The organism is Rhodanobacter aciditrophus (assembly GCF_042679525.1).
In the GTDB taxonomy this organism is placed as follows: Bacteria; Pseudomonadota; Gammaproteobacteria; order Pseudomonadales; family Marinomonadaceae; genus Marinomonas; species Marinomonas aciditrophus.
In genome coordinates this window covers 1-57,671 of sequence record NZ_JBHTMN010000002.1, presented here as the reverse complement: position 1 = coordinate 57,671, position 57,671 = coordinate 1, and the positions used below count along the sequence as shown (strand labels likewise).

Here is a 57,671-nt window from a genome sequence, read left to right as displayed (position 1 = left end):
ACCTGTGGTTACTGTCGCATGCTTCACAAAGAAGTAGAAACCTTGAATGATATGGGAGTGACCGTGCGTTACCTTGCTTATCCTCGAGCAGGTATAGGCTCAGAAGCTTACAATGATATGGTCAGCATCTGGTGTTCCGATGATCCTAAGAAATGGCTAACCGATGCCAAATTGGGTAAATCAGTGCCACAAAACACCTGTACCAATCCCGTTGCTAGCCAATACCGTTTAGGAAATGCGGTGGGTGTGCGTGGTACGCCGAGTATCATTTTGGATAATGGAAAATTCATTCCTGGATACTTGCCAGCAGAAGAATTGGCGAAAGAACTAAACTTATAGATTTATAGCGAAAAATTCTCTTAAACATGAGCCCAACTCAGGTTTTTCTACGTTGGGTTTATGGCCGTCTGGCGGTATAATCCTTGGTCACCTAATCGCTTGTCATCAGCGAATCAATATTATTAAAACCGTCAATTGTGGGGTATCGTTTTGAAACCGGTAAAAGTCGGACTTTGTGGGTTAGGAACTGTTGGTTCCGGTACATTTAACATTTTGCGTGACAACGCAGAAGAAATTACACGTCGTGTTGGCCGTAGCATTATTATTGAGCAAATTGGCGCACGTCGAGATAACCCTACCTGCGATACCACAGACGTAAACATTACCCGTGATATTTTTGATGTTGCCAGCAATCCTGAAATCGACATCGTCGTGGAATTAATTGGCGGTACATCTGTTGCTCGTGACCTTGTGTTGCTCGCCATCGAAAATGGCAAACATGTTGTTACGGCAAACAAAGCGCTGATTGCTGAGTGCGGCAACGAGATTTTTGCTAAAGCTCAGGAAAAGGGCGTTATGGTTGCTTTTGAAGCGGCTGTTGCGGGTGGCATTCCAATCATCAAGACCTTACGCGAAGGCTTGTCTTCCAACCATATCGAGTGGCTGGCTGGTATCATTAATGGTACTGGCAATTTCATCATGACTGAGATGAGTGAAAAGGGCCGTGCTTTTGATGATGTGTTGAAAGAAGCCCAAGAGCTAGGCTACGCTGAAGCGGATCCAACCTTTGATGTTGAAGGGATCGATGCAGCCCACAAGCTGACTATCCTGGCTTCCATTGCCTACGGCATTCCACTGCAATTTGAAAAAACCTACACCGAAGGCATCAGCCGCATTACAGCGGAAGATGTGGCCTTTGCTAGTGAACTAGGATATTCCATCAAGCATTTGGGTATCGCCCGTCGTACTAAACTGGGTGTTGAGTTACGTGTTCACCCTACGCTGATTTCTCATAAAACATTGCTTGCAAGCGTTAATGGCGTCATGAACGCCGTAATGGTTAAAGGCGATGCTGTAGGGCCAACATTGACTTACGGTGCTGGTGCTGGAGCGATGCCAACAGGGTCTTCTGTCGTCGCTGACATTATCGATGTGGCACGTACCCTGACTGCCGATCCGACTAATCGTGTACCTCATTTGGCCTTCCAAGCAGACCGTTTGTCTGATCTGGAAGTTTTGCCTATGGAAGAAATTGAGTGCGGCTTCTTCTTGAATATGACCATTCAAGATCGTGCTGGCGTGTTGGCAAACATCACTCAAATCCTTTCTACCAACGGCATCAGCATTGAATCTGTGATTCAGCGTGAGCGCGAAGGCAGTGAGCTTGTGCCATTGGTTGTGATGACCCACGACGTAAAAGAACGCAATATGAATGCTGCCATCGCAGCCATTGAAGCTTTGCCAGATGTAGCGGGTGCGGTTCAGCGTATTCGCGTTGAGAATTTGGCATAAGAGGATAAGACAATGAAATACATTTCTACTCGCGGCCAAGCTCCAGCATTAAGCTTTGGTGATGTGTTATTGGCTGGTTTGGCCAGTGATGGTGGCTTGTATGTGCCAGAAAAACTACCAACATACTCCAAAGATGAAATCGCATCTTGGGCGTCTTTAAGCTATCAAGAGCTTGCTTTTAAGGTGATGTGGCCATTCGTTGAAGGGGAAGTGCCTGCTGATGAATTCAAGCGCATGATCGACGAAGCCTACGCTGGCTTTAATCACTCTGCTGTCGCACCTATGGTGCAAACGGATAACAACGAGTGGGTGTTGGAATTATTCCGTGGTCCAACCTTGGCATTCAAAGACTTTGCGTTGCAATTGCTGGGTCGTTTGATGGACTACGTGCTAGGCCAACGTGGCGAGAAGCTAGTGATTCTAGGGGCGACTTCTGGTGACACAGGTTCTGCTGCGATTGAGGGTTGCCGCCATTCTGAGCATTTGGACATTTTCATCCTGCATCCTTACCAGCGCGTGTCTGAAGTACAGCGCCGTCAAATGACCACAGTGATTGATGATAACGTGTTCAACATTGCTGTGAAGGGTAACTTCGACGATTGTCAGGGCATGGTCAAAGCCAGCTTCGCAGATCAAGGTTTCCTAAAAGGTGCTAAACTGGGTGCGGTGAACTCGATTAACTGGGCGCGTATTATGGCTCAGATCGTTTACTACTTCTCTTCTGCTCTAGCGGTAGGCGGTCCACATCGTAAAGTGTCTTTCTCTGTGCCAACGGGTAACTTCGGTGACATCTTTGCCGGTTACTTAGCGAAGCAAATGGGCTTACCTATTGACCAGCTTGTGGTAGCGACGAACCAAAACGATATTCTGCACCGCACGATCGCGACCAACGACATGAGTCGTCAAGCTTTGAATGTGACGCTTTCTCCTAGTATGGATATTATGGTGTCGAGTAACTTCGAACGTCTATTGTTTGATGCCCATGGCCGTGACAGTGCAGCAATAGCTGATCTTATGGCGCGCTTTAATGCAGGGGATGTGACCTTGAATGACCAAGCATGGTCGTTTGTAAAAGAGAACTTCGATAGCTACAAAGTGGATGATACTCGTACTTGTGAAGTGATCTCAGAGGTGTTTAACGCCACTCAGTATCTGCTTGACCCTCATACGGCTATTGGTCTTGAAGCAGCGCGTCAGTGCTGGAAAGACAAGTCTGTGCCTATGATTACATTGGCAACGGCGCACCCTGTGAAATTCCCTGAAGCGGTAGAGAAAGCGGGCTGTGAATCTCCTAGCTTACCAGAGCATATGAAAGACTTGTTCGAGCGCACAGAGGCTTACGAAGTGCTTGAGAACAGCTTGGCAGACGTACAATCCTACGTTGCTAAGAATATCTAATTGCTAACGCAATAGGGTAAACGAGTCTTCTCGTTTACCCTGCTTCCTCTCCTGAGTACCTTTTCTATGAACCTAATCCTACTGTCGCCTGAGCAACAGCTATCGGAACAGCGCTATGCCTTGTCTGAACGCCAGTCTAAGCACTTAGCCGAAGTGTTGAAGAAGTCCCAAGGAGACAGTGTTCGAGTGGGTTTAATGAATGGCTTAATCGGCGAGGCTGAGCTGGATACAGCATTGCAACAGGTTGAGCTAAAGAGCTTGTCTACCGCCCCTCCTGAAGCCTTACCGATTGAACTTGTATTGGCTTTACCAAGACCAAACATGCTGAAACGTACCTTGTTAAACGTGACAGCCATGGGGGTAAAGCGCATCCATTTATTAAACTCAGCGAAAGTCGAAAAGAGCTACTGGCAGAGTCCAGTATTAGAGCCGGAATCACTGCATCAGTTTCTCTTAGAAGGTTTGGAGCAGGCTAGGGATACGGTATTACCTACGATTACTTTCCATAAACGTTTTCGTCCATTTGTTGAAGATGTTTTACCCGAGTTGCTAAAAACGCAGCGAGGCTTGTTAGCGCATCCCTATCAAGCATCCCCTTGCCCTGTGGCGTTGGATGAGCCCTGTGTTTTAGGGATTGGCCCAGAAGGCGGTTGGAATGAGTTTGAAGTTGAGAAATGGTTAGAAGCCGGTATGGAAATGGTTCATATCGGTGATCGTATTCTTAAAGTGGAAACGGCTGTTCCGGTACTTTTATCGCGTTTATACCCACCTAATTGATAAAACTAAATTAGCGGTACGGCTAACTTTTAGGCTATTGTGGTTAATTGAAAACATTGGAAATTGGATTTTTAATGCAAAAAGAGCCGCGGAGTACTTCATTTCAGACGCTTAGTAGGTGGTTGTCCGCTATATTGCGCCCTAGTGCCTCCTCTCAAGCTGTTTCAGATGCTTCGCGCAAAATATTTATTATTAACTTGTTTTGTCTGGTAATGGTTTTGTTTACGGCATCATTTGCCGTTTACGGACTAATACAGAGTAAATGGGAGGTGATTTATGATTTGCTTCCTTTTACTGCTCTGTATGTTTTTATTTATTTCTGGCTTCGTCGTACTCAAAATCATGTCCTTTGCGGCAACTTAGTTCTTTATCCCCTTTATGTTGTGATGCTGTATTTGGTCTACAGTGGTGGTGTCCATGGTACGGGCCTTGTTTGGATTTATTGTATTCCGCCAATGACGTTGTTTTTGCATGGGGTTAAGCGTGGAGGCATCGAGGTAGCGCTGTTTACCATTGGCTTAGTGGTGATTTTATTTGTTATGAAAACACCGTTTGACGAGCTAGGTTACCATCCAGATCTTAAATCTCGAATTGTGTATTCCTTTCTTTTAATCGCCTGCCTTTCGCTTATTTATGAATATGTCTCGTCTCGTTTTAATCACTCTTTACGCCATCAGTTATCGGTAAAGTTAGAGGAGGTTGCTATGACGGATCACCTAACGGGGTTATTAAGTCGTCATGGTTTGGAGCAACGTTTACAGGCAGAAGAATGGTGGATGCCTAATGTATGGCTTGTCAATGTGGATTGTTTAAAAGGCATTAATGAGGAATTTGGTCATACTCTAGGGGATGAATACCTCAAAGCTTTGGTGGATAGCATGCATGCCTTTTTTGAAGGTAGATCTGTTCTGATATCCAGATGGGGCGGAGAAGAATTCTTAATTGTTTTAAATGACACCGGTGATCAAAGTGAGCTCGCAAATGAGCTGCGTGAAATGATGGCAAAGGCTTCAGTTCAGGTGTCAAGCAGGCAGCGCAGGACCATATCTACCTCAGTAAGTATAGGGATCACTATAATGCGTGCAGGCGAACCCATTTCAACAACGCTTGGACGTGCTTATAAAGCTTTGTATCAAGCTAAAGAGGCTGGGCGGAACCGAGTTGATTCCCTTTAAATCGCGTTATTAGTGTTTTTTCTATTCCTCAGTCACGCAAATATCCACCAAATTAATAAAACTTTACTGGTTGTGTGGTCAACTTTTAAGCTATTGTGCACTGATTGAGTAAATGCAAAGCTGGGCTGTTAATGGGAAAAGTGTCAAATAGTGTCCTACATCAGAAATTTAGAAGATGGTTATTAGCCACTTTACGTGCAGGGACCTCTTCTAAATCCATTTCGGATGATTCGCGCCGCACATTTATTATTAATTTGTTTTGCCTGGTGGGGGTGTTGTTTACTGCGCCATTAGGCATTTTGGCTCTTATTCATGGCAGTCTATTGGTCGGGTTTGGCCTGATATCTGTCGCTGTCTTGTACTTTTTTAACCACCTTTTTATTCGCCGCACTCAAAATCACGTGCTCTCTGGCAATGTCATTCTCTATCCTCTTTATGCTTTGATGCTGTATTTGGTGTACAGCGGTGGAGTGAATGGAACTGGGCACGTTTGGATTTATTGTATCCCTCCGGTTTCGTTATTTTTGCATGGGTTAAAGCGCGGCTTAACTGAAGTTGTGTTGTTTACCGTTGGCTTAGTGGTGATTTTATTTTTGCTTGATACGCCCTTTGATGATCTCGGTTATCACCCAGATCTGAAGTCTCGAATTGTCTATTCCTTTGTTTTAATAAGCTTTTTGTCGACCATTTATGAATACATATCCTCTCGATTCAATAAATCCTTACAGCAACTATCGATAAAATTAGAGCAAGCCGCTACGACAGACCCTTTGACAGGGCTGCTTAATCGTCGAGGGTTAGAGCAGCACTTTTTGGCAGAAGAGTGGTTGATGCCTAATGTATGGCTTATGGACGTGGACTTTTTTAAACGTATTAACGATGAATTCGGTCACGACCTTGGAGATGAATATCTCAAAGCATTAGCAGATACTATGTCGACTTTTTTTCAGGGTAAGCCTGTTTTGATTTCTAGATGGGGTGGTGAAGAGTTCTTGATTGTGCTGAATAATATGGAAGATCAAAGTGAATTGGCAAACAAGTTACGTGAAGTGCTGGGTTTGGCATCGGTTCAGGTGTCTGATGGGCAACGTAAGAGTATCTCTTCTTCAGTGAGTATTGGGGTCACTATGATGCGTGCAGGAGAGTCGATTACAACGGCGCTTGGGCGTGCAGACAAGGCATTGTACCAAGCGAAAGAAATGGGGCGAAACCGCATTGAGAAGGTTTGAGCCTCGTTCTAGAAAGAATTAGGTATAAAAAAAGCGCTCCTTGGAGCGCTTTTTTTAATTAATGGTTACGGACTTTTGAGCCGATCAAACCATAGTATGCAATAAAGACATAACAAAGGGCTGGCAGGATGAAGGATACCTGTAGGCCAATTGTGTCTGCAAAGCCGCCTTGAACTACCGGTACGATGGCACCACCTACAATCGCCAGACAAAGCAAACCTGAGCCACGGCTGGTGTTTACCCCAAGACCTTTTAGCGCCAAGCTGAAGATCGTCGGGAACATGATGGAGTTACATAGACCCACAAGCAAGATCGACCACATGGCAACGCTGCCAGAGCTAAAGATCGCAATCAGGATTAAGGCAACCGCAGCCACACTGTTAAAGGCTAGTAGCTTGCCTGCAGCGATTTTCTGCATCAGCACGGCACCAGCAAAGCGGCCTATCATTGCTCCGCCCCAGTAGTAGGCAATGTAATGGGCAGCTTGTGCTTCAGGTAGGCCTGCCACTTCTTCTAGACCGAAGAAGTTCACCAAGAAGCTACCAATCGATACTTCCGCGCCCACATACATGAACAGAGCAACGGCTCCAAGGATCAGGTGGCGGTATTCTGTGAGACGAGTATTTTCATCTCCAGTGGCGGTTTCGTCTTCTTCAAGGTTGGGGGTTGGCAAAGAGATTTTTGTGAAGATCAGCGCCAATAGCACCAACATCACGGCTAAACCGAAGTAAGGCACGATGACGCTTTCAGCTTCGGCTGTGTCCGTTGCAAACTCTGTGACGGCGGAGAAAATCAATACACTGCCGATGATAGGTGCCACTGTTGTACCCAAGGAGTTGAATGCTTGAGTCATGGTCAAGCGGCTAGAGGCGGTCTCTGAAGGTCCCATTACGGTCACTAAAGGGTTCGCTGCCACTTGCAGGATAGTGATGCCGGATGCCAACACAAATAAGGCCGTTAGGAAAATCCAGTAGGTTTGTGCTTTTGCTGCGGCGATGAATAGTAGGCAGCCTGCTGCTGCGATTAATAGGCCGATCCCTAGGCCTCGTTGGAATCCTACCTTTTTAATCAGGTTCCCTGCTGGCACAGACACCAAGAAGTAAGCGCCGAAGAAACACATTTGAATCAACATGGCTTGGGTGTAGTTCAGTGAGAAAACTGATTTAAGGTGAGGGATAAGAACGTCATTTAGAGAGGTGATGAAACCCCACATAAAAAACAACGAAGTTAGAGCAACAAGCGCGAAGCGTTGACTGGACGCGCCCTGGCTCGAAACAGAGGTTTGAGAGCTCATAGTATCGACCTATTACAATCGTTTAAATGGGATGGTTATAGGGCGCTGGATCATACCCGAGCTCGGTTGTATGTTGATCAAATATTGTGAAAGATACGGTATAAATCCACGTATCATGCATATTCAAAAGAGAAGTGTAACGGATTCTTGCATTATGAAAGATACTCTTCCGCATATTTTGCGGAAGAGTAGGTTAGCTTGTGAAAGGTATTTATTCTGGATCTCGAATGGTGGCTCGGGGGGCAGTAGAGTGGTTGTTATCGGTGACGGTAAATCGCTGGATCTGCTGGGTGATTTTATGGCCCAGTTTCATCACATCGCTACCGACCTTAGCTGACTCGGCGCTGTGCATTTGCACTTCTTCAAAGCTGTCATTCATACGCTCATAGCTATGAGTTACTTCGACAAAGTTACTTTGCTGCTGGGAAATAGACAGGCCAATACTTTTGACCTTGTTAGCAATCATTTCCATGGCATCGTTCACAGTATTGAGAGTCACCTTGCTGTCCTCAACTTGTTGCACGGATAAGGAGGCGCTGGCACCGCTTTCCTCCATCAATTTGGCAACCTCTGATGTACTGTTTTGGATGGCGGAAACCATATTGCTGACTTCGTTAGTGGACTCTCGAGTTCGGGACGCGAGGGTTCGCACTTCGTCTGCGACCACCGCAAACCCGCGTCCCGCTTCTCCTGCACGGGCTGCTTCAATGGCTGCATTCAATGCCAGTAAGTTGGTCTGCTCTGCAATGTCATTAATGACACTGATGATGCCTGTGATCTGGGTCGTGTCTTGTTTCAAAACCCCTAAAGCGTCTAGCGCACGGGAAAGATCTTCAGACATGGTTTGCATGGTGGCTGAAACGGTTGAAATGCTCTGCATACTGTCAGCAACCGTAGCAAGACCTTGGTTACTTGAATCATCGATGTCTGTTAGTTCTTGTGCGACGTCAGCCGATGATTGGTGGGTTTGGTCGAGGAAGTCTCTTACGTTATCTGCCTGCGCTTTTTGACTGTCGTTGGCTGCATTGAGGCGATTGATTACGGCAGAGGTGTCTTGAGAGATAGGTTCCAAGCGCACTACGGATTTTAAGACAGTAGACAGGGTGTTATCGATTTGAGCGATAAAATCGTTGATGCCATTGGCTAGCATTCCCACTTCGTCTTTGGATTGCACTGGTAAACGTTGCGTCAGGTTGCCCTCACCTTGGGCCAGATCTTCTACTAAATGCACCATTTGTTTAATGGGGCGAGTAATGTAGAGCGCTAATACATAGCTCAAAAGGGGACCTACGATCAAAGCAATAACTGAGAGTAGCAGGGTATTGCGTTCTATTGTTTGTTGCAGCGCTGCAATGGGGGCTAAGGCTTCGTCCACGCTCTGCTCGGTTATCAAGCCCCACTTTAGACCATGAATCGTAAGAGGTTGGTAGCTGACTAATACATCTTGCCCCAGATAGTTTGTTATTTGATCATTGCCAGATTTCCCTGCTAAAGCGGCGTCTATTGTGGTGCCTTGAATCGGAAAACTACTGATCGTTGTGTTTAAACTATCGATTTCACTGAGTATGTTCTGGTCGATTCCTGTGTCTGCAAGGTCAGCCAGATAGCTTTGTTTATCTTCATAAAAAGGTCGCACATTACTGCGCAGAGTGTGATCGCTACCAACTAAGTAGCTTTGTCCAGTGTTACCAAGTCCCACTTGTTTCCAGTTTTGACCCGAGTTGACGGTGTTATTTATCTCATCCACAGGCATTTGGAAAATGAGAACGGCAATCAGATTATTGCCGTCGAAGATTGGAGTTGAGATAAACGATGCGGGGGCATTGTAGGAAGGGCCATAGGCGGCGAAGTCCGTTAGGGTGATATCGCCAGGTTTTGATGCGGTTAATGCGCCAGCAAAAGCTTTACCTATCCCTGTGTCTTTATAAGGGCCTGTTTTAAGGGAGGTGGCGAAGTCCAGCTCCTTAAATACGCTATAGACTATATTGCCGGAGTTCGCATCAGCAATGAACACATCGTAGTAGCCAAAATTCTGTTGAAAAGTGCGCATCATAGAATGGTAGTGGCTGTGTACAGCATCGTATTCGCTGCCATTTTTAGCACTGATCAGCGTGTCTTTTTCACCTAGCGGCGCAGGGTTATTGGCAATGTAGTTCGCTTGGAGTAGGGTCGCAACGGGGCTTATTTGATCCAGCAAGGCGGTTGGATTAGAGGAGCGGTCTAGATTGAGTGAAGCAAATTGCTGGTCGAATTCGTTTACGTAATAGTCTCTCAAAGCGGCTTTGCTTTGTGCGAGATCCTGCCTGTGTTGTTGCTCATATACAAAGAAAGCTTTGGTGAATTCCTTGGCCGCATCAATGATGGCCTTGTCAGTGGCAAAAGTTCGTACTTGTTTGTCGATAAAACCAAAATAGGTACTAATCGATTCAGCAGTTAGAGAAGACACTCCAGTGAGTTTTTCTTGGGCGTTTTGTGTGAGGGATCTAGAACCTTCTTCCAGAGCGTTTTGGCTCAGAGTGAAGCCAATAATCAGGGCAGGGACAAAGGCTAAACAGGTCCCTAATAAAATGATTCTTGATTTGATAGTCAAACCCATGCACGAATTCCTTGTTTGCTAGTAGGTAAAGGGGGTGTGTTTATTAAGCAAGTTTCAGTCCTGTCTACCCCTTTGAAATGTAGGGTTTGTGTTAATATTAGTAAAAATTTAAATGAGTACCACAATGCGAGTTTTGACACGAGAAGTTGTACCCGAGAGCCCGTCTACGTTTCCCGCGAGTTTCCCTCCGACCTTGGCGCGTATTTATCAATCCCGAGGCGTTAACAATTTTCAAGAATTGGAATACAAACTAGCCAGTTTAGAGCATCCCAAGCACTTTTTTGATATTAGCAACGCGGCCAATATTCTGGCAGATGCGATCGAAACAGGGCAGCGCATACTCATTGTTGGCGATTTTGATGCAGACGGTGCCACTTCCACGACCTTAGGTATCTTGGCAATGCGTGCCATGGGAGCTATCGATCCCCAGTACCTGGTTCCGAATCGTTTTGAATACGGCTACGGGTTGACCCCCGAAATCGTTGAATTGGCTCAAGAGCTAGAGCCGGATGTGTTGGTCACGGTGGATAATGGCATTGCCAGTCTTGACGGTGTAGCGGCGGCAAAGGCGGCAGGCATGAAAGTGGTCGTCACAGATCATCACCTTCCAGGGGATGAGTTGCCCAATGCGGATGCGATTGTGAACCCGAACCATCCTGAGTGTGGGTTTTCTAGCAAAGCCTTGGCGGGCGTTGGGGTGATTTTTTATGTGATGTCCGCGCTCAGGGCAGAACTGTCTTCTCGGAATTGGTTTGAACGTGAGCACATTCCTCGTCCAAATATGGGGGATTATTTGGATCTTGTGTCTCTCGGCACTGTGGCGGATGTGGTGGCACTGGATGCAAATAACCGTATCTTGGTGCAGCAAGGACTGCAGCGTATTCAGGAAGGCAAGGCCCGCCCTGGGATCCTAGCTCTGCTGGAGCTAGGTGGGCGTGATCATGCTCGTATCAAGGCCACAGACTTGGGCTTTGTGGTGGGACCAAGACTGAATGCCGCAGGTCGATTGGATGACATGTCTATTGGTATTGAATGCCTATTAGCAGAGCAGCCTATGTTGGCGCGCTCCTATGCGGAGCAACTGGATCAGTTAAACCGAGAGCGCAAGTCCATTGAGTCGGACATGAAGCAACAGGCGGAGCAGTATCTGGCTGGATTGGATGACGATCAGGATTTACCTAATGGCATGTGTTTTTACCAGCCAGATTGGCACCAAGGGGTGATAGGGATTCTCGCATCGCGCATGAAAGAAAAGTGCCACCGACCTGTGATAGCGTTCGCAAAAGTCGATGACGTTAACCTGAAAGGCTCAGCTCGCTCCATTCCAGGGGTGCATATTCGAGATGCTTTGGATCTCTTAGCCAAGCGCCATCCGCATCTATTGAGTAAGTTTGGGGGGCATGCCATGGCCGCAGGAATGTCCATCCGTGAAGCGGATTATGCTGAATTTGCAAAAGCATTTGATGAGATCATTACGGACTGGGTGACGCCTGAACAGCTTGAAGCCACTCTGTACACAGATGGCCCGTTGTTGCCTCAAGACTTTAGTTTGGAATTTGCAGAACAGCTGCATCGCGCTGGCCCTTGGGGACAGGCATTTCCTGAGCCCTGTTTTGACGGGGAGTTTGAGCTTTTGCAACAGCGTATTGTGGGGCAAAAGCATCTAAAACTGACCTTAAGAGAGCCTAGCTCCGGGTTGCTGGTGGATGGAATTCACTTTTTTGTGGATTTGTCCTTATGGCCAAATACCGCGTCCCGAGCACGATTGGTGTACAAGCTGGACGTCAATGAGTTTCGAGGGCAACGTAACTTGCAATTGATGGTGGACTACATAGAGCCGATTGCATAAATAGGGCGTTAAAACACGAGTATTTGCATTATCAGGGGCGGCAACTTGCTGAGAATAGGATATAATCTGCGGCCCCCATTTAACCACATATACTATTTCCAGGAGTTCATTCATGGCTGCACTGGTTCTTGACGGCAAGCAATGCGCGAAAGAAACCGAAGAGCGTTTAGCAAAACAAGTTGCTGAACTGAAAGCGCGTACCGGCGGTACCCCAATTTTAGCAACCATTTTGGTTGGTGCTGATCCAGCATCCGCAACCTACGTAAAGATGAAAGGAAACGCTTGTCGCCGTGTAGGCATGGATTCGCTTGCTATTGAATTGCCAGAAACAACCACAACTGAAGAGCTGTTGGCAAAAATCGATGAGTTGAATAACAACTCAGATGTACATGGCATCCTATTGCAACACCCTGTACCACATCAAATTGACGAACGTGCATGTTTTGACGCGATTGCTGCCCACAAAGATGTAGACGGCGTTACCTGTCTAGGCTTTGGTCGCATGGCGATGCAAGAACCTGCATACGGAGCAGCAACGCCTGCTGGCATCATGCGTATACTTGAAGCCTACAATATCCCGTTAGAAGGCAAACACGTTGTGGTAGTAGGTCGTAGTCCTATTCTTGGTAAGCCAATGGCAATGATGATGTTGAATGCCAATGCTACCGTGACTATCTGTCACTCACGCACCCAAAACCTTCCTGAGTTTGTGAAGCAAGCAGACGTGATCGTTGGGGCTGTAGGCAAGCCTGAGCTGATCAAAGCGGAATGGATTAAAGATGGCGCAGTGGTTGTCGATGCTGGCTACCATCCTGGCGGTGTTGGTGACATCGAGTTGGCACCTTTGGTGGATCGTGTAGCCGCTTACACACCGGTACCAGGCGGTGTGGGTCCGATGACCATCAATACTTTGATTCTGCAAACACTAGAATCTGGCCTAAAACAAATAGGCTAAACTTGAATCTAGATATGTGACCCTAATATAGGTCAACATAGAGAGCCGTGCCTTCGGGTACGGCTTTGTTTTTTATCGAATACAAAAAGGCTAAATCCATGTCTACAGAAATGCTGCTCGACGCCCTCGACTTTGATCTGATTGCCGATGTCTTTGTGACCGAATCGATTTCTGCGTCTCCTGCAGAACTTCACGGTCAGTTGTGTGGTTATCTTGCTTCCGGTGTGAACCTACCATTGGAAGATTGGTTGACCATGGTGGCTGAATTCTGCGACATCGAAGGCTGGAAAGAAGATGCTAGTCGTGAAGCCATCGTTGAGCTGTACCAATCAACACAAGCGCTATTTAAAAATGGCGAGTATGCTCTGGTGCCTTGCATCAGTGATGACGATGCGCCAATCAGTGAGCGTGGCACTACTTTATCCCAGTGGGCTCATGGATTCTTAGCAGGTTATGGCTTGTCTGGCCGTAAAGAAAAATTGTCAGATGACACGAAACAAGTGCTGCAAGATTTTGCCAACATTTCCGCCATGCAGGGAGATATGAAGGATCTTGAAGAGAACAATGACAATGAAACGGACCTAATGGAATTAATTGAGTACGTTCGTTTGTCCGCTATGATGCTCTACTCAGAGCACCATGGGGTGTCAGAGTCGCCTGATGCGGAGCAGTCGCCACGTTTCCACTAATACTATGCGGCTCTAAAGTGTCAGAAAGTTAATTCAGTTGTGAGTGTTAAACGAGGTGTACATGACGTTATCTAAAGAAATCTATCAAGCCCGCCGTCGTCAATTGATGGCTGCTTTGCCAGACAACACGGTAGCTGTGATTCGCGCAGGCGAGTTGTGCACCCGTAACAACGACTGTGATTATGAGTTCCGTCCGAATTCGAGCTTCTATTACTTGACGGGTTTCAGTGAGCCCAGCGCGGTTTTGTTCATTCTTGGTGATGGTACAAGCCATCTGGCGGTCCTACCGAAAGACCCTGAACGAGAGCAATGGGATGGCTTTCGCCATGGCATTACGGGGGCCATGCAAGATTTTGGAATGGACCAAGCGGTTGAATTAGATGAGCTGGATGATCTGGCACTAGAGCTGCTTGATGGCGCGAGCGACATCGCACTTTTGATGGCGGATGAATACTTACGTGATCAAGCCCTCGCCTGGCGCGATGCTTTAGCGGCTAAAGCTCGCATGGGGGCTGTGGCACCTGTGTCTTTGCTGGATCTGTCTGATCCATTGTTTGAAATGCGCTTAATCAAAGATGCTGCGGAAATAGAGATCATGGAAAAGGCCGCGCAAATCAGCGTGGAAGCGCACAAACAAGCGATGAAATCCGTGCAGCCAGGCATGATGGAATATCAACTCGAAGCCGAGCTGAACTACGTCTTTATGAAAAACGGAGCCCGTGTTCCCGCTTACAACAACATAGTGGCCTCTGGTAGTAATGCTTGTGTACTGCATTACATTAAAAACGACGAATTGATCGAAGATGGTGATCTCATCTTGATTGATGCAGGGGGAGAGCTTAGTTGCTATGCCTCAGACATCACTCGTACCTTCCCTGCCAATGGCAAATTTTCTGAACCACAAGCTAAGTTGTATCAAGTGGTGCTGGATGCCTACCACGCAGGCTTGGCGAAAATGACCGTTGGTGCTGCCTATGAAGACTTTCACAATGCCGCGGTGGAAGTGCTGACCCAAGGTTTAGTCACTCACGGATTGCTGCAAGGGGATGTGGCGGACTTGATTGAGCGCAAAGCCTATCGCGACTTTTACATGCACAATACCGGACACTGGCTGGGATTAGATGTTCATGATTGTGGCCGATATAAAGTCGATGGGGTGTCTCGCCCTCTTGAAGCTGGCATGGTGGTGACCCTTGAACCTGGACTGTATGTGAACCCAGACAATGAATCCGTTGACGAGCAGTGGCGTGGTATCGGCATTCGCATCGAAGACGATATTTTGATACGAGAAGAAGGTCCTTACGTACTGACTCATGGGTTAGCAAAAGAAATTGATGATATTGAAGCGTTAATGGCGTCCCGATAAAGGGAGCCTAGTAAAGGCAGGAAGTAGCATGGCCAGAGAATATGACGTAATTATCTTAGGTGCCGGTATGGTCGGCGCATTGACTGCAGTGCTGACAGCACAAAAGGGGCTGACGGTTGCTCTAATAGATAAGCACTCGGGGCAGTTTGATTTATCCGTTCCACCCGCTTATGACGCTCGAGTCAGTGCTATTTCCTTGTCTTCTCAGCAGCTGTTAGAAGCGGCGGGAGCCTGGCAAAGAATCGATAAAAGCCGCCTAGCACCCTATCACAAAATGGTCGTCTGGGATGGTTTAGGTGATGGCTATGTGGATTTTGATGCACACCAATTTCAACGTGGGGATCTTGGGCAACTCGTTGAAAACGCCGTGTTATGCGATGCGTTAATGCAGTGCGTACAAGACACCCGTGGTATTGATCTTTATCTCGGTCAAAGTGTTGAAGAGCAAGGTTATACTGCCCAGGGTGTCGCTGTGACATTGACGTCCGACCGTCAATTAGAGGCCTCCGTATTGATTGCCGCGGATGGCGCAAATTCTCAGGTCCGTTTGAATAACGGCTTTGATACTGTGGAATGGGACTATGGTCACCATGCCATAGTGACGACTGTTGAAATCGACCAGCCCCACCAAAACACCGCTTGGCAAGCCTTTGGTGAAGAGGGGATCTTGGCATTTTTACCTTTGCCCAGTGTGGCGGATCGCCATTTCGTCTCCATTGTCTGGTCCGTAACGCCAGAAGATGCGCAAGCGCTAATGGCGCTGGACGAAGCTAAATTCTGTCAGCGATTACATTATGCGACGAACCGCCGCTTTAACGCCTTGTCTTTGACCGTGCCGCGCCAAGCCATTCCTTTACGCCAGCGCCATGCAAAACACTATGTGCAAGAGAACATTGCCCTAGTGGGGGATGCGGCTCATACGATCCACCCTTTAGCCGGTCAAGGGGCGAACTTAGGCTTTTCAGATGTGAGTGCCTTGGTTCCTATTTTGGTGAAAGCCCATCAGCGTGGTGAAGCCCTAGGCAGCTTAAAAATCTTGCGCCGTTATCAGCGTGCTCGCATGTTGGATAACATTGCCATGTCTGCCTCCATGGAAGCGTTTAAGCGTACCTTCTCTACCCAGCAACCTATGGTGGTTCAGTTGCGCAATATAGGGATGAGTCTGTGCCATAGGTCTGTTTCCGTAAAGCGGCAGCTCGTCGCCCATGCTGCGGGTATAAAATAACCTATTCAATCATTCTGATTAAAAGAGAACCTTGGTTCTCTTTTTTTGTCTATGTCATTTCATATATTAGATTTAAAGCAAGTTTGTGCTTGCTAAGCTTGAAAAATATGTAAACAAAAACGGTTTTCATTTATAGTTTCATTGGTGCGGGCACGTTAGCCCATGGGTTGCATTCAATGAAACCGTCGCAAACAAGAAAAAGGTTGTGTAATGATGTCATCGCTTAAAACTCTAGCTCTGAAAAACTCTTCTCATATGGCTAAAGGTGTTTCCCTTGCTGTGATCTTAGGATCTTCTTTTGGTTCTGTAATGACCTATGCGGCAGGTGAGGTGAATGTCTACTCAGCACGCAAAGAAGCTTTGATTGAACCTGCTCTTGATGCCTTTTCAAAAGCTCATAATGTGACCGTAAACCTTGTCACAGGCAGTGCCGATGCTTTGTTGCGTCGTCTTCAAGTTGAGGGAGATGCGAGCCCTGCGGATGTCTTTATTACCGTGGATGCGGGACGTTTATATCGTGCGAAAGATGCGGGTGTACTGCAAGCATTTGAGACCGATGTGCTAAATGATGTGGTGCCCGACAACCTACATGACCGTGATGGTTACTGGTACGGCCTGTCCCAGCGTGCCCGAGTGATTTTCTATAACCCTGAGAAAGTCCAAGCGTCTGAATTATCTACCTACGAAGCCCTAGCTGATGCGAAATGGAAAGGTCGTATTTGCATGCGCTCGTCATCAAATATCTATAACCAGTCCCTTGTTGCATCTATGATTGAGTCGGACGGTGAAGCTGCGACCCAGGAGTGGCTCAATGGCATAGTGAAAAACTTTGCTCGCCCACCTGTTGGAGGGGATACTGACCAATTGAAAGCGGTCGCAGCGGGTGTGTGTGACATTACTTTAGCAAATACTTATTATTATGGTCGTTTAGGTCAAAGTGACGATGCAAATGATCGTGCAGTATATGACGACGTGGCACTGTTCTGGCCTAACCAAGAGGAAGGGGACCGTGGTGCCCATGTGAACGTAAGTGGCATTGGCCTGACTGCGGCGGCATCAAACATTGAAAACGCAAAATTGTTGGTGGAGTTCCTAACGAACCATGAAAGCCAAGTTTGGTATGCGGATGTCAATAATGAATACCCAGTGGTGGAAGGCATTGCCCCGCCAAAGAGCTTGCAACCATTTGGGGATTTCCGTGCTGATACCATGTCTTTGAGTGTTCTAGGTGATAACAACCGTAAGGCGGTTGAGATGATGGATATTGCCGGCTGGAAATAAATATATTTGAGAATTTGACTTTATGTCATCGATAACAAGTCGTTTGCCCGCAGCGCAGGAGCGTCGCGGGCTTCCTTGGTTAAAAATCAGTGCCATCAGTGTTGCTCTGTTGTTAGCGCTTCCTGTTGCCATTATTTCGATCAATGTGTTTTTAGGGGGCGGTGAAGTATGGACCCATCTCTATAACACTTTGTTGTGGGATTATATTTCCAACTCTCTATTGCTGATGATTGGGGTGACTCTTGGTACCTTGGTTATTGGTGTGCCCGCCGCATGGCTTACCAGTGTCTGTGATTTTCCTGGACGAAGAGTTTTCTCTTGGGCGCTGCTGTTACCTTTGGCCATGCCAGCTTACATTATTGCTTATACCTACACTGGGTTGTTGGATTTTGCTGGCCCAGTGCAAACCTTTATTCGTGACGTCACTGGATTAGGGTATGGCGACTATTGGTTCTTTGAGATGCGCTCCTTAGGCGGTGCCCTGGTGATGCTGTCCTTGGTGTTGTATCCCTATGTGTACCTCATGAGTCGAGCAGCCTTTTTAGAGCAATCTGCTAACACCCTAGAAGTCTCCAGAACATTGGGTTACTCCGCTCCCGCGGCGTTTTTACGTTTGGCTTTGCCCATGGCGCGTCCTGCAATTGTGGCAGGGGTTACTCTTGCCATGATGGAGACACTAGCGGACTACGGTACGGTGCAGTATTTTGGCGTGACCACCTTCACCACTGGCATCATGCGTACCTTTTATGGTTTTGGTGATTTGGCGGCTGCTTCTCAGTTGGCAGGTATTCTGCTGTTGTTTGTGGCCGTGCTGATTTTTACCGAACGCTATTCACGTCGCCGTATTTCTTACCATGCTTCTGGGCTACGTAAAGCCAGCGATAGAACTCTAAAACTAACTGGTATAAAAGGATGTTTGGCCTTTGCCATGTGCTTTTTGCCTATTTTAGGTGGATTTATACTGCCGGCTGGGGTGTTGTCTTATTGGGCTATATTTAAGGCTGAAAGCGTTGGCTGGGACTTTGTGATTCTGTCTTGGAATTCGTTTTATTTGGCGGCCTTGGCTGCGCTTATAGCTGTGTCTTTGGCCCTCGTACTGGCCTATGCTGCACGCTTGCATAATACGCGTTCGGTTAATACCGCAGTGACGAGTGCAGGGTTAGGGTATGCCTTGCCAGGTACGATTATCGCCATAGGTGTGATAGTCCCCCTTGCTTGGTTGGATCATCGCCTGATTGATTTTGCCAAGGCTGTGTTCGGGGTCAAAATCGGGTTATTCTTTTCTGGCACCATTGCCGCCTTGTTGTTTGCTTATACTGTTCGTTTTATGGCGGTATCCTTAGGCTCGGTGCAAAGTGGCCTTGGTAAAGTGAAGCCTAGTATGGACATGGCTGGGCGTTCGTTAGGTTGTTCGCCATCTCAGGTGTTGAAGCGCATTCATATTCCACTGATGAAGAGTTCAGTGCTGACGGCTCTTTTAATCGTGTTTGTGGACGTGCTAAAAGAGCTGCCCGCAACTCTGATCTTGCGGCCATTTAATTTTAATACGTTGGCGGTTCGTGCATTTGAGTTGGCGTCGGACGAGCGTTTGATCGATGCGGCTCCAGCATCACTAATGATTGTATTAGTGGGATTACTGCCGGTTATTTTGTTGAGCCGATCTATTTCTGCCACGCATCACTAGGGTGAAGAGATAAAATATGACTGCAATGCCCCCAAGTAAAATGCTGAAAGAACTAAAGCTGACTGATATCTGTGTTGGCTATCAAGATACCCCTGTGGTGCAAGATGCGAACTTCCGTTTGGTTGAAGGTCAGATTGGTTGTTTACTCGGCCCAAGTGGCTGTGGCAAGTCTACTTTGTTACGAGCGATTGCTGGTTTTGAACCTCTAATGGATGGCGAGATTACCTTAGATAATGACGTCTTGTCCTCTAAGAGCCATGTGGTAAGTCCTGAAAAGCGCAGCATTGGCATGGTGTTTCAGGATATTGCTCTATTTCCCCATCTTACCATTTACGACAATATCGCCTTTGGCCTAAAAGACTGGTCTAAGAGCGATGTAAAAGCCCGGGTGGAGTATTTGTTGGGCTTGGTTGGGTTAGCTGGTTTTGGTGCCCGCTACCCTAGCTCACTTTCCGGTGGCCAACAGCAACGGGTAGCCTTGGCTCGTGCGATTGCTCCAAGGCCAAAGCTGTTGTTAATGGATGAGCCTTTTTCAGGGCTGGATGCAAAGCTTCGCGAAGAGCTAGTACCGGACATCCGAGCTATTCTGCTCCATGAGAAGGTCAGTGCAATCTTAGTGACCCATGATCAGGCCGAGGCCTTTGCTATGGCGGACCAAGTGGCCATTATGGAAGCGGGGAAGATTCTGCAAGTAGGTACGCCCTATCAGATTTATCACGAACCGATATCACGCTTTGTGGCTATGTTTATTGGTCAAGGGGATTTTTTGCCTGCGGTGGTATGTGGCCCTGATTGCGTACACTCGGACTTGGGTAATATCCGTGGTGAGTTGCATCATGGTTTTGAGACAGGTGCTAAGGTGGATTTGTTGGTCCGTCCCGATGATGTGCTACATGATGATGACAGTGAGTTCAAAGGTTTGATTGTCAGTAAGTGGTTCCGAGGATCCTACTTTTTATACCGTGTAAAATTACCTTCTGGAAAGGTGATTTACTGCTTTGCTTCGTCCCACCATAACCATTCTATTGGTCAAGAGATCGGCTTGAGTGTGGATCTAGACCATCTGGTTATGTTCCCGACGATTAGCGAATAACGATACAAAAAAAGGGCCGTTTGGCCCTTTTTTAGGCAATTGATCGGTTATAGGTTACCGATCCCTTGTTCGTGGCAAACGTCAATCATGCCCTCAAAGTCATATTCCGTGAGCTCTAGATGTTCTAGGGCATAATGCCCCATTGCCATCCATTCGTAGTCCTCACTGGCTTTACCTATGTGGCGGTAGGTGCCACTGATGTGTTCCGCCATTTTTAGTACGGATAAGAAGGTTAGGTTCTTGCTGTCTCCAGCATGGCGGTTGGTGTAAATATGGGAGGCTCTGTGGAGGTTGGCAATGACATAGCAGCTGGATTTGGGTAAAGCCCAAGACTTCGCCAAATAGTAGCCGACCACAGAGTGGTTGGTTCGAAAGTTTTGATTTTCAAGGTCTGTCAGCTCAAAGGTCGGTGACTGATACCCTTGCTCTAACACTTCCCGATAACCTGAGAACCGAGACATCATTAAGGGAATGCCTGCGTTGTGGAATAGACCCAGAGCGTAACACTCGTCTTGGTATTTAAAGCCGATCTGCTGGGCAATGCTAGAGCAGACGGCCGCTACATCCATGGCGTTGTCCCAGAACTGGTGCAAGCTCTCTATGGCACCATCAGACAGCTCACTTTTAACGGATAACCCATTCACAATATTGGCAATGGAGTTGATGCCGAGCATCATGACCGCCTGTTGGATAGAAGAAATCTTGCGAGGTAAGCCATAGTAAGCGGAGTTTACGAACTTGAGCACTGCGGCGGAGAGCCCAACATCTTGCGAAATGATTTGTGCAATTCTCGCCATATCGGGTTCAGGCATGACTTGCTCCATGTGCAAATCAACCATGACTTGAGGTTGAGGAGGGATGGCTATTCCTTGAAGTACACGCTTCACTTGATCATCAGTTAACCCTGTCGACATCCTGCCCTCGAAATATTTTGATTGGTGAATTTTGTTTAAAAATTATAGCTAGCGTAGCAAAACAGATACGATCTTCTATAATAGCGTTTTTTTTGTAATCTTGGTGAGTACTTTGAGTGTAATTAGGTTAAAAGGGCAGGCGGACAGACGTATTCGTGCGGGCCATCAGTGGATATACAGCAACGAAGTGAACACGGATGCTACCCCTTTGAAGCAGTTCAATCCTGGTGATCAGGTAGTGGTGGAAACCGCTCAAGGGAAGCCGTTAGGGATTGCAACAATCAATCCTAATACGCTGATTTGTGGGCGTTTGATTAGTCGTAGTACGGATACCGTATTAAACAAATCAACCCTGATTCACCGCTTGAAAATCGCCCTGTCTCTACGTGAGATGAGCTATCCAGAACCCTACTACCGCTTGGTGTTTGGCGATTCAGATGGCTTATCTGGCTTAGTGGTCGATCGCTTTGCAGACATTCTTGTGGTGCAAATCTCCACCGCAGGTATCGAGCGTATTAAAGAGGAAGTCATCGAAGCTTTACAGGAAGTGGTCAAGCCAAGCGCTATTCTGATGAAGAATGATGGCAAGATGCGAAACATCGAAGGTTTGGACACTTATGTTGAAGAGGTGTTCGGCCATGTGCCTGAAGTGGTCTATCTAAAAGAGAATGATGTGTTGTTCCAGGCCCCTGTGTGGGATGGACAGAAAACTGGCTGGTTCTATGACCACCGTGAAAACCGTAAAACCATGCAGGGCTTTTGTTCTGGTAAACGTGTATTGGACGTGTTTTCTTACGTGGGTGGATGGGGTGTTCAGGCTGCTGCCGCAGGTGCCACAGACGTGACTTTTATTGATGCTTCTGACGCTGCCCTAGAGCACGTGGATGCCAACTTGGCGCTAAACCAATACGAAGGTGAAGCGAGTTTAATGCATGGGGATGCTTTTGAAGCCATGCAGTCCTTGATCGAAGAAAAGCAGCGCTTTGATGTGGTCGTTATGGATCCGCCAGCCTTCATTGCTCGACGCAAAGACATTAAAGCAGGTGAAGGGGCTTATCACCGTGCCAACCAGCTAGCCATGCGTCTGGTCGCGAAGGGCGGTATTTTGGTGTCAGGGTCTTGCTCAATGCACCTGGAAACCAGCCGTTTGCATGACATTGTGCGCAGCAATAGCCGTCAATTAGAGCGCTTTTCTCAGTTGATCTATCGCGGTACTCAAGCACCAGATCATCCCGTGCACCCTGCCATCCCAGAGACGGAGTATCTTAAAGCTCTGTTTTATCGGGTGCATAACAATATGGGGCTATAACCCACAATTCATAAAAAACGCAGCCTTGGCTGCGTTTTTTATGTAGGTCGCATAACCATTAAGAGGCTTGGGATGGGCCTTTAGGAATGAATTGCTTACGCCAGTCTCGATAGTTAAAAACTTGTCCTTGGGAACGAATTCTAGAGATTTGACTTAAATCCACCGTGGCATAAACCCAACCAAAGTGGTCTGGATTACCTTCAGCCAAGATGCCATTGTCAGGAAAACCATAATCCACTGGTGTATAGACGCTGCCCCGTCCTGTATTGATATCCACCGCCTCAGACCAAGGGGCTAGGCCGACGGTAGGGGATTGCACCACATAGCATTGGTTTTCCAAAGCTCTCGCTTGGCAGCCAATGCGTACTCGGTGGAAGCCTGCTTCGGTATCGGTGCAACTTGGCACTAATAATAAGTCAGCGCCAGCGGCCACCTGCTGGTGGGCGATCATTGGAAACTCTGAGTCGTAACAGATATGGATGCCGATGCGCCCCAAGTGCGTATCGAACACTTGAATCTGCTCCCCAGCGGAGATGTGCCATTGTTCGTTTTCAAAACGCGTCATCATGAGTTTGTCTTGGAAGCCAATAAAGCCTTCTGGCCCAAACAGGGATGCACGATTCACAAACTGACCTTCCCCGATTTGCGTAGGGAAGGAGCTTGCCAGGATGATCACATTAAATTGCTTCGCCAGATCAATGTGCAGTGCATACCAATCTGGCAATAAGGACTGCATTGCTTCGATTTGTTTGTGTAGGTCGCTGTATACATCCTGACCAAATAAAGAGGCTAATTCCATGCTGCCGTATTCGGGGAACACCAACAGTTCGGCGTTCTCTTTTGCCGCAGCGTCTACCCAGTGGGTGAGCTTAGCTTTTGCATCCTGCCAAGTGTCAAAAAAGCCAATGTCGTATTGTGCTGTCGCAATTTTAAATACACTCATATCAATGATTTCATCCAAAACATCATAGGTTTTTCAGTTTCCGTTGCCTGACCAATATCTTTCCAACTAAAGTATGTGCTGAGCTCAGGGTGCTTCTGATAGCCGCGATTGCGCCAGAAATCATCGAGGGGGTGGTAATCTTTTGGCTTGGCAGGGTGATCGTCAGGCCTTTGCACCCCACAAAAACAGGCGTGTTCCATGCCTTTGATGGCTTTTGCATGGGCTTCCCTGTGTTCAAAGAACGCAACGCCTGCCCCTTTGCCCCGGTAGGTGGCCAATAGCACGGATTCACCACAATAAAAGATACTGTCTATGTCATGACCGGCTTCGAGAAACGGGCGCTGTACCTCTTCAACTTCCTCTTTAAGGGGGACGCCTGTGGAAGCCCCGACTATTTTGTCACCATCAAACGCCAGTACGATCACGCTGTTAGGGGCTTCAATATAGGTTTTCAAATAGTTGGCTTCGTAGGCAAGATCTCCCTCATATAGGTAAGGGAAGTCGCGAAAGACAGTCATGCGCAAATGCGCTAATTCATCAAGGTATTGAATCAGCTCCAAACCGCTAAAACGTTTAAAAGTTAACATAGTCATTACTTAGACACTTGAGCGATCCAATCTTCTAGATTGTAGTAGTTGGTAACCCGAGCCACTTTATTGTCCTTGATATCAAAAAATGCCCCTGCTGGAAGGCGGTAAGTTTGGCCGTTGGCTTCTGGTAAACCTTCGTCTGTGGCCAAATATTCCCCTAGTACAGTGAACTCAACGGCTGCACGATTCCCTTCTGGGTTCGACATGATGACAATGTCAGTAATCGTCTCTTTGTAGTTGCGATTCATTCGATCCATGAAATGTTTAAAAGTTTCCTTCCCCACTTCGCGATCACCTTGGTTGATATCGTGGATCACATCCTCTGTTAACAATGACAAAAAAGTGTCCATGTCTTGTGCGTTGAAAGCATCGTAGTAATTTTGCAAGAGTTGAACAGTCGCTTGGCTCATGGCGCGGATTCCTTGTTTCTAAAAAGAGAAAGCTTGGATCATATCAAAAGCTCAGTTCTGGGAAATGGGGAAAAGTAGAGTTGGCAAAAACATGCATGGAAAATGTCGCAATGGGAAATAAAAAAACGCAGCCGAAGCTGCGTTTAGAAGAAGTTTTAGGCTTGGTTATCTCGTAATGAAATATGAGGCCAGCCACGCTCTTTAGCGATATCGGTTAATGTTGGGTCGGCATCCACGGCCACAGGGTGATCGACTAGCTCCAGCAAAGGAAGATCATTTCTGGAATCGCTATAGAAATAGCTGCCTTCCATAGAATGCCCAGTTTCCTCTAGCCATTGATTAAGGCGAGTGACCTTGCCTCCTTGGAAACTGGGGACACCGACGATATTCCCTGTGTAGACATCATCAATGACTTCTGGAACCGGTGCAATAATGTGATCCATTCCTAATTCTGCTGAGATCGGCCCCGTGACAAATTCGTTAGTGGCCGTGATGAGTAATAGGAAATGACCTTGATCCTTATGGAATTTTAGGAGCTTGGTGGCCTCAGCTTGCATCATAGGGCGTACTTTGGTGTCCATAAACTCCTCATGCAAGGTTTCACGCTCTGCTTTGCTAAACTGAGTCAGTGGTTTAAGACTGAAAGCGAGGTACTCATGAATGTCTAGCGTGCCAGCTTGATATTGTTCAAAAAAGCGATCATTGGCTTCTTTATAAACCGCCACGTCCACTAAGCCTTTTTCAACTAAAAACTGTCCCCAGTTGTAGTCACTATCACCGCTTAACAGGGTGCCGTCCAAATCAAAAATTGCCAGAGTCACAATGTCACCTATCATCATAAATTGAGAGCGTCAGTATAGCGATGCAGGTCACAAATAACAGCCCGATTAATTGTGTGAATGACCGAATTGTGGAACAATGATGTGTATTAGATTTTAGTTATAAGGTGAGTCTCGTGATTGATGCAGACGGATATAGACCGAATGTAGGCATCATTTTGATGAACGAGCGAGGCCAGCTACTTTGGGCGAGACGAGTGGGTCAAAACGCATGGCAGTTCCCCCAAGGTGGTATCAAATCGGATGAAACTCCAGAGCAAGCGTTATACCGAGAATTGAAAGAAGAGGTGGGGCTTGAACCCCATCAAGTAGAAATTGTCGGAAGAACTCGCGGATGGTTACGTTACCGATTGCCAAAACGTATGTTGCGCCATAATAGCAAACCCCTGTGTATCGGACAGAAACAGAAATGGTTTTTGCTTTCCATTCGCTGCGCAGACGCCTGTGTCTGTGTAGACAGTTCGGATTGCCCAGAGTTCGATGGTTGGCGCTGGGTAAGCTATTGGTATCCGTTAGGGCAGGTTGTCTCGTTTAAAAAGGATGTCTATCGTCGCGCACTTAAGGAGCTAATCCCCAATGCGCATAGGTGGCTAAGTCGTAGGAAAAAGCCAGCATAAGCTTGACCCTACATTGAGAGTAGAGGATTTATGTTAAGTTTATTGAGACGTATCACTCAAGAAGTAACGGCCGCCCAGTCGTTGCAGGCGGCGTTGGATATTATCGTACGCCGTGTGCGCCGCGCCATGCGTTCGGAAGTGTGCTCAATTTACTTAGTCGATCCCAACTCTCAAGATTACATTTTAATGGCGACCCGCGGTCTGAATGCGGATGCAGCGGGTAAGCTGAGTCTTAAGGCTGATGAAGGCCTCGTAAGTTTGGTGGGCCGTCGTGCCGAGCCAGTTAATCTTGAAGACGCCCATGTTCACCCTGCGTTCCACTACCTAAGTGGTACGGGTGAGGAACGTTATCGTTCCTTCTTGGGTGTGCCTATCATCCATCATCGTCAAGTGTTAGGCGTATTGGTTGTTCAACACGAAGAACGTCGCCGCTTTGATGAAGGTGAAGAAGCTTTTCTAATTACCCTTTCAGCCCAATTAGCAGGTGTTATTGCTCACGCGGAAGCGACCGGTGCGATGATGTCTTTGACACCAAATTCACCGCCGGTGGGAGCAGACTTCCGTTACAAAGGGATTGCGGGCAGTTCTGGTGTGGCGATTGGTAAAGCTGCGGTGATCTTTCCTCCTGCGGATTTGGACGTCATTCCAGATCGCGTTCCACAAAGCGTCGAACAGGAAGTTGAAGATTTTTACCAAGCTCTAGAAGCCGTTCGTGGCGACATTCGCAAAGTCAGCAGTCGTCTAAGTCAGCATATCAGCAGTGACGAAAAGGCGCTGTTTGATGTGTATTTGAAAATCTTAGACGACAACTCCTTGGCGGCAGAAATTGTCAGTAAGATTGAAGAGGGTAACTGGGCACCGGGTGCACTGCGCCAAGTTATCAAGTTACACATTTCCTTCTTTGAGTAAATGGAAGACCCGTACTTACGTGAGAGAGCGACTGATATTCGTGACCTTGGGCGTCGTATTTTGTCCCATTTGCAAGAGAAAACCCCTAGTGTTACAGAAGAGCTTACTGAGCCAGTTATCATCGTAGGGGAAGAGCTGACGGCCTCCATGTTAGGGGAATTCCCCCTCGACAAGGTAAAAGGTCTGGTGTCCGTGATGGGCTCCAGTAGCTCCCACGTCGCTATCCTTGCACGAGCCATGGGCATTCCTACTGTCATGGGGGCGGTGGATCTGCCCTACAGTAAACTCGATAAAGTCGACATGATCGTTGATGGCTATTCTGGTCAGATTTTTACCTACCCTTCCGACGCCATTATTGACAGCTATCAGCAGATCGTTGACGAAGAACGCTTGTTAGAAAGCGAGTATGAACAGCTAAAAGACCTACCTTGCGAAACCCTAGATGGCCAGCGCATAGGTTTGTACGTGAACACCGGATTGTTGGCAGACATTAACCGTTCCCTGGATCGTGGTGCTGAAGGTGTGGGCTTGTACCGTACCGAAGTGCCTTTCATGATTCGTGACCGTTTCCCAACAGAAGCGGAACAAGAGCAGATTTACCGCCAGCAGCTTCAAGGTTTTGCCCCTGCGCCAGTGACGATTCGTACCCTGGATGTGGGAGGCGATAAAGCCCTGCCTTATTTCCCCATTAAAGAAGAAAACCCCTTCTTGGGTTGGCGCGGGATTCGAGTGACCCTAGATCATTTGGAAATTTTTATGGCGCAAATACGTGCCATGATCAAAGCCAGTGCAGGTCTTCATAATTTGAAGATCATGTTGCCCATGATATCCAACGTCGCAGAAGTAGAAGAAGCCCAGTCGCTGATTCGTCGCGCATACGCGGAAGTCAAAGAGGAAGGTTACGATGTCATCATGCCTAAAGTTGGGGTGATGATTGAGGTGCCAGCTGCTGTGTACCAAGTCAAAGAACTGGCTGGCATGGTGGACTTTATGTCTGTGGGCAGTAATGACTTAACCCAATACTTGCTTGCGGTGGACCGTAACAACTCACGGGTGGCTGGTTTGTATCATACCTTCCATCCAGCGGTATTGCGTGCCTTGAATGATATCGTCGAGCAGACCAAGGGCGAAGGAATTAAATTAAGCGTTTGTGGCGAGATGGCCGGCGATCCATTGGGAGCGATTCTAATTATGGCCATGGGTTACGACACCTTGTCGATGAGCTCCACCAGCTTACCTAAAGTGAAAGCCGTATTGCGCAAGCTGACTATGGAACAAGCAGAAGATATGCTCGCTCAAGTGATGTCTCTTGCCCACGCGGACGCAGTGAAGCAAACCTTGATGAAACTTGTTCGAGAGGCGGGTGTCGAACGCCTAATTCGCCCTTCTAAAACGGCAGCCCTACAGTAATCAGACCTCACTAAGGCCTTCTATGATTTCCTATCCAGACATCGACCCAATCGCTATTTCGGTGGGTCCTCTAGCCATCCATTGGTATGGCTTAATGTATTTAATCGGTTTTTTATCGGCTTACTTCTTAGGTGTGTATCGCGCCAAGCGTTCCAATGGTCTGTGGACACCAGAACAAGTCAGTGACATGATTTTTTTTGGTGCCGTAGGCGTTATATTAGGCGGCCGTGTTGGCTATATTCTGTTTTATCAGTTCCCGTCTTTTATTGATAATCCACTGGTATTGTTTAGAATCTGGGAAGGGGGCATGTCCTTCCACGGTGGATTGCTGGGCGTCATAATCGCCATGTGGTGGTTCGCCCGTAAAACCCAAAAACATATTATCGACATCACTGACTTTGGCGCCCCTTTTGTGCCGATAGGTTTGGGCCTTGGACGTTTGGGTAACTTCATTGGTGGTGAGTTATGGGGTAAGCCTACAGATGTCTCTTGGGCGATGATCTTCCCAACCGATCCGATGCAGTTGGCGCGTCATCCTTCTCAACTGTACCAGTTTGCGTTAGAAGGGGTTGCCCTCTTTGCCATCCTTTGGTTCTTCTCTCGCAAGCCTAAGCCGCGTTATTGTATTTCGGGGCTATTCCTACTTTGCTACGGTCTTTTCCGTATCTTGGTGGAGTTTGTACGGGAGCCAGATCCACAAATCGGCTACTTAGCATTTGGTTGGTTGACTCAAGGGCAGCTGTTATCTGTGCCTATGGTTTTATTGGGTGCGGGGATGATTTGGGTTGGTTACAAACGTCAGGTGTTTCCTCAAAAATAACCTGAAGAAGACACCTAGCCTTGGCTAGGTGTCTGACACTGTCTTAAACCGAAAATGGGTACGCGATTGGCTCGTGGAACTCATATCCTTCCACGTCAAAATCGTCCAAAGTCACCCAAGTTTCTAAGTCTTTTAACGTCTTAATATCTGGGTTGATCTTAAAGCGCGGTGCGGCCAATGGCTCGCGTTTGAGTTGTACATCGCGCATCAGCTCTAGTTGATCTTCGTAAATGTGAGCGTTGACGATTTTATGATAAGCCTTGCCTGGTTTCTTGCCAGTAATCTGCGCCATGATGGCAAGTAGGAAGTACACTTGAACCATGTTGAAATTCAGGCCTAGAGGGACGTCACAGCTGCGCTGGGTGCTGTTTAAATAGAGAGTATCACCCAATAGGGAAAAATGATGGCTGTACATGCAAGGGCGTAGGCAGGCCATATGCAGTGCCCCAGGGTGATAGAAGGTAAAAATCTCTCCACGGTTATCAACGCCACGGGTTAAGTCGTCAACAATCTGTTGTAGCTGATCAACGGAGCCCCCATCAGGTTTCGGGAAGTTACGTCCAATAGCGCCGTAGCATAAGCCCATGTCATCTTCCCCTTTGCGGTAGGGGTTGTTGAGCCATACTTGGTTTTCATTGGCGTTGGCGTCCCATGTTTTAGTGCCCAAGGCGCGAAAATCTGCTGCGTTATCGTAGCCACGTAAGTAGCCGATGATCTCAGCAATGGCAGACTTCCAGTAGCTTTTACGGGTGGTGACCAAAGGAAATTCCCCAGCACTTACATCATAGGTCAGGTCAGCATTGATCACTGTTAAACAGCGCTTGCCAGTGCGTTCGTTTGCTACCCATTCGCCCTCGTCAATAATGCGACGACAAAGATCTAGATATTGTTTCATGCAATTGAGTCCATGGTCGGTATAATATTGGCGCAGAGTATATCAAATTGCCCCTTGTGTGTATCGGAGTGAAAATGCTGTCTTTAATTGTTGCTATGTCGTCTAACCGGGTCATCGGTGTGAATAATTCCCTACCTTGGCATCTGCCAAATGATCTGAAGTACTTTAAGCAAGCGACCATGGGCAAGCCAATTATCATGGGGCGTAACACGTTTGAGTCCATCGGTAAGCCGTTGCCTGGTCGTCGCAATATTGTGATCAGTCGCAATCCAGACTATCAGCCAGATGGGGTCGATGTGGTCAGCTCTTTGGATGCTGCGATCCAGCTTGGTGAAGACATTTGCCTAGTAGATGGGCAAGAAGAGGTAATGATCATTGGTGGTGCCCAGATCTATTCTTTGGCGTTAGAGCGAGCAGATCGTTTATACATTACTCATGTGGATGCAGAGATTAATGGCGATGCGTTTTTCCCAGAAGTGAACTGGGCAAACTACGAAAAAATTGGTGAAGAAACTTTCGCTGCTGAAGGTCATAACCCTTACGATTACCGTTTTAGCGTCTATCAGAAAGGCTAAGCTATGTGGTTACAAAGAGAGATTACTCTATCCCCGCGCAAGCGAGGTTTTCATCTGGTGACCGATGAAATCTTACGTCAGATTCCCGAAATGACTCGCTTAGAGGTGGGTCTGCTGAATGTGTTTATTAAGCACTCATCTGCCTCTTTGACCATTAATGAAAACGCGGATCCTACGGTGCGTGTGGATTTTGAGAGTTTCTTTAATCACGCGGTCCCAGAAAACGAGCCTTATTACCAGCACGTTTACGAGGGCAGTGATGACATGCCTGCCCATCTAAAAAGTAGTATTTTAGGGGCAAGCTTAAATATTCCTGTCACCCGTGGCGATTTAAACCTAGGGATTTGGCAGGGTATCTATTTATGTGAACACCGCAACCACGGTGGCTCTAGGACATTAGTGTTGACGCTCCAAGGGGAGTAGATTTCATATAAATAAAAAGGAGCCCAAGGGCTCCTTTTTATTTATTCGATAGAGGCTTTTGTCTGTGGCAATTTATTCGGCAATAGACAAGGTCAGGCCGGATGTACGTGCTTTCTCGACGGCTGCGTTGGCGCTTTGAGCCAATTCTTCAATGTTCTCCCCATCTTCTGGGAAAGTGGCTAAGCCAACACAGAGGTTTAAGTGGCTGGCGTCGGAAAACTCCAGTACTTTACGCTCGTCTTCCTTGGGGGTTAGGAAGGTTTTCATCAGTTTTTCGGCGTCTTTAAGGCTGGTGTTGGGCAATAGAAGCAAGAGCTTGTCATGGGCTACACGAGCTAAGATGTCCGCTTCACGGATTTTCTTGTAGATGAAGCGCGCTGTGGTGTGAATAGCGGTATTGCGCTGATCTAGGGGCATGTCTGCCAGTAAGCCTCGGGCATCAAGGTCGATTTTTGCCATGGTAAGCGGTGTGTACTGGCGACGGGCAAGCCCCAATTGCTTAGTGAAATGGGTCAGTGCAGCGCCCTTATTTAACAATCCTGTTAATTCATCAAAGGTGGCCTGTGAGCGTAGGTGTTCTTCGAGGGCTTTTTGGTGACTGATGTCTTCTACAAAACCTATGATCTTCTTCACCTCGCCCGCATTGCTTTGGCTGTAGGTACGGCCACGTTCGCGGACCCAGATGTACTCATCGTTGGCGCGACGAATACGGTATTCTGCTTCGTAGTATTTTTGCCGGTGTTCAATGTGCTCTTTTACCGTTTGAATGAGCTTGGCTGCATCATCTTTGTGAATACGACTGTGCCAGTCAACGGTGTTGTGTGGCGTGTCTTCTAGAGGACAGCCTAGTAAAGAGGCAATGGATTGAGAGCAGGAAATAGTGTCCCCTTCGACCTCCCACATCCACAGGCCTGCAGAGGATTCGGTCAAGGCAAATTTGAGTAAGGTGTTTTCTGCTACGGAAAAATCAAGATGGTCCGTGTGGGAGATGTATCCGAGTACATTTGTCTCATCGAGCAGACTGAGGCTGATTTCTGCGGCAAGTAAGCGATCACCAACTTGTAAAGGTGCAGTAACCCGTTCAATGGTGCCTTGTTTAATCAGGGCAACCGTTTGACTCAAAGATGTTTGGTGGTCGTGGATAAACTCTGCCCAGCTTTCTGGGCGCGTGGCGCCCACATTGAGGTAGAGGTTTTCCAAGCTTCCGTTCGCTGCTTTGATCTCGCCGCTTTCAATATCGGCCACAAAGGCTGGTGTTGGCATGCGAAGAAAAGCAGTGTGAAATGGAATGGTCATTTGAGACTCCTCTGTCAATCAATGTGACGCCTAATAATAAGTTTACTCTGGGGTGATCCATCGCAGTTGGAAATGTGCGTCAGAGTCTTCTGCTAAGGTATCCACTAGATACGGTAGGAAGGTCTTTGCTTCGCTTTCCAGCGTCCATGGTGGGTTAACAACTATCATGCCACTGCCAGCCATGCCGCGTTTTGTTTCCGTGCCACGAATATTCAATTCTAGTAGCAGGGTATTCTTAATTTTGGTCGCTTCAACGGCATCAAGCAAGCTGTCAGCCTGACGGCGATTGAGTACAGGATACCAGATGGCGTAGGTCCCTTGGGCAAAACGTTTATGGCCTTCTTCGAGTGCTTTAACGACTTTTTGATAGTCGTTTTTCACTTCATAAGGCGGATCCATCAGCACAAAACCTCGCTTTTGAGGGGGTGGCAGCATGGATTTTACCGCAAGGAATCCATCATCTTTTACCACATTTGCGACTCTTTTTTTGGGGAAAAGTGCAGCAAGTAATGGAAAGTCGTTGGGGTGCAACTCACATAGATGCATTTTATCCTTCATCCGCAAATAGTGATCTACCACCATTGGGCTGCCGGGATAAAATTGTAATTGACCGTCAGGGTTGAGCTCTCGGACGATCTCTACAAAGGCTTCTAAGGGCTCAGGTAGGTCTTCTTTTTCAAGCAATCGACTGATGCCCGTGGCGAATTCTTGGTTGAGTTGTGCTTGGTCTGATTCAAGCTCGTACAGCCCAATACCTGCATGGGTATCCAAATAAAAGAAAGGGGCTTCTTTTTTGGTTAGGTGGCGGCATATTTGGCTGGCAACTAAGTGCTTCAAAATATCCGCGTGATTGCCCGCATGGTATATGTGGCGATAGCTAAGCATAGTGATGATCCTAAAAATTAAAAAAGCCGCCCCTCATAGGAGGCGCGGCTTGAGCTTTGTAAGCGTTGATCAGTCAAGTTGATCCAAGTCGCGCACGGCACCTTTATCGGCACTGGTGGCAAAGTGGGCGTAAACTTTCAACGCTGTTGACACTTTACGTGGGCGCTCTTCGACAGGTTTCCATGCTGCAGTGCCTTTGGCTTCCATTGCTGCACGACGTTCTGCCAATTCTTCATCAGAGATCATGACGTTGATGGAGCGATTTGGAATGTCGATTAAGATGCGATCGCCATTTTCCACTAGGCCAATTGCGCCGCCGGCTGCGGCTTCAGGTGAAACGTGACCGATCGATAGGCCAGAAGTACCACCAGAGAAACGACCATCCGTCAGTAGGGCACAGGCTTTGCCTAGACCTTTCGACTTGATGTAAGAGGTTGGGTACAGCATTTCCTGCATGCCAGGACCGCCTTTAGGTCCTTCGTAGCGAACGATAACGATGTCGCCAGCTTCCACTTTATCAGCCAAGATGTTGCTGACGGCTTCGTCTTGAGATTCTGTTACGTGGGCACGACCTTCGAATACAAGGATTGATTCGTCTACACCGGCACTCTTCACCACACAACCGTCTAGGGCAATGTTACCGTATAGAACCGCCAGACCACCTTCTAAAGAGAAGGCATTTTCAAGAGAACGAATACAGCCATTTGCGCGGTCTCCGTCTAGAGTTGGCCAGCGGCAGTCTTGGCTAAAGGCGACTTGTGTTGGAATGCCACCAGGGCCTGCTTTGTAGAATTCTACAACTTCAGGAGACGGTGATTCCATGATGTCCCACTTCTTAAGGCCATCTAGCATGGTGTCTGAGTGAACCGTATGTACGTGGTTATGTAAGATACCTGCGCGATTGAGTTCGCCTAATAGACCAAAAATACCCCCAGCACGGTGAACGTCTTCAATATGGTATTTCTGGGTGTTAGGAGCCACTTTACATAGCTGAGGCACTTTACGAGATAGGCGATCAATATCTTGCATGGTGAAATCAACACCTGCTTCACGTGCAATTGCCAATAGGTGAAGAATGGTGTTGGTGGAACCGCCCATGGCGATGTCCAATGTCATAGCATTTTCAAAGGCTTCGAATGTTGCGATGGAGCGTGGCAACCACTTAGCTTCGTCTTTTTCGTAGTAATTCTTAGCGATCTGAACGATGCGCTGACCTGCTTCGAGGAACAAGCGCTCACGATCTGCGTGGGTGGCGACGACGGTACCGTTACCTGGAAGACTTAACCCTAGTGCTTCTGTTAAACAGTTCATCGAGTTCGCAGTGAACATACCGGAACAAGAACCACAGGTAGGACAAGCAGAACGCTCGATTTCGGCAACAACTTCGTCGGAAACACTGTCGTCTGCGGCAATAACCATAGCATCCACTAGATCAAGCTTGTGCTCAGAAAGCTTGGTTTTGCCTGCTTCCATTGGTCCGCCAGAGACGAAGATAACAGGAATGTTAAGGCGCATAGCGGCCATTAGCATCCCAGGTGTGATCTTGTCACAGTTAGAAATACATACCAGTGCATCGGCACAGTGTGCATTGACCATGTACTCGACAGAATCAGCAATAAGGTCACGGGACGGCAAGCTGTAAAGCATCCCGTCATGGCCCATTGCGATACCGTCATCCACCGCAATGGTGTTGAATTCTTTAGCCACACCGCCAGCGTTTTCAATTTCACGGGCGACCAATTGTCCAAGGTCTTTTAGATGTACGTGACCTGGAACGAACTGAGTGAATGAGTTAGCTACGGCGATAATAGGTTTGTGAAAGTCTTCATCCTTCATGCCCGTTGCGCGCCAAAGGGCACGAGCGCCTGCCATATTGCGGCCGGCGGTAGAGGTTTTCGAGCGATATTCTGGCATTGGTATCCCCACAATTTATTTTGCTTTATTTATCCGGTCATGTTACCAAGTTTATTGCATTCGCCCAAAGACAAATTTGGCAATACAGTGAGCATATAGAGTGCAATTGTCAGAGCTCGTTGCCTAACTAAGTATGACGTCAAAGGTTCTAGCACGTATGAACTACCAAAACGTAGCGATAGCTCGTCAGCCAATTGTCGATAATAAACTGTCAACGATTGCATATGAGTTGCTGTATCGTCGCGATGCCCAGGCAATGGATGCTGATGTTTACGATCAAGTGGGTGCGACAGCTCAAGTTATTACAACCAGTTTGCTGGATTTGGGGTTACACAATCTCGTTGGTTCAGGTAAGGCGTTTGTAAATTTTCCTCGGGGTTATTTGATTAACCCAAGCGGTGTGCCGCTTCCCAAAGAGCATACGGTAATAGAGGTGCTGGAAACAGCGGGCTTTGATGCTGTGCTGTTGGCGTCACTGCGTCGTTGGCACGGGGCTGGTTTCAAGTTGGCTTTAGATGATTTTGTGTTTGAGCCTAAGTTGTCGCCTTTTGTTGAGATTGCGGATTACGTCAAACTGGATATGAAGGCCTTAGGTAAAGAAGCCTTTCATAAACAGGTTGAGATGCTTAAACCCTTCAAAGTTAAGTTGATCGCCGAAAAGGTCGAAACTTGGGAAGATTATCATTTCGCTAAGTTGCTCGAGGTAGATTATTACCAAGGCTATTTCTTCGAAAAGCCTGAATCGATTTCTCGTAAAGCTTCCCGCGTCAATCAAATGACTCTGTTGCAGTTGATGGCCGCTATGATGAAAGCCAGCGACTTATCCATTTCCGAGCTTGAAAGCATTGTCAGTCAAGACATAGGCTTGGTTCACAAGTTGCTCAAGTATCTTAACTCTCCTATGACGGGCTTGATGGCCTCCGTAGATTCCCTTCGTTTAGCCATCATGCTAATCGGTATTGATCAACTTAAAGCCATTACTAATTTATTGCTGATGTCAGAAATGACGGCTGACCGGGAAGCTTTGCAATCTCAAGTATTACTCCGTGCTAAGCATGCTGAATTGTTTGCTAAAAAGCGCCAGTACGCCAACGAAGATCGTTATTTTCTCGCGGGCATGTTGTCCCTGATAGATGTGTGTGTGGGCATTGATCTGGATACCATCTTGTCTGAGCTACCTTTACCGTTAGAGTTTACCAGTGCCATTGTTGAGCGCTCAGGGCGTGTGGGCTATACCTTGGACTTGATCGAAGCGTATGAAAAACAGCGTCCCATTAAAGCTCCTGAGGATGTCACTCTATTGGCGGAAACCTATACTGAAGCGGTTAAATGGGTAGAAGGATTTCGCTCTTCTTTATAGAGATCAGGGTAAGGTGTCAGGAGATATCTAATTGCTTGTATGAATTTTCCGACGTTGCTCGTAAGGGAATTCAGTGTGTTGCGGGAAGTTTTGGAAATTACGGCTTCATAAAATCTAATTGTCTGATTTTAAATGACTTTTTTGTTTTTTGGTTGTTTTTTTGTGAGTTGATTCTTGGCGCTGATCGGTTAAAGTGTACTTATCCAAACGGAACTCATGGATCGAGGGGCGCATGATGCGCAACAGAGTAGGATCTCTGTAAACATGAATGAAAGCTAGGACAGCTTTTTAGATGGATCTAGATCACAGGATGTGAATGATTTCATGGAGCGAAATCATGCGAACATGAACGGTTGGATCTCACGGATAGTTAAACAGAATGTTTTACTCATCGGATGAGCGCTTTTCAGGACGAAGAGCAAAAAAATGGGCAGCCACTAGGCTGCCCTTTTTTTCGTCTGGAGTCGCTGTGTTAGCGCTCTAGGTGCTCAAGCTTATCTTCCACACCATCCCACTCTGTAGCATCTGGCAACGCATCTTTTTTCTCAGTGATGTTTGGCCAAATTAATGCTAATTCTTGGTTTAGCTCAACAAAGATATCTTGACCATCTGGCAACTCGTCTTCAGAGAAGATTGCGCCAGCAGGGCATTCAGGCTCGCATAATGCACAGTCGATACATTCATCAGGGTTAATGGCTAGAAAGTTTGGGCCTTCATAAAAACAGTCCACAGGGCAGACTTCTACGCAGTCCGTGTACTTACAACGAATACAGTTATCAGTGACGATGAAAGCCATACGACTTCTCCTAGAAACGGTTCAAAATTTTGCGGATATTTTAGAGCGTTAGGCTGTTTACCAGCAAGGGAGAAATGCTAATCGCTCTAAATTTATCTGTCATTAGCTTATGCTGCTAAAGATCCTTTTTAAGATTATAAAGCATATTTAGGGCTTCAAGGGGAGTTGTGTTATCCAGATCCAGTGATTTGATCGCTTCTTTCAACTCATTTTGCTCGTCCAAGGCAAACATGTCTGGCTGCATGGGAGACTGAGTTGCTGCTGATTTGGCTTTTGGTGCGGATTTTTTCACTGGCTCGGGGCTGATTTCAGGTGCAGTTTTGAAGCTGTCTTGCTCCAGTTCAGTAAGTTTTTGGCGCGCCTCAATAATAACGTCTCTTGGTACGCCTGCTAATTGCGCCACCTGTAAACCATACGACTGGCTTGCAGGGCCGTCATGCACCTGATGCATAAAGACAATTTCGTCTTCGTACTCGGTGGCCGTTAGGTGAACGTTTGCCGCGTTTGGAAGGCGATCCGCTAAGGTGGTTAATTCAAAATAGTGGGTTGCGAAAAGCACATAGCTACCCAAGTTATTAGCCAGATATTCTACCGCCGACCAAGCCAGAGAGAGACCGTCGAAAGTACTGGTGCCTCGTCCTACCTCATCCATGAGTACCAAGCTGTCTTTGGTGGCGTTATTTAAAATGTTTGCGGTTTCAGTCATTTCCACCATGAAGGTGGAGCGCCCGCCAGCTAAATCATCAGATGAACCCATACGGGTAAAGATGCGATCCACAACAGAAATGGAGGCGGACTCCGCTGGGACGAAGCAGCCGGTATGCGCAAGCAAGGTAATAATGGCTATTTGGCGCATATAGGTAGATTTACCGCCCATGTTTGGACCAGTGATCATGAGTAGGCTACGGCCATCGTTGAGCTCTAAGTCGTTGGGGATAAAGGGATCGGTAATGACGGATTCGACAACCGGATGACGGCCCGCTTGGATAGCAATGCCTCCCTCATTGTGTAGGCTTGGTCGCACAAAGCTCAAGCGGTTTGCTCGTTCTGCAAAACAGTGTAGTACGTCAAGCTGGGAAACGGCTTGGCTACCTGTTTGAAGCGGCCCTAGCTCATCATTAAGTTTGTCTAGAAGTTGTTCATAAAGTTGCTTTTCACGGGCCAAGGCTTTGGATTTTGCACTCAGGGCCTTGTCTTCAAATTCTTTTAATTCAGGTGTGATGAAACGCTCGGCATTTTTTAATGTTTGTCGGCGAATGTACTCAGCTGGCGCTTGATCAGAATGCAAGCGGCTGATTTCAATGTAATAACCGTGCACTCGGTTGAAGCCTACTTTTAAAGAGGCTATGCCGGTGCGTTCTTTTTCTCGGCGTTCCATTTCAGCTAAGTAATCTGTCGCATTGGTAGACAAGGAGATCAGTTCGTCCAGTTCTTCATCGTAACCGAATGCAATGACTCCTCCGTCACGTACGACCGAAGGTGGGTTTTCCACTAGGGCGTTCGTTAGCTCCTGAGTCAGTTCTGGTAGTTCTACTAAGCGGTCTTTTAGAAGCGTCAGACGAGTGCTGCTGCTAACTTGGTCTAATTGATCGCGAATGGCGGGCATCGCTTCTAATGCCATCCGTAAACGAACCAAATCTCGCGGACGTGCGGAGCGTAAGGCAACGCGGGATAGAATACGTTCTAGGTCGCCGATCTTTTTGATGCTGTCGTGTAACGTTTCAAAATGGAAGCCTTCGAGTAGCGCTCCGATAGCGTCCTGACGAGCATTAATTTCATCTAGGTCACGAATAGGAGTGTGCAGCCAGCGTTTAAGTAAGCGGGATCCCATCGGGGTAGCACAGCTATCAATGACACTCATTAGGGTGTTGGTTGTGGTGCCATTTAAGTTTTGGTCGATCTCTAAGTTACGACGAGTAGCGCCATCGATGAGTACCGAATTGTCCCGCTGCTCCACGCTGATGGATTGAATATGGGGTAGTGCAGACCTTTGTGTATCTTTGGCGTACTGGAGCAGTGCCCCTGCGGAAGCGATGGCCGCACTCATGGCTTCACAGCCAAAGCCAGATAGGTCTTTTGTATTGAATTGTTGGATGAGTTGGCGGTAGCTGGAGTCGAAGTCAAAATGCCATGGGCCCAATTCGCTCACGCCGCGCTCAAGGGTAATGAGGTCTCGAGCAGGGAAGTCTTCAGAAATCAGGACTTCTTTAGGTGTTAGGCGTTGCAATTCGCTAGCTAGCGCTTCAAAGCCATCCACTTCAAATACGCAGAAGCGACCACTGGCCATATCCAAATAAGAAAAGCCAAAGACATCCAGCCCTTTGCGTTGTACGTGGGCAATAGATAGAAGTAGGTTTTCTCGCTTTTCCTCTAAAAAAGCTTCATCACTGATGGTGCCAGGGGTAACGATACGGGCGACTTGACGTTCGACCGGGCCTTTACTGGTGGCTGGATCGCCAGTCTGTTCAGCGATGACTACGGATTCTCCCATGCGAACAAGGCGGGCAATGTAGTTTTCCGCTGCATGATAGGGGATTCCTGCCATAGGAATGGGTTTACCCCCGGAATGCCCGCGGGCCGTCAGCGTGATATCCAGTAGCTCTGCCGCGCGTTTTGCATCGTCGTAAAACAACTCATAAAAATCGCCCATGCGGTAAAATAGCAGCTGGTTATGATGCTGCGACTTTAAGCCAAAATACTGGCGCATCATGGGGGTGTGGTTGTCTTTGTCGTGTTGACTCATGCAGCGGCTCGCGTTGTGTATTTGTGTGTGTGAAACAGGGCGGATATTCTAAGGGAAAATCTCATCAGATTTAAGGGAGTGATGGAAGTGAGTGAAGCAATCATTCATGATTTGGTCGTCAAAGTCGCAGAAGCATTGACAGCAGACGGTAAGATGTTGGTCACGGCTGAGTCATGTACCGGTGGTTTAATTGGGGCCAGTTGTACTGAATTAGCTGGCAGCTCCGCTTGGTTTTTCGGCGGTGTCATGAGTTACGCGAATGAAGCGAAAGTCCGTGGGTTGGGGGTATCAGAACAAACCCTCGCCACACACGGTGCAGTCAGTGAAGAAACCGTTGTACAAATGTGTGCCGGAGCCTTGGCGCTCGGTGGTGATATTGCTGTGGCGGTTAGCGGAGTGGCTGGACCAGGGGGCGGCTCGAAGGAAAAGCCTGTCGGCTGTGTGTATATTGGGTGGCAACATAAAGGCCAGCCAGCTCAGGTCGAAAGATGCCTGTTTTCCGGTGATCGTAAAGGGATTCGTGATGCCACTGTGATACGTGCGTTAGAAGGTGTGTTGTCACTCTAAATAAAAAGCATGTGTTTTTATACAGTATTTTCTTGAGTGCAATTTTAAAACGCGTTACATTAGTCTCAGTTTAAATTTACAGGTAAATACCACTAGGATTTTGATATGGCATCTACAGCAGACAACAAGAAAAAAGCGTTAGACGCAGCGCTTTCTCAAATCGAGCGTCAGTTTGGTAAAGGCGCCATCATGAAGATGGGTGAAGGCGCAAAGCTGGACATCGAAACCGTTTCTACTGGCTCTCTAGGTCTTGATATTGCACTGGGTGCTGGTGGTTTGCCTTATGGCCGTATTTGTGAAATCTATGGTCCTGAGTCTTCAGGTAAAACCACATTAACGCTTAGTGTTATCGCAGAAGCTCAGAAGCAAGGTAAAACCTGTGCCTTCATCGACGCCGAGCATGCTTTAGATCCGTCTTATGCGGAAAAGCTAGGTGTTAACATTGGTGACCTGTTGGTTTCTCAGCCAGATACGGGTGAGCAAGCCCTAGAAATCTGTGACATGTTGGTACGCTCTAACAGTGTAGATGTAGTCATTGTTGACTCGGTTGCAGCCTTGGTGCCTAAGTCTGAGATTGAAGGGGAGATGGGTGATTCTTCTGTCGGTGTTCAGGCGCGTCTTTTGTCGCAAGCCATGCGTAAACTTACTGGCTCTATCAAGCATGCTAACTGTCTTGTTGTCTTCATTAACCAGATTCGTATGAAGATCGGTGTCATGTTTGGCTCTCCAGAAACCACTACAGGTGGTAATGCACTGAAATTCTATAGCTCCGTACGTTTGGATATTCGCCGTATCGGCTCTGTTAAGCAAGGCGATGAAGTCATTGGTAACGAAACCCGCGTAAAAGTTGTGAAGAACAAAATTGCGCCGCCATTTAAACAGGCTGAATTCCAGATCATGTATGGTGCGGGTATTTACCGTATGGGTGAGATCATTGATCTAGGTGTGAAGCAAGGATTCGTTGATAAGTCCGGTGCTTGGTATGCCTACAATGGCAATAAGATTGGTCAAGGTAAAGCGAATGCTGCTCAGTTCTTGGCGGACAATCCTGAGATTGCTCAAGAAGTAGAAGCTAAGATTCGTGAAACCCTGTTAGTGAAAAAAGCCACCAAAGAAGAAGCTGCGGCAGAGGCTGACTCAACTGAAAATGCTGAGTTAGACCTTTAGTCCTAACGTTTCCAGATACTTTCGATTTCTAAAAAAGCAGCCAATAGGCTGCTTTTTTTGTTTCAGAGGTGGGTTCATCGGTGATTTGAAGAGTACTTATGTTAAATGTCAATCAGGATGGAATCTGACATATTTTTCCCACTTCTAGCATTGCTGTGAACCCCAATAGACCGTTTTAATGCTGGGCTTGTTGTTTAATTGTTGTTCAAGCATGATGATCACGCTTGGCTACTCCGATAAAGGAATATAAGAATGAGTAGTAAACCTTCCTCACGGCCAGTCGTTAGCTCGGCCACTGGTGTTTTTAATATCAAGTCATTAATTGTTGTGTTCGATGTGCTTTTGTTTGCGTTGCTTTATAACACCTTACCCTTTGAGTCTAATGTGGTGCTTGGCTTAAGTATATTGGTGTTTGTCGCCATTCTTTGGTTAACAGAAGCTTTGCATGTCACGGTCACCGCTATTTTGGTTCCTGTTATGGCGGTTTTATTTGGTGTTTTTAATACGCAAACGGCGCTGAATAATTTCGCAAATGCCACTATTTTTCTGTTCTTAGGGGGCTTTGCCTTGGCCGCAGCCATGCGAGTACAAGGTTTGGATAGGGTCATTGCCGATAAGGTATTGCAAATGGCGCGAGGGCGGATGAATCTCGCTATCTTTATGCTGTTTGGTGTAACGGCGGTGCTGTCTATGTGGATCAGTAATACGGCCACAGCCGCTATGATGTTGCCTTTGGTGTTGGGTATCTTAAGCAAGGTGGATCAGGAGCGTGGCCACAGTACCTATGTGTTTGTTTTATTGGGGATTGCCTACAGTTCCAGCATTGGTGGGATTGCCACCTTGGTGGGGAGTCCGCCAAATGCTATTGCTGCGGCCCAGGTAGGATTGTCTTTCTCTGAGTGGATGGCATTTGGTTTGCCTGTGTCCTTGATCTTACTACCCATTGCCGTTGCCTTGCTGTATTTGATTTTGAAACCTGACCTTCGTGGTGGTTTTGATCTTAATGTGGAACCTGTGGTCTGGAGCCAAGGTAAAGTACTAACCTTGGTGATTTTCTTCTTAACCGTCTTTATGTGGATCTTTAGTAAGCCGATTAATGGCATGCTAGGGGGAATCAAAAGCTTTGACACAATTATTGCTCTCGGAGCGATTATCTTGGTGTGTTTTTCTGGGGCTGCGAAATGGAAGGATGTGGAGAAAACCGCAGATTGGGGGGTGTTACTCTTATTCGGAGGTGGGATTTGTTTAAGTAATATTTTGCGGGAAACGGGTACTAGCATGTTTCTTGCGAACGAGCTGAGCGTCTTGATTGCAGATCTGAATATTGTGGTAGTAATCCTAGTTATTGCAGCGTTTGTGGTGTTTCTAACGGAATTTGCTAGCAATACTGCCAGTGCAGCGTTATTAATTCCTGTGTTCAGCGGTTTGGCTGAGGCCTTCGGAGTATCTCCGGTGATTCTAGCTGTGTTGATTGCCATCTCCGCTTCTTGTGCCTTTATGTTGCCAGTGGCAACCCCTCCTAACGCTATTGTGTTTGCGTCAGGGCATATAAATCAGAGCGAGATGATGCGGGTAGGTTTTGTTTTAAACCTTGTCTGCATCATATTGTTAAGCTTGATTGCTGTGACATTTTGGTAATTCGACTGTTAAAAATAGTACGCTGTGTGGAGTCTTATTTTTTAAACAACTATTCTAAAGGGAAGATAGGATGACTAGGTGTTCTCGATGAATTTGGTGTTTGTGTTGATGATCACAACCGGAGTGTCTGCTCTACTGCTTATTGCAAGCGGTGTGTGGTACTGGCGCGTCAAGCAAAAATCCAAAGTTGAAACGCCTGTTGATTCAGTTGAAGACTCCGAGGACTTTGATGATGAGGCTGTCACAGATGATCAACTGTCTCAAAATAGCCATTGGTTGGCGCTATTGGATCAACAGCTTGCAGTCTGTGAACAGCTTTCCGAGGAGCAGCAAGATCTTTCTCTAAAATGTTGGCATACGTTCCTGAGTATTGAGCGTGAGTTGCTCTCTGGGGATGACGAGGATGTCACGCCATACCTGAGTCAGTTCGAGTTTGTCTTAGAGCAACTGCAGCAAGCCCAAGAGATTGATGTCTTACTTAAACGTTTATCTGTTAGTAACAATCTGCTGAAAGAACTCAATAAGGTGATTCAGCACACTGGCGACTTGGTATTTGATCAAATGAATATTACGGCCGATCTAAATGCCAAGCTTGATAAGCAGCAGGAAAAACTTAACGAAGAACATGAAGTCGACCAAGAGCTTGCCAGTGTTCGTGCAGAGTTGGCTTCCATGTATGAATTGGGTGAGCGTTTGAAAGCTGATGCTGGCAACAGCTCCAGTGAGCAGTATTTAGATGCATTATCTGAGTTCTTAGGTGAAACTTCCTCCGATGGTTTCTTGGCGCCTATGCGTACAGAGTTGGATGATAAGGTAGACGAGCTACAGCATTTAGCAGATTACCGCGCCTCTGTGATCAATGAGCTAAAGGATCGTGTCAGTCAAAAGCGTGAAGTTGCCCATGGTAAGGACGATCATTTAGCGGAATACGACATTGCTTTTGCGCGTTTCGAGAAGAGTTTGTTAGAAAGTAATCGCGTAATAAAGTCTCTCGAAAATAAGCTAGAGAGCTTGCAGACCATCAAGTACAACTTGAATGTGGATGTACGTAAGCGTGAGGAAGCGTTGCGCTTGAAAGGTGCTCAGCTTGAGTCTAAAGATGAAGTTAGTGTGATGTCTGCTCAAGAGGCGTTGGCTAATGAGTATGACTCGGTAGAAGCCTTGTCTGGCTTTATCGATGCAATGCCATTCCATAAGGACTACGAAGAATTTGAAAGTGAACAGCTGGAAAAACTTGCTTCCCTTAAGAAGATGGTGGATGACTCAGAGTTATATGTGAATGTGCTTGAGCGAGACTTGGATAAGGCTAAGTTGGAGTACGATCAATTAACTCAGCGCTTAAATGGAGACGTGGGAGAGGTAGTTCCAACGTCTCAAGAGCAAGAAGAAATTGAGAATTTAAAAGAGATTAATGCAGAGCTTGAAGACGAAAAGCGGCGTTTGTTGGATCAGCTTGATTCTGGTGCTGATGATAACGAAGAAGTCCTGCTGTTGCAGAAAAAAATAGCTGATCTGGATGCTAAAATTGATACGGTTCAGGCAAATTACGTGAACATGGAGGAGCGTTACCTTAATTCTCTTATGTCTTAATCCTCTTCTCTGTATTCGATGGCGTGTTTGATTTCGTCGAAGCCAAACCCTCTGTAAGCCAAATACCTTGTTTGTTTGGCTTTTTCTTTATAATCGCGACTGACAGCTTCTCCAAATTTTTTAAGCTTTAACTCTAGAGCTAATTCAAACCAATCAGCCTCCAGAGCATTGAGTGCCTGCTTAGCGGATGCCTCATCAATGCCTTTCATTTTAAGTTCATTCAGGATGCGTTGCTTGCCCAGTGGTTTTGCGGCTTTGCTGCGAGCAAAGGCTTCAGCAAAACGCTGATCATTGACGTAGTTATATTCGATGAGTTTGTCGATAGCCGCTTGAATGTCCTCAGCCGAAAACTCTTTGCGACTTAGCTTTTGTTGAAGTTCTCGAACAGAGTGTTCGCGGGCGCCTAACAGCCATAAGGCGTGGTTGTAGGCGGAAGCTTGATGAGTCATAGGATATTGGTACTGCAAAAGGAAAGATTATAGCTGAAATAATTTGAATTGATAAATTATATGATTATCTGTTTAGTGTTGATCTTATGGTTTTTAATTCTTTATATGATTTTAAATATGGTGAGAAATTCTAGTTATCTTTTGGAAGAATAGTGGATAGTTCTTTTGGAGGTTCGCTATGAATGTTTGTATCTTAGGGGCAGGGGTTGTGGGTTTGACGTCTGCCTATTATTTAGCAAAGCAAGGTGTGCAGGTGACAGTTTTGGACCGTCAGCCAGGTGTGGCTTTGGAAACAAGCTTTGCCAATGCAGGTCAGATTTCTCCCGGGTACTCTGCCCCTTGGGCGGCTCCTGGGATACCAATGAAAGCCGTCAAATGGTTGATGCAAAAGCATGCGCCGCTGAAAATTAGCCCAGAGCCAGAAGTTAAAAAGTTGCTTTGGATGACCAAGATGTTGGCTAACTGCACCAATCAAGCCTATAACGTAAATAAATCTCGAATGATGGCTTTAGCGGAGTTCAGTCGTGATTGCTTTATTGATTTGCGCAAAGAGTTGGGCATTCGTTATGACGATGGGCAAGGTGGTACCACACAACTGTTTCGTACGGATGAGCAGGTAGAAGGCGCCGCAAAAGATATCAAGGTGCTCAAGGCCTTGGGAGTGCCTCATGAAGAGTTAACCCCCGCTGATATTCTTAAAGTCGAGCCGGGGTTGGCACCTGTGATTGATAAGTTTAAAGGTGCATTGCGATTAACGGGAGACGAAACCGGTGATTGCTATATGTTTTGTGAAGCGCTAAAGGCTGAGTGCGACAAGCTTGGAGTGGATTTTAAGTTCAATACTTCCGTTGAACGTCTGGAAATCAATCAAGGTGCTATCAAGGGCGTACAAACTAAAGAAGCTATGCTTAACTTTGATCAGGTGTTGGTGTGTCTTGGTAGCTACTCCAAAGAGTTGCTCAAAGCGATTGATTTGGATGTGCCCATTTACCCTGTAAAAGGGTATTCCTTGACGGTGCCAATCACACAATCTGAGTTTGCACCGACGTCAACCATTATGGATGAAACGTACAAGGTGGCGGTGACTCGATTGGGAAATCGCATTCGTGCGGCAGGTACAGCGGAGCTAACGGGTTATAATCTAACAATGCCAAAAGTCCGAACGGATACGATTGCTCATGTGGTCGGTGATGTCTTTCCTCAAGGAGGGGATTTATCAGAAGCGGAATATTGGACTGGATTGCGCCCCATGACGCCAGATGGCACGCCAGTGGTCGGTGGAACGCCGATTAAGGGTTTATTCCTAAATACTGGGCATGGAACCTTAGGATGGACCATGAGTTGCGGATCTGCAGCACTGATTGCTGATATCATGTTAGGTGAGAAGACTGCGATCGACTCATCGGATCTTGCAGTTAAACGTTACGCACATTAAGGGGCGCAGATGTCTAGGCCACTTACAGCGACCGTCAATTTAGACGCGATCCTGTCAAACTACCGCTATGCAAAGCAATTGCATCCTACTTGTCATGCTTTTGCTGTCGTAAAAAGTAACGCCTACGGCCATGGTGCCGTTCGTGTTGCAACTTTTCTCGACGAGGAGGCGGATGCCTTTGCCGTCGCTACGATCGAAGAGGCTTTGGAATTGCGTGAAGCCGGTATTGAATCACCGGTCATGCTTTTGGAAGGTGTCTTTGAAGACTCCGAATGGGAGTTGTGTCAGCAACATGGTTTTTGGGCTGCCGTAGAAAATGAAGTCCAACTCCATGGTTTGCTCGAGCGTGATATCCAGATTGAAAAAATCTTTGTGAAATTGGATTCAGGGATGCATCGTTTGGGTGTGACCAAGGAAGTCGCAGACGATTATGTCCATGCTTTACGGGCTTCAGGGAAAGTAGGTGAGGTCTTGCTAATGACACACTTCTCTTGTGCAGATGACTTGGCAGACTTAACCACCATGAAGCAGCTCACTTACTTTGAGCAAGCTCGCCAATTGATTGGTGAGATCGGGTCCAGTGTGGCGAACTCTGCGGCCATTATGAAATGGAGTGTGCCTGAAAATGGCTGGATTCGTCCTGGGATTATGTTGTACGGCATTTCCCCATTTTCCGAATTGAGCGGTGCCGAGTTGGGATTGACTCCTGCTATGACTTTAACGTCCAAGGTGATTTCTGTTCGCTCTTTGGTGGCCGGTGATCGAGTGGGTTATGGGTTAGGTTACCAGGCTGAGGAAGATCATGAGTTAGGTACGATTGCCATTGGTTACGGGGATGGCTATCCACGTAGCGCACCAGCAGGCACCCCTTTGTTGATTAACGGCAAACCTGCTGAGCTGGCAGGGCGTGTGTCTATGGACATGATCACCGCCAAATTTAGCCACACAGATCAGTCCTTGGCGATTGGTGATGAAGTGGTACTTTGGGGTGAAGGTATGCCAGTAGAGAAGGTGGCGTACTGGTCAGATACCATCGGCTATGAGCTGGTTACACGCATGACGACTCGACCTAAGTTGGTTTATACCAGCGAGTCGTAACCTCTTTTACCTCCTTTCTGACGGTTTTCTCCCAATTACTTATGTTAAATCATGGGTAATTGGGAGGGATTGCTAAAAATAAGCGCAAAATCTGTTCTTTAGGTTTTGATCATTTACGCCTTTTCCGTGTACTATTTTCTACCTTTTAATTGCCAAAGTGTCTTCTTAAGGAGGCTTTGACGCAATTCAATTCGCCAGATATTTAGAGATAGAGTCTCATCCAATTATGAAGAGTTCTGAGTTACGCCAGTCATTTTTGTCTTTCTTTGAAAGCAAGCAGCACCAGATCGTGGAATCCAGCTCACTGATTCCGGGCAATGATCCGACCCTGTTGTTCACAAACGCGGGTATGGTGCAATTTAAAGATGTATTTCTAGGGGCTGATAAACGTCCATACACGCGAGCGACGACGTCCCAGCGCTGTGTGCGAGCCGGTGGTAAGCATAATGACCTTGAAAACGTAGGTTACACCGCCCGTCACCATACATTCTTTGAGATGTTGGGTAACTTCAGCTTTGGTGATTACTTCAAAGAAGAGGCTATCTCTTACGCCTGGGAGTTTTTAACCGGTGTTTTAGGTTTGCCAAAAGAAAAGCTGCTCGTCACTGTCTATGCGGAAGACGATGAAGCCTATGGTATTTGGAAAGACAAAATCGGCGTGCCAGCGGAAAAAATCATCCGTATCGGTGACAACAAGGGTGCCCGTTATGCATCAGATAACTTCTGGGCAATGGGTGATACGGGGCCATGTGGTCCATGTACCGAAGTATTCTACGATCACGGTGAGCATATTTGGGGTGGGCCTCCAGGTTCTCCTGAAGAAGATGGCGACCGTTTTATCGAAATCTGGAACGTTGTATTCATGCAGTACAATCGTTCTGCAGATGGCACGATGGCGAATTTGCCTAAGCCTTCTGTTGATACTGGAATGGGGCTTGAGCGTATTTCTGCTATTTTGCAGGGGGTACACTCTAACTACGAAATCGACTTGTTCCAAAATCTAATCAAGGCAGCTGCCTTGGCTGTGGGGACAGAAGATCTTTCTTCTCAGTCACTGCGGGTTATTGCTGACCATATTCGCTCCTGTTCCTTCATGATTGTGGATGGTGTTGTGCCATCTAATGAGGGACGTGGTTATGTATTGCGCCGTATTATCCGCCGTGCTGTACGTCATGGAAATAAACTGGGCCAAAAACAGCCATTCTTCCATAAGCTAGTGGCAGCACTGGATGCGGAAATGGGCGAAGCCTACCCAGAGCTACGTAAGTTGGCTGATCGCGTTGCCTCTATTCTACTCAAAGAAGAAGAGCAGTTCGCGAAAACCCTAGATCAAGGGATGCGCATCCTTGAAGAAGATATTGCTAACCTTGGTGATAGCAAAGTCATTCCAGGAGCGACTATCTTTAAGCTTTACGATACCTATGGCTTCCCTGCAGATTTGACGAATGATGTTGCCCGTGAAGCAGGTCTTGAAATCGACGAGGCAGGTTTTGAAGCGGCCATGGAAGAGCAACGTGCCCGTGCCCGTTCTGCGAGTAACTTCAGTTTGGATATGTCTGGTTCTGTCAGTGTGGACGGTCAGACAGAATTCACAGGCTACTCTTTCCTTGAAGGTCAAAGCCCTGTTGAGCAGATTCTAGTTGATGGTGCTTCGGTTGAAGTGCTTCAGCAAGGTCAAAAAGGATTGGTCGTGCTAACAGAAACTCCTTTCTACGGAGAGTCTGGTGGTCAGGCGGGTGATCAAGGTTGGTTCCGTGGTCCCGCTGCCGTAAAAGTGAGCAATACTACTAAGCAAGGCAAGGTGCATTTGCATCATGTGGAAGTTCGTGAAGGCGCTTTGAAAGTCGGTGACGTGGTCACCACGGAAGTGGATCGTTCTTTACGTAATGCTACGGCACTAAACCACTCAGCGACTCACTTATTGCACGAAGCATTGCGCCGTGTGTTGGGTGATCATGTGTTGCAGAAGGGCTCTTTAGTCAATGCGGAGCGTCTACGTTTTGACTTCTCTCATTTTGAAGGTCTGACTGCAGCAGAGCTAGAACAAGTGGAAGATATGGTAAATGAGCAGGTGCGCTTGAACCATGAAACCATTACCGAAGTCATGGACATTGAAGCGGCCAAAGCGAAAGGCGCTCACGCTCTATTCGGCGAAAAATACGAAGCGCAAGTTCGAGTTCTGACCATGGGGTCTGATTACTCCATTGAGTTGTGTGGTGGTACACATGTTAAGCGTACCGGTGATATTGGCCTGTTTAAGATCGTTCAGGAAAGTGGTATTGCTGCAGGTGTACGCCGTATTGAAGCAATAACAGGTAAAGCGGCAATTGATGCAACCCGTCAAACGGATGCGACTTTGGCTCAGATTGCTGGGCTATTTAAGGCAAGCAAAGAGGCTGCCTTGGATAAGGTAGTGGCGCTTAATGATCAGGCTCGTGCCCTGCAAAAAGAAATCGATCAGCTAAAATCTAAGTTGGCGGCTCAAGCTGGCGCTGATTTGGCGTCTCAAGCGGTGGAAATCAACGGCGGTAAGTTGTTGGTGGCGCAAGTTGAGATTGACGATCCAAAAGGGCTGCGAGATCTACTGGACGAGTTAAAGAGTAAGCTTGAATCCGCGGTGATCCTGTTGGCGGCTGTTAATGATGGCAAAGTGAGCTTGATTGCTGGTGTGACGAAAGAGCTAACAGCGAAAGTCAAAGCAGGCGATCTGATTAAAATGGCTGCGCCTTATGTGGATGGTCGCGGTGGTGGTCGTCCAGACATGGCTCAAGCAGGCGGAAGCAAACCCGAAGGGGTTGCTGAAGTGTTATCGCTAGTGCCTGAATGGGTGAGCGAGCGAGTTTAGTTTTATGCGCCCTACGGGGCGCTTTTTAGTGGAAGTTTAGAAAATGGCATTGTTAGTTCAAAAATATGGTGGCACCTCGGTAGGCTCTGTTGAACGTATCGAAGCGGTGGCAGACCGAGTGCTTAAGCACAAGCAGCAAGGTGATGACATCGTTGTTGTGGTGTCAGCAATGAGTGGTGAGACAAACCGCTTAATCGAGTTGGCAAAGAGTGTCCAAAACACGCCAAATGAGCGTGAAATGGATGTGCTTCTGTCTACTGGTGAGCAAGTCACTATCGCCCTACTGAGTATGGCGTTGATGAAACGCGGTCTATTGGCAAAATCTTATACCGGTAGCCAAGTGCGAATCACGACTGACAATGCCCATGGTAAAGCGCGTATTGAGAGTATTGATACGGAAGCCATGCAAGCGGATCTGGCTGAAGGCAAGGTGCTGGTTGTGGCTGGCTTTCAAGGGGCTGACGCTCAGGGCAATATCACAACGCTAGGACGTGGTGGCTCTGATACCACGGGGGTGGCTTTGGCCGCTGCTTTGAAAGCTGATGAGTGCCAAATCTATACTGACGTAGATGGCGTGTACACCACGGATCCGCGAGTGGTAGACAGTGCCCGTCGTCTAGAAAAAATCACCTTTGAAGAAATGTTGGAAATGGCCAGCTTAGGTTCAAAGGTTCTGCAAATCCGCTCTGTTGAGTTTGCGGGGAAATACCAAGTTCCGTTACGTGTCCTATCTAGCTTCATTGAAGGAGAAGGGACGCTTATTACTACTGATGGAGATGAAAATATGGAACAGCCTGCTGTTTCTGGTATCGCGTTTAATCGTGATGAAGCCAAATTAACTCTTAAGGGCGTACCTGATATTCCAGGTGTGGCATCAAAGATTCTTGGTCCTGTAAGTGATGCGAACATCGAAGTGGACATGATTGTTCAGAACGTCTCTGTGGACGGCACAACGGATTTTACCTTTACTGTGCATCGTAACGACTATGAGAAAGCGATCTCTGTTCTGAAGGGGGTTGCTGAGTCTCTGGAAGCGAAAGAAGTTATTTCAAACGATAAGATCGCTAAGGTGTCTATCGTTGGGGTGGGGATGCGCTCCCATGCGGGTGTTGCCAGCTCTATGTTTAAAGCTTTAGCTGATGAGTCCATCAATATTCAGTTGATCTCTACCTCAGAGATTAAAGTTTCTGTAATCATTGATGAGAAATATATGGAGTTAGCGGTTCGAGCTCTACATTCTGCATTCAAACTTAACGAAGCAGATGCAGGTGTTAGCGAAGCGTAACACTTTGACACAAGATCATCTGGTGCATGGGTAGATTCGGGGTTAGAGAGCGGCTACAATTCGTCTTGTAAGGAAATCCCTACAAAGTAGTCAGGGATTTCCAATGTCTCACAAGGATATTTAAGGAGAAATGCTATGCTTATTTTAACTCGTCGTGTAGGTGAAACACTTATGGTTGGTGATGAAGTGTCTGTCACTGTACTAGGTGTAAAAGGTAATCAGGTTCGTATCGGTATCAATGCACCAAAAGATGTTTCTGTGCACCGTGAAGAAATCTACCTTCGCATTCAGAAAGAACAAGACGAACAAACAGAAGATTAATTTTTTTTAAAAAAAGTCTTTACAACACATTTGGTGTCTCTATAATACGCGGCACTTGTTTCGGAGAGTTGGCCGAGTGGCCGAAGGCGCTCCCCTGCTAAGGGAGTATGGGGTGAAACTCATCGAGGGTTCGAATCCCTCACTCTCCGCCATTTACGCATCCGTAGCTCAGCTGGATAGAGTACTCGGCTACGAACCGAGCGGTCGGAGGTTCGAATCCTCCCGGATGCGCCATTACGTGTTAACAAGTGACGAATAAAGAGCTATCCATCTTAATTCGAAAAATTAGATTACGCATCCGTAGCTCAGCTGGATAGAGTACTCGGCTACGAACCGAGCGGTCGGAGGTTCGAATCCTCCCGGATGCGCCATCTAACATCAATTAAGTAGTTACGCATCCGTAGCTCAGCTGGATAGAGTACTCGGCTACGAACCGAGCGGTCGGAGGTTCGAATCCTCCCGGATGCGCCACACTTAATATTCTCCTAAGTTTTCCTTTCGTTTAATCCCTTCTAGATATTTCAAATTTAGATTTCATTCTTTTATTTCTGATCAAAACCTTCCTTGGTTTACTTCAGGTCTAGTGCTTTGTTTTTTTATATTTCGCTTCCACTTAATTTATCGAGTACCTGTTTGAGCTCATAGGTGCTTTGGGTCTGTCGAATGCTTTTTAGGTTTTCGGCTATGATCGGCCAATCTTGGCGCAAGTGTGCGCTCCATTGCTTAATGCGACCGAGGGTTGCGAAGTCATCGTAGTGCTCTCCTAGGGTGGTCATATATCCCTGGATGAGGTCGTACAATTCTGTAAATGTGCCTGCTTCCCCTCCTTTTAGCTCCCGAAAGATGAACGGGTTGCTTAGGCTACCTCGGCCAATCATGAAATGATGACATTGAGTTTGCTCTAAACAAGCTTCCAGATTTAACCGACTATTAATGTCTCCGTTAGCGATGATGTTCATAGTCGATTGTTGTTTTGCATGTCCTATTTTTTCCCAGCGCGCAGGAGGGCCATAGCCGTCTTTCTTGGTGCGTCCGTGTATTGTGAGTGTCTGAGCGCCTGCAGCTTCGATGGCGGCTAGATTTTCATAGAAAAGTGCCTCATCCATAAAGCCAAGACGCATTTTGGCAGATAAAGGTATGTTTTTAGGCAGGGATGTCTTGACGGTATGTACTATATTAAAAAGCGCCTCGGGAGTTTGTAGTAAAAATGAACCTCCGCCATGCCCATTAACACGCTTAGCAGGGCAGCCAAAATTAATATCAATATGAGTTGCGCCGGCGTCCACTGCATTGGCAGCACTGGCGCCCATGATCTCAGCATCAGATCCGAGTAATTGAATGTGGACAGGGTGACCGTGAATCGTTTTGGCACCTGTATTGAGTTCCGGTACAAGTTTTTTAAAAGCTTGGCTGGAAGTAGGCTGCTGAGTGACTCGGACAAATTCTGATACGAGATAATCCATGCCGCCTATTTTTGAAAGTAGAGCGCGCATGGTGTGATCCATGACGCCTTCCATTGGGGCGACAGCGAGTAGTATGTCTGGTGAGGCTTTGGGGTGTGTGTTTAGGGTCACGTTATCTAACTGTTATGCAAAAAAAATATGAAACTGTTATGGTTTGTGATACAAAAGAACTTACATTGCGGACTTAATGTGCACGTGTGAGTATTAAACGTCTGCTTTTGTCACGTTTTGAATTATTCAGATTTTTATGGAAAGTGCTATGAATAACTTAATTAACGATGGTTTTGGGTTGATGTTACTAGGGATGGGGTTTGTATTCCTATTTCTTGGCGTGTTGATATTTGCAACGACATACATGTCAAAGCTGTTAACTCGCTACTTTCCTGAAGCAATGCCGGTGGTAAAACCAAGGGCAGCGACTGCTACGGCACCTGCTGCTAAGTCCTCCGGCGTGGATCCTAAAATAACAGCAGCTATTACTGCTGCGATTCACCAACACCGTAACCGTAAATAATTTTTAGCTAATCTTTTTAGAGGCCAAGACATGTCAGATAACAAACGCCCTCTCGGTATCACTGATGTTGTATTACGAGATGCACATCAATCGCTTTTTGCTACTCGTATGCGTATCGACGATATGCTTCCAATCGCAGAAAAACTGGATCAGATTGGTTTCTGGTCTTTGGAATCATGGGGTGGGGCAACATTTGACTCTTGTATTCGTTTTATCGGTGAAGATCCGTGGGATCGTATCCGTGAATTGAAAAAAGCGATGCCTAATACGCCACAACAAATGCTACTGCGCGGACAAAACCTTTTAGGTTACCGTCATTATGCAGACGATGTGGTTGCTAAGTTTGTTGAGCGTGCAGCGAAAAATGGCGTGGATGTGTTCCGTATTTTTGATGCTATGAATGATCCGCGTAACCTTGAGACAGCGATTAAGGCTGTTAAAACTGAAGGGAAGCATGCGCAAGGAACGATCTCTTATACAAAGAGCCCAGTCCATACTTTGAAAACTTGGGTTGATTATGCGAAAACCCTTGAAGACATGGGGGCCGATTCGATCGCCATTAAAGACATGTCTGGTATTTTGACGCCTTATGATGCATTTGAATTGGTAAGTAAGCTTAAAGAGCAAACAGACCTAGAAGTGCAGTTGCATGCCCATGCCACCTCAGGCTTGTCTGACATGACCATTCTGAAATCTATCGAGGCGGGTATCGACCGCGTAGATACCGCTATCTCTTCAATGTCTATGACCTATGGACATTCCTCTACAGAGTCTGTTGTTGCGGCACTACAGGGTACAGATCGTGATACGGGTCTAGATCTAACTAAACTGGAAGAGGTTGCTGCATACTTCCGTACTGTTCGTAAGAAGTATGCGAAGTTTGAAGGCTCTTTGCGTGGTACGGATTCTCGTATCTTAATCGCTCAAGTGCCTGGTGGCATGTTGACCAATATGGAAAACCAACTGCGCGAGCAAGGGGCTTCCGACAAGTTTGATGCTGTACTAGAGGAGATTCCTCGTGTGCGTCAAGACTTAGGTATGATTCCTTTGGTGACTCCAACGTCTCAGATTGTTGGTACTCAAGCGGTGCTAAACGTGTTAACAGGCGAGCGTTATAAATCAATCTCTAAAGAAACCGCAGGTATCTTGAAAGGTGAATACGGTGCAGCGCCAGCGCCGTTTAATGAAGAGCTACAGGCTCGCGTTTTAAATGGTGCAGAAGCTATTACATGTCGACCTGCTGATTTGTTGGATCCAGAAATGGATAAGCTTTCGGCAGAGCTGTCTGAGCTTGCAAAAGACAAAGGTCTTAAACTTGCTAATGACGAAATTGATGATGTGCTGACCTATGCCTTGTTCCCACAAATTGGTCTTAAATTCCTGCAAAACCGTGGTGATGCGTCAGCGTTTGAACCAGCTCCAACATTAGAGGAGGTGGCAGCGCCAGCAACACCAAAAGCTGAAGTGTCAAGCAAAGAGGCAGGTGATGCTTCTGTTTATACTGTCAGTGTTGCGGGTGAGACCTTTGTTGTGCAGGTGAGCGAGGGCGGGGATGTTAATAGCATTCAGCCAGCTACCGCTCCAGTGTCTGCACCAGCTCAGCCTGCTGCACCAGCTCCAGCAGCGGGTGGTGAAGATGTGCCGGCACCTTTAGCAGGGAATATCTTTAAGGTTTTAGTGTCGCCAGGTGAGCAAGTTGCTGAAGGGGATACCTTAATGATCATGGAAGCCATGAAAATGGAAACGGAAATTTCTGCACCAAAATCAGGGACTGTCGGTTCTATCCTTGTGAAAGAGGGTGATGCTGTTCAGGTTGGTCAAGCGTTGCTGACTCTATAAAGCAGGGTGAGATAATAAAATGGAAGAGAAATTATTAAACCTGTACCACGATACTGGTATCTATCAGTTGGAGTTTGGTCAGTTCGTTATGATGTGTGTGGGCTTGCTGCTCATTTACCTTGCCATCAAAAAAGGCTTTGAACCCTTGCTGCTACTGCCAATCGGCATAGGGGCCATCCTAGTGAATATTCCTGGTGCCGGGTTTATGGCTGCGCCAGTCTATGATGCGACGGGGCACATGGTGTCACCGGGTGGATTGCAGTACTACATCTATCATGGTGGTATTGAAACGGGCCTATTCCCATTGCTTATCTTTATGGGAGTGGGGGCCATGACTGATTTCGGGCCCATGCTGGCTAACCCCAAGACCCTATTGCTTGGGGCTGCGGCTCAGTTCGGTATTTTTGCAACCGTGATTGGTGCTGTGGTTTTAGGTGCTACTGGCATTATGGATTTCTCTCTCGCGGATGCAGCAGCGATTGGCATCATTGGTGGTGCGGATGGTCCAACAGCTATCTTCGTGGCAAGCCGCTTGGCTCCTGACCTGCTAGGGGCGATTGCAGTGGCTGCATATTCCTACATGGCGTTGGTACCTTTGATTCAGCCGCCCATCATGAAGGCACTGACTTCTAAAGAAGAGCGTGCTATTCAAATGGTGCAGCTTCGTCATGTATCTAAAACCGAAAAGATTGTCTTTCCAATCGTAGTGACCTTGCTGGCAGCGGCATTTTTGCCTTCTGCTGCACCACTGTTAGGTATGTTCTGTTTCGGTAACCTGATGAAAGAGTCTGGAGTGGTCGATCGTTTGAGTGATACGGCTCAAAACGCATTGATTAATACTGTGACGATTTTCTTAGGATTGGGAGTGGGGTCGAAGCTTAGCTCTGAAGCCTTCCTTAATATAGAAACCCTAGGTATTTTGTCCCTTGGATTGGTGGCGTTTGCAATCGGTACTGCAACGGGTGTTTTGATGGCGAAACTGATGAACAAGATGTCAGCATCACCAATTAACCCATTGATTGGTGCTGCAGGTGTGTCAGCGGTTCCAATGGCTGCTCGAGTTGCCAATAAAGTGGGGCTTGAAGCTAACAAGCAGAACTTCCTGTTAATGCATGCCATGGGGCCAAACGTAGCCGGCGTAATCGGATCTGCGGTAGCTGCGGGTGTTATGCTGAGTTATGTGGGGGGGTAAACAACTCTTCCTCTAAGTTATGTACAGAAAAGCCCACCTTTCGGTGGGCTTTTTGCGTATTAAATGTGTATAACCTGTGGGAAGAAAATAAAGCCGTTTTTTTAACAAAAAAGCTCAAAAAAGGGTTGCGTTAAAAATTCGCGAAGGTAATATACGCACCCACTGACACGGCAGGCCACCACGGACTGCAAAGCGAATCAAACGAAACGCTAAAGTGT

49 protein-coding genes and 4 tRNA genes (1 of these 53 running past the window's edge) are annotated in these 57,671 nt (G+C 47.0%); 38 read left to right on the top strand and 15 right to left on the bottom strand.

Features of this window, described 5'->3' with window-relative positions; all coding sequences use genetic code 11:
• The 6 genes from dsbC to ACFQ45_RS00250 form a co-directional block, all read left to right on the top strand.
• Nucleotides 1-339: the final stretch of a bifunctional protein-disulfide isomerase/oxidoreductase DsbC gene (gene dsbC / locus ACFQ45_RS00275; RefSeq protein WP_377364166.1), read on the top strand. The gene continues 372 nt to the left of window position 1, outside the view; only the last 339 of its 711 coding nucleotides appear in the window; its start codon lies beyond the left edge, outside the window; the stop codon is at nucleotides 337-339.
• 150 nt (nucleotides 340-489) lie between these two features.
• Nucleotides 490-1,791, top strand: coding sequence for a homoserine dehydrogenase (locus ACFQ45_RS00270; RefSeq protein ID WP_377364164.1), 1,302 nt, complete (start codon nucleotides 490-492; stop codon nucleotides 1,789-1,791).
• Between the two features lie 12 nt (nucleotides 1,792-1,803).
• The gene (thrC, locus tag ACFQ45_RS00265; RefSeq protein WP_377364162.1) at nucleotides 1,804-3,189 is read left to right on the top strand and encodes a threonine synthase; all 1,386 of its coding nucleotides are present in this window, start codon (nucleotides 1,804-1,806) and stop codon (nucleotides 3,187-3,189) included.
• A gap of 66 nt (nucleotides 3,190-3,255) precedes the next feature.
• Nucleotides 3,256-3,966 carry a 16S rRNA (uracil(1498)-N(3))-methyltransferase gene (locus ACFQ45_RS00260; protein ID WP_377364160.1) on the top strand — a complete coding sequence of 237 codons (711 nt, stop codon included), beginning with the start codon at nucleotides 3,256-3,258 and terminating at the stop codon, nucleotides 3,964-3,966.
• Between the two features lie 74 nt (nucleotides 3,967-4,040).
• Nucleotides 4,041-5,141, top strand: coding sequence for a GGDEF domain-containing protein (locus tag ACFQ45_RS00255; RefSeq protein WP_377364158.1), 1,101 nt, complete (start codon nucleotides 4,041-4,043; stop codon nucleotides 5,139-5,141).
• Between the two features lie 131 nt (nucleotides 5,142-5,272).
• A complete protein-coding gene (locus ACFQ45_RS00250; protein ID WP_377364156.1) occupies nucleotides 5,273-6,370 on the top strand; it encodes a GGDEF domain-containing protein in 1,098 nt (365 codons plus the stop codon).
• A 58-nt stretch (nucleotides 6,371-6,428) separates the two neighbouring features.
• On the opposite strand, the gene ACFQ45_RS00245 is transcribed toward ACFQ45_RS00250, so the two are convergent.
• The gene (locus tag ACFQ45_RS00245) at nucleotides 6,429-7,664 is read right to left on the bottom strand and encodes a sugar MFS transporter (RefSeq protein WP_377364154.1); all 1,236 of its coding nucleotides are present in this window, start codon (nucleotides 7,662-7,664) and stop codon (nucleotides 6,429-6,431) included.
• A gap of 211 nt (nucleotides 7,665-7,875) precedes the next feature.
• A complete protein-coding gene (locus ACFQ45_RS00240) occupies nucleotides 7,876-10,260 on the bottom strand; it encodes a methyl-accepting chemotaxis protein (protein WP_377364152.1) in 2,385 nt (794 codons plus the stop codon).
• A 124-nt stretch (nucleotides 10,261-10,384) separates the two neighbouring features.
• Here ACFQ45_RS00240 and recJ point away from each other — a divergent pair, with 124 nt between their 5' ends.
• From recJ to ACFQ45_RS00200, 8 genes are all read left to right on the top strand, one after another.
• Nucleotides 10,385-12,109, top strand: coding sequence for a single-stranded-DNA-specific exonuclease RecJ (recJ, locus tag ACFQ45_RS00235; protein WP_377364150.1), 1,725 nt, complete (start codon nucleotides 10,385-10,387; stop codon nucleotides 12,107-12,109).
• Between the two features lie 112 nt (nucleotides 12,110-12,221).
• On the top strand, nucleotides 12,222-13,064 hold the full coding sequence (folD, locus tag ACFQ45_RS00230) for a bifunctional methylenetetrahydrofolate dehydrogenase/methenyltetrahydrofolate cyclohydrolase FolD (protein ID WP_377364149.1): 843 nt from the start codon (nucleotides 12,222-12,224) through the stop codon (nucleotides 13,062-13,064).
• 98 nt (nucleotides 13,065-13,162) lie between these two features.
• Nucleotides 13,163-13,753 carry a UPF0149 family protein gene (locus ACFQ45_RS00225; protein ID WP_377364147.1) on the top strand — a complete coding sequence of 197 codons (591 nt, stop codon included), beginning with the start codon at nucleotides 13,163-13,165 and terminating at the stop codon, nucleotides 13,751-13,753.
• Between the two features lie 61 nt (nucleotides 13,754-13,814).
• Complete coding sequence (locus ACFQ45_RS00220; RefSeq protein ID WP_377364145.1) at nucleotides 13,815-15,119, top strand: aminopeptidase P N-terminal domain-containing protein; 1,305 nt, start codon at nucleotides 13,815-13,817, stop codon at nucleotides 15,117-15,119.
• Nucleotides 15,120-15,147: 28 nt separating this feature from the next.
• Nucleotides 15,148-16,344: a UbiH/UbiF/VisC/COQ6 family ubiquinone biosynthesis hydroxylase gene (locus tag ACFQ45_RS00215; RefSeq protein ID WP_377364143.1), complete on the top strand. Its 1,197-nt coding sequence runs from the start codon at nucleotides 15,148-15,150 to the stop codon at nucleotides 16,342-16,344.
• Nucleotides 16,345-16,554: 210 nt separating this feature from the next.
• A complete protein-coding gene (locus tag ACFQ45_RS00210; RefSeq protein WP_377364141.1) occupies nucleotides 16,555-17,625 on the top strand; it encodes a Fe(3+) ABC transporter substrate-binding protein in 1,071 nt (356 codons plus the stop codon).
• 22 nt (nucleotides 17,626-17,647) lie between these two features.
• Nucleotides 17,648-19,309 carry an ABC transporter permease gene (locus tag ACFQ45_RS00205; RefSeq protein ID WP_377364139.1) on the top strand — a complete coding sequence of 554 codons (1,662 nt, stop codon included), beginning with the start codon at nucleotides 17,648-17,650 and terminating at the stop codon, nucleotides 19,307-19,309.
• 16 nt (nucleotides 19,310-19,325) lie between these two features.
• On the top strand, nucleotides 19,326-20,402 hold the full coding sequence (locus tag ACFQ45_RS00200) for an ABC transporter ATP-binding protein (RefSeq protein ID WP_377364137.1): 1,077 nt from the start codon (nucleotides 19,326-19,328) through the stop codon (nucleotides 20,400-20,402).
• Nucleotides 20,403-20,449: 47 nt separating this feature from the next.
• Here the strand turns inward: ACFQ45_RS00200 and ACFQ45_RS00195 are convergent, their stop codons facing one another.
• Nucleotides 20,450-21,316, bottom strand: a complete 867-nt coding sequence (locus tag ACFQ45_RS00195; protein ID WP_377364135.1) for an HDOD domain-containing protein — start codon at nucleotides 21,314-21,316, stop codon at nucleotides 20,450-20,452.
• A gap of 112 nt (nucleotides 21,317-21,428) precedes the next feature.
• Between ACFQ45_RS00195 and ACFQ45_RS00190 the strand changes: the two genes are divergently transcribed.
• Nucleotides 21,429-22,625, top strand: coding sequence for a class I SAM-dependent rRNA methyltransferase (locus tag ACFQ45_RS00190; protein ID WP_452600435.1), 1,197 nt, complete (start codon nucleotides 21,429-21,431; stop codon nucleotides 22,623-22,625).
• Between the two features lie 58 nt (nucleotides 22,626-22,683).
• Here ACFQ45_RS00190 and ACFQ45_RS00185 read toward each other — a convergent pair whose 3' ends face one another.
• The 4 genes from ACFQ45_RS00185 to ACFQ45_RS00170 all read right to left on the bottom strand — a co-directional run bounded on the left by ACFQ45_RS00185 (nucleotide 22,684) and on the right by ACFQ45_RS00170 (nucleotide 25,389).
• Nucleotides 22,684-23,568, bottom strand: a complete 885-nt coding sequence (locus ACFQ45_RS00185; RefSeq protein ID WP_377364131.1) for a carbon-nitrogen hydrolase family protein — start codon at nucleotides 23,566-23,568, stop codon at nucleotides 22,684-22,686.
• A complete protein-coding gene (locus tag ACFQ45_RS00180) occupies nucleotides 23,565-24,161 on the bottom strand; it encodes a GNAT family N-acetyltransferase (RefSeq protein ID WP_377364129.1) in 597 nt (198 codons plus the stop codon). Before ACFQ45_RS00180 ends, ACFQ45_RS00185 begins: the two co-directional genes overlap by 4 nt.
• Nucleotides 24,161-24,568, bottom strand: coding sequence for a ketosteroid isomerase-related protein (locus ACFQ45_RS00175; protein WP_377364127.1), 408 nt, complete (start codon nucleotides 24,566-24,568; stop codon nucleotides 24,161-24,163). The genes ACFQ45_RS00180 and ACFQ45_RS00175 overlap by 1 nt, the downstream gene beginning before the upstream one ends.
• A 155-nt stretch (nucleotides 24,569-24,723) precedes the next feature.
• The gene (locus ACFQ45_RS00170) at nucleotides 24,724-25,389 is read right to left on the bottom strand and encodes a histidinol-phosphatase (RefSeq protein WP_377364126.1); all 666 of its coding nucleotides are present in this window, start codon (nucleotides 25,387-25,389) and stop codon (nucleotides 24,724-24,726) included.
• A 134-nt stretch (nucleotides 25,390-25,523) separates the two neighbouring features.
• Here ACFQ45_RS00170 and ACFQ45_RS00165 point away from each other — a divergent pair, with 134 nt between their 5' ends.
• Genes ACFQ45_RS00165 through lgt form a run of 4 tightly spaced genes read left to right on the top strand, consistent with a single transcriptional unit; the run spans nucleotide 25,524 to nucleotide 29,163 of the window.
• Nucleotides 25,524-26,024, top strand: a complete 501-nt coding sequence (locus ACFQ45_RS00165; protein ID WP_377364124.1) for an RNA pyrophosphohydrolase — start codon at nucleotides 25,524-25,526, stop codon at nucleotides 26,022-26,024.
• A gap of 30 nt (nucleotides 26,025-26,054) precedes the next feature.
• Nucleotides 26,055-26,933, top strand: coding sequence for a phosphoenolpyruvate-utilizing N-terminal domain-containing protein (locus ACFQ45_RS00160; RefSeq protein ID WP_377364122.1), 879 nt, complete (start codon nucleotides 26,055-26,057; stop codon nucleotides 26,931-26,933).
• On the top strand, nucleotides 26,934-28,343 hold the full coding sequence (gene ptsP / locus ACFQ45_RS00155; RefSeq protein WP_377364120.1) for a phosphoenolpyruvate--protein phosphotransferase: 1,410 nt from the start codon (nucleotides 26,934-26,936) through the stop codon (nucleotides 28,341-28,343).
• Nucleotides 28,344-28,365: 22 nt separating this feature from the next.
• Nucleotides 28,366-29,163: a prolipoprotein diacylglyceryl transferase gene (lgt, locus tag ACFQ45_RS00150; protein ID WP_377364119.1), complete on the top strand. Its 798-nt coding sequence runs from the start codon at nucleotides 28,366-28,368 to the stop codon at nucleotides 29,161-29,163.
• Between the two features lie 43 nt (nucleotides 29,164-29,206).
• Here the strand turns inward: lgt and ACFQ45_RS00145 are convergent, their stop codons facing one another.
• Nucleotides 29,207-30,058 carry a thymidylate synthase gene (locus tag ACFQ45_RS00145; RefSeq protein ID WP_377364118.1) on the bottom strand — a complete coding sequence of 284 codons (852 nt, stop codon included), beginning with the start codon at nucleotides 30,056-30,058 and terminating at the stop codon, nucleotides 29,207-29,209.
• A gap of 74 nt (nucleotides 30,059-30,132) precedes the next feature.
• Between ACFQ45_RS00145 and folA the strand changes: the two genes are divergently transcribed.
• The gene (gene folA / locus ACFQ45_RS00140) at nucleotides 30,133-30,633 is read left to right on the top strand and encodes a type 3 dihydrofolate reductase (protein WP_377364116.1); all 501 of its coding nucleotides are present in this window, start codon (nucleotides 30,133-30,135) and stop codon (nucleotides 30,631-30,633) included.
• Between the two features lie 3 nt (nucleotides 30,634-30,636).
• A complete protein-coding gene (locus ACFQ45_RS00135) occupies nucleotides 30,637-31,056 on the top strand; it encodes a secondary thiamine-phosphate synthase enzyme YjbQ (RefSeq protein ID WP_377364115.1) in 420 nt (139 codons plus the stop codon).
• Between the two features lie 72 nt (nucleotides 31,057-31,128).
• On the opposite strand, the gene ACFQ45_RS00130 is transcribed toward ACFQ45_RS00135, so the two are convergent.
• The 3 genes from ACFQ45_RS00130 to ilvD form a co-directional block, all read right to left on the bottom strand.
• Nucleotides 31,129-32,352: a sensor domain-containing diguanylate cyclase gene (locus ACFQ45_RS00130; protein ID WP_377364113.1), complete on the bottom strand. Its 1,224-nt coding sequence runs from the start codon at nucleotides 32,350-32,352 to the stop codon at nucleotides 31,129-31,131.
• A gap of 42 nt (nucleotides 32,353-32,394) precedes the next feature.
• Nucleotides 32,395-33,237 carry a 23S rRNA (adenine(2030)-N(6))-methyltransferase RlmJ gene (locus ACFQ45_RS00125; RefSeq protein ID WP_377364111.1) on the bottom strand — a complete coding sequence of 281 codons (843 nt, stop codon included), beginning with the start codon at nucleotides 33,235-33,237 and terminating at the stop codon, nucleotides 32,395-32,397.
• 69 nt (nucleotides 33,238-33,306) lie between these two features.
• The gene (ilvD, locus tag ACFQ45_RS00120) at nucleotides 33,307-35,151 is read right to left on the bottom strand and encodes a dihydroxy-acid dehydratase (protein ID WP_377364109.1); all 1,845 of its coding nucleotides are present in this window, start codon (nucleotides 35,149-35,151) and stop codon (nucleotides 33,307-33,309) included.
• A gap of 157 nt (nucleotides 35,152-35,308) precedes the next feature.
• On the opposite strand from ilvD, the gene ACFQ45_RS00115 reads away from it, so the two are divergent.
• Nucleotides 35,309-36,511: an EAL and HDOD domain-containing protein gene (locus ACFQ45_RS00115; RefSeq protein WP_377364107.1), complete on the top strand. Its 1,203-nt coding sequence runs from the start codon at nucleotides 35,309-35,311 to the stop codon at nucleotides 36,509-36,511.
• A 472-nt stretch (nucleotides 36,512-36,983) separates the two neighbouring features.
• Here the strand turns inward: ACFQ45_RS00115 and fdxA are convergent, their stop codons facing one another.
• Both fdxA and mutS read right to left on the bottom strand, forming a co-directional pair.
• Entirely contained in the window at nucleotides 36,984-37,307 is a 324-nt protein-coding gene (gene fdxA / locus ACFQ45_RS00110) for a ferredoxin FdxA (RefSeq protein WP_377364105.1), read from the bottom strand.
• A gap of 115 nt (nucleotides 37,308-37,422) precedes the next feature.
• Nucleotides 37,423-40,050 carry a DNA mismatch repair protein MutS gene (mutS, locus tag ACFQ45_RS00105; RefSeq protein WP_377364103.1) on the bottom strand — a complete coding sequence of 876 codons (2,628 nt, stop codon included), beginning with the start codon at nucleotides 40,048-40,050 and terminating at the stop codon, nucleotides 37,423-37,425.
• 81 nt (nucleotides 40,051-40,131) lie between these two features.
• Between mutS and ACFQ45_RS00100 the strand changes: the two genes are divergently transcribed.
• The 4 genes from ACFQ45_RS00100 (at nucleotide 40,132) to ACFQ45_RS00085 (ending at nucleotide 45,012) form a co-directional block, all read left to right on the top strand.
• Nucleotides 40,132-40,617 (top strand): CinA family protein, encoded by a 486-nt coding sequence (locus ACFQ45_RS00100; RefSeq protein ID WP_377364101.1) that lies wholly within the window; start codon nucleotides 40,132-40,134, stop codon nucleotides 40,615-40,617.
• Nucleotides 40,618-40,722: 105 nt separating this feature from the next.
• The gene (gene recA / locus ACFQ45_RS00095; protein WP_377364099.1) at nucleotides 40,723-41,784 is read left to right on the top strand and encodes a recombinase RecA; all 1,062 of its coding nucleotides are present in this window, start codon (nucleotides 40,723-40,725) and stop codon (nucleotides 41,782-41,784) included.
• Between the two features lie 252 nt (nucleotides 41,785-42,036).
• Nucleotides 42,037-43,422, top strand: coding sequence for an SLC13 family permease (locus tag ACFQ45_RS00090; protein ID WP_377364097.1), 1,386 nt, complete (start codon nucleotides 42,037-42,039; stop codon nucleotides 43,420-43,422).
• An 87-nt stretch (nucleotides 43,423-43,509) separates the two neighbouring features.
• Complete coding sequence (locus ACFQ45_RS00085; protein ID WP_377364095.1) at nucleotides 43,510-45,012, top strand: V-type ATP synthase subunit I domain-containing protein; 1,503 nt, start codon at nucleotides 43,510-43,512, stop codon at nucleotides 45,010-45,012.
• On the opposite strand, the gene ACFQ45_RS00080 is transcribed toward ACFQ45_RS00085, so the two are convergent.
• On the bottom strand, nucleotides 45,009-45,461 hold the full coding sequence (locus ACFQ45_RS00080; RefSeq protein ID WP_377364093.1) for a regulatory protein RecX: 453 nt from the start codon (nucleotides 45,459-45,461) through the stop codon (nucleotides 45,009-45,011). The genes ACFQ45_RS00085 and ACFQ45_RS00080 overlap by 4 nt on opposite strands.
• 178 nt (nucleotides 45,462-45,639) lie before the next feature.
• Between ACFQ45_RS00080 and ACFQ45_RS00075 the strand changes: the two genes are divergently transcribed.
• The 9 genes from ACFQ45_RS00075 to ACFQ45_RS00035 all read left to right on the top strand — a co-directional run bounded on the left by ACFQ45_RS00075 (nucleotide 45,640) and on the right by ACFQ45_RS00035 (nucleotide 52,916).
• Complete coding sequence (locus ACFQ45_RS00075; RefSeq protein WP_377364091.1) at nucleotides 45,640-46,896, top strand: D-amino acid dehydrogenase; 1,257 nt, start codon at nucleotides 45,640-45,642, stop codon at nucleotides 46,894-46,896.
• A 9-nt stretch (nucleotides 46,897-46,905) separates the two neighbouring features.
• Nucleotides 46,906-47,994 (top strand): alanine racemase, encoded by a 1,089-nt coding sequence (alr, locus tag ACFQ45_RS00070; protein ID WP_377364089.1) that lies wholly within the window; start codon nucleotides 46,906-46,908, stop codon nucleotides 47,992-47,994.
• Between the two features lie 208 nt (nucleotides 47,995-48,202).
• Nucleotides 48,203-50,839, top strand: coding sequence for an alanine--tRNA ligase (alaS, locus tag ACFQ45_RS00065; protein ID WP_452600436.1), 2,637 nt, complete (start codon nucleotides 48,203-48,205; stop codon nucleotides 50,837-50,839).
• 43 nt (nucleotides 50,840-50,882) lie between these two features.
• A complete protein-coding gene (locus ACFQ45_RS00060; protein WP_377364085.1) occupies nucleotides 50,883-52,124 on the top strand; it encodes an aspartate kinase in 1,242 nt (413 codons plus the stop codon).
• 135 nt (nucleotides 52,125-52,259) lie between these two features.
• Nucleotides 52,260-52,445, top strand: a complete 186-nt coding sequence (csrA, locus tag ACFQ45_RS00055; RefSeq protein WP_377364083.1) for a carbon storage regulator CsrA — start codon at nucleotides 52,260-52,262, stop codon at nucleotides 52,443-52,445.
• A gap of 62 nt (nucleotides 52,446-52,507) precedes the next feature.
• Nucleotides 52,508-52,597, top strand: a tRNA-Ser gene (locus ACFQ45_RS00050).
• A gap of 5 nt (nucleotides 52,598-52,602) precedes the next feature.
• A tRNA-Arg gene (locus ACFQ45_RS00045) sits at nucleotides 52,603-52,679 on the top strand.
• Between the two features lie 60 nt (nucleotides 52,680-52,739).
• Nucleotides 52,740-52,816 (top strand) — tRNA-Arg (locus ACFQ45_RS00040).
• A gap of 23 nt (nucleotides 52,817-52,839) precedes the next feature.
• Nucleotides 52,840-52,916, top strand: a tRNA-Arg gene (locus ACFQ45_RS00035).
• Nucleotides 52,917-53,041: 125 nt separating this feature from the next.
• On the opposite strand, the gene ACFQ45_RS00030 is transcribed toward ACFQ45_RS00035, so the two are convergent.
• Nucleotides 53,042-54,019: a tRNA dihydrouridine synthase gene (locus ACFQ45_RS00030; RefSeq protein WP_377364081.1), complete on the bottom strand. Its 978-nt coding sequence runs from the start codon at nucleotides 54,017-54,019 to the stop codon at nucleotides 53,042-53,044.
• A gap of 148 nt (nucleotides 54,020-54,167) precedes the next feature.
• On the opposite strand from ACFQ45_RS00030, the gene ACFQ45_RS00025 reads away from it, so the two are divergent.
• The 3 genes from ACFQ45_RS00025 to ACFQ45_RS00015 are packed head-to-tail and all read left to right on the top strand — an operon-like array spanning nucleotide 54,168 to nucleotide 57,453.
• Nucleotides 54,168-54,422 (top strand): OadG family protein, encoded by a 255-nt coding sequence (locus ACFQ45_RS00025; RefSeq protein ID WP_377364079.1) that lies wholly within the window; start codon nucleotides 54,168-54,170, stop codon nucleotides 54,420-54,422.
• A 30-nt stretch (nucleotides 54,423-54,452) separates the two neighbouring features.
• Nucleotides 54,453-56,261, top strand: coding sequence for a sodium-extruding oxaloacetate decarboxylase subunit alpha (oadA, locus tag ACFQ45_RS00020; RefSeq protein ID WP_377364077.1), 1,809 nt, complete (start codon nucleotides 54,453-54,455; stop codon nucleotides 56,259-56,261).
• Nucleotides 56,262-56,280: 19 nt separating this feature from the next.
• Nucleotides 56,281-57,453 carry a sodium ion-translocating decarboxylase subunit beta gene (locus ACFQ45_RS00015; RefSeq protein ID WP_377364075.1) on the top strand — a complete coding sequence of 391 codons (1,173 nt, stop codon included), beginning with the start codon at nucleotides 56,281-56,283 and terminating at the stop codon, nucleotides 57,451-57,453.
• The last annotated feature ends 218 nt before the right edge of the window (nucleotides 57,454-57,671 follow it).

Bases quoted from the DNA above. Each gene is read 5' to 3' on its own strand.
- thrC (WP_377364162.1), top strand. From the start codon at position 1,804: ATGAAATACATTTCTACTCGCGGCCAAGCTCCAGCATTAAGCTTTGGT.
- ACFQ45_RS00260 (WP_377364160.1), top strand. From the start codon at position 3,256: ATGAACCTAATCCTACTGTCGCCTGAGCAACAGCTATCGGAACAGCGC.
- ACFQ45_RS00255 (WP_377364158.1), top strand. From the start codon at position 4,041: ATGCAAAAAGAGCCGCGGAGTACTTCATTTCAGACGCTTAGTAGGTGG.
- ACFQ45_RS00250 (WP_377364156.1), top strand. From the start codon at position 5,273: ATGGGAAAAGTGTCAAATAGTGTCCTACATCAGAAATTTAGAAGATGG.
- ACFQ45_RS00245 (WP_377364154.1), bottom strand. From the start codon at position 7,664: ATGAGCTCTCAAACCTCTGTTTCGAGCCAGGGCGCGTCCAGTCAACGC.
- ACFQ45_RS00240 (WP_377364152.1), bottom strand. From the start codon at position 10,260: ATGGGTTTGACTATCAAATCAAGAATCATTTTATTAGGGACCTGTTTA.
- recJ (WP_377364150.1), top strand. From the start codon at position 10,385: ATGCGAGTTTTGACACGAGAAGTTGTACCCGAGAGCCCGTCTACGTTT.
- folD (WP_377364149.1), top strand. From the start codon at position 12,222: ATGGCTGCACTGGTTCTTGACGGCAAGCAATGCGCGAAAGAAACCGAA.
- ACFQ45_RS00225 (WP_377364147.1), top strand. From the start codon at position 13,163: ATGTCTACAGAAATGCTGCTCGACGCCCTCGACTTTGATCTGATTGCC.
- ACFQ45_RS00220 (WP_377364145.1), top strand. From the start codon at position 13,815: ATGACGTTATCTAAAGAAATCTATCAAGCCCGCCGTCGTCAATTGATG.
- ACFQ45_RS00215 (WP_377364143.1), top strand. From the start codon at position 15,148: ATGGCCAGAGAATATGACGTAATTATCTTAGGTGCCGGTATGGTCGGC.
- ACFQ45_RS00210 (WP_377364141.1), top strand. From the start codon at position 16,555: ATGATGTCATCGCTTAAAACTCTAGCTCTGAAAAACTCTTCTCATATG.
- ACFQ45_RS00205 (WP_377364139.1), top strand. From the start codon at position 17,648: ATGTCATCGATAACAAGTCGTTTGCCCGCAGCGCAGGAGCGTCGCGGG.
- ACFQ45_RS00200 (WP_377364137.1), top strand. From the start codon at position 19,326: ATGACTGCAATGCCCCCAAGTAAAATGCTGAAAGAACTAAAGCTGACT.
- ACFQ45_RS00195 (WP_377364135.1), bottom strand. From the start codon at position 21,316: ATGTCGACAGGGTTAACTGATGATCAAGTGAAGCGTGTACTTCAAGGA.
- ACFQ45_RS00185 (WP_377364131.1), bottom strand. From the start codon at position 23,568: ATGAGTGTATTTAAAATTGCGACAGCACAATACGACATTGGCTTTTTT.
- ACFQ45_RS00180 (WP_377364129.1), bottom strand. From the start codon at position 24,161: ATGACTATGTTAACTTTTAAACGTTTTAGCGGTTTGGAGCTGATTCAA.
- ACFQ45_RS00175 (WP_377364127.1), bottom strand. From the start codon at position 24,568: ATGAGCCAAGCGACTGTTCAACTCTTGCAAAATTACTACGATGCTTTC.
- ACFQ45_RS00160 (WP_377364122.1), top strand. From the start codon at position 26,055: ATGTTAAGTTTATTGAGACGTATCACTCAAGAAGTAACGGCCGCCCAG.
- ptsP (WP_377364120.1), top strand. From the start codon at position 26,934: ATGGAAGACCCGTACTTACGTGAGAGAGCGACTGATATTCGTGACCTT.
- lgt (WP_377364119.1), top strand. From the start codon at position 28,366: ATGATTTCCTATCCAGACATCGACCCAATCGCTATTTCGGTGGGTCCT.
- ACFQ45_RS00145 (WP_377364118.1), bottom strand. From the start codon at position 30,058: ATGAAACAATATCTAGATCTTTGTCGTCGCATTATTGACGAGGGCGAA.
- folA (WP_377364116.1), top strand. From the start codon at position 30,133: ATGCTGTCTTTAATTGTTGCTATGTCGTCTAACCGGGTCATCGGTGTG.
- ACFQ45_RS00135 (WP_377364115.1), top strand. From the start codon at position 30,637: ATGTGGTTACAAAGAGAGATTACTCTATCCCCGCGCAAGCGAGGTTTT.
- ACFQ45_RS00130 (WP_377364113.1), bottom strand. From the start codon at position 32,352: ATGACCATTCCATTTCACACTGCTTTTCTTCGCATGCCAACACCAGCC.
- ACFQ45_RS00125 (WP_377364111.1), bottom strand. From the start codon at position 33,237: ATGCTTAGCTATCGCCACATATACCATGCGGGCAATCACGCGGATATT.
- ilvD (WP_377364109.1), bottom strand. From the start codon at position 35,151: ATGCCAGAATATCGCTCGAAAACCTCTACCGCCGGCCGCAATATGGCA.
- ACFQ45_RS00115 (WP_377364107.1), top strand. From the start codon at position 35,309: ATGAACTACCAAAACGTAGCGATAGCTCGTCAGCCAATTGTCGATAAT.
- fdxA (WP_377364105.1), bottom strand. From the start codon at position 37,307: ATGGCTTTCATCGTCACTGATAACTGTATTCGTTGTAAGTACACGGAC.
- mutS (WP_377364103.1), bottom strand. From the start codon at position 40,050: ATGAGTCAACACGACAAAGACAACCACACCCCCATGATGCGCCAGTAT.
- ACFQ45_RS00100 (WP_377364101.1), top strand. From the start codon at position 40,132: ATGGAAGTGAGTGAAGCAATCATTCATGATTTGGTCGTCAAAGTCGCA.
- recA (WP_377364099.1), top strand. From the start codon at position 40,723: ATGGCATCTACAGCAGACAACAAGAAAAAAGCGTTAGACGCAGCGCTT.
- ACFQ45_RS00090 (WP_377364097.1), top strand. From the start codon at position 42,037: ATGAGTAGTAAACCTTCCTCACGGCCAGTCGTTAGCTCGGCCACTGGT.
- ACFQ45_RS00085 (WP_377364095.1), top strand. From the start codon at position 43,510: ATGAATTTGGTGTTTGTGTTGATGATCACAACCGGAGTGTCTGCTCTA.
- ACFQ45_RS00080 (WP_377364093.1), bottom strand. From the start codon at position 45,461: ATGACTCATCAAGCTTCCGCCTACAACCACGCCTTATGGCTGTTAGGC.
- ACFQ45_RS00075 (WP_377364091.1), top strand. From the start codon at position 45,640: ATGAATGTTTGTATCTTAGGGGCAGGGGTTGTGGGTTTGACGTCTGCC.
- alr (WP_377364089.1), top strand. From the start codon at position 46,906: ATGTCTAGGCCACTTACAGCGACCGTCAATTTAGACGCGATCCTGTCA.
- ACFQ45_RS00060 (WP_377364085.1), top strand. From the start codon at position 50,883: ATGGCATTGTTAGTTCAAAAATATGGTGGCACCTCGGTAGGCTCTGTT.
- csrA (WP_377364083.1), top strand. From the start codon at position 52,260: ATGCTTATTTTAACTCGTCGTGTAGGTGAAACACTTATGGTTGGTGAT.
- ACFQ45_RS00025 (WP_377364079.1), top strand. From the start codon at position 54,168: ATGAATAACTTAATTAACGATGGTTTTGGGTTGATGTTACTAGGGATG.
- oadA (WP_377364077.1), top strand. From the start codon at position 54,453: ATGTCAGATAACAAACGCCCTCTCGGTATCACTGATGTTGTATTACGA.
- ACFQ45_RS00015 (WP_377364075.1), top strand. From the start codon at position 56,281: ATGGAAGAGAAATTATTAAACCTGTACCACGATACTGGTATCTATCAG.